The organism is Cellulophaga baltica 18 (genome assembly GCF_000468615.2).
In the GTDB taxonomy this organism is placed as follows: domain Bacteria; phylum Bacteroidota; class Bacteroidia; order Flavobacteriales; family Flavobacteriaceae; genus Cellulophaga; species Cellulophaga baltica.
In genome coordinates this window covers 3,863,983-3,921,653 of the sequence record NZ_CP009976.1, presented here as the reverse complement: position 1 = coordinate 3,921,653, position 57,671 = coordinate 3,863,983, and the positions used below count along the sequence as shown (strand labels likewise).

Annotated in this window: 56 protein-coding genes (2 of these 56 only partly in view); 46 read left to right on the top strand and 10 right to left on the bottom strand. The window is 34.4% G+C overall.

Annotation, left to right across the window (positions count from 1 at the left end; genetic code table 11):
- The 5 genes from M666_RS16865 to M666_RS16845 form a co-directional block, all read left to right on the top strand.
- On the top strand, nt 1-405 hold the 3' portion of the coding sequence (locus M666_RS16865) for an FKBP-type peptidyl-prolyl cis-trans isomerase (protein WP_024481170.1). Its footprint begins 24 nt before the window's first position; the window shows 405 of its 429 coding nt (coding positions 25-429); its start codon lies off the left edge, out of view; it ends in the stop codon at nt 403-405.
- A gap of 250 nt (nt 406-655) precedes the next feature.
- The gene (locus tag M666_RS16860) at nt 656-1,513 is read left to right on the top strand and encodes a DUF4382 domain-containing protein (RefSeq protein ID WP_029445232.1); all 858 of its coding nucleotides are present in this window, start codon (nt 656-658) and stop codon (nt 1,511-1,513) included.
- A gap of 410 nt (nt 1,514-1,923) precedes the next feature.
- Entirely contained in the window at nt 1,924-2,373 is a 450-nt protein-coding gene (locus M666_RS16855; protein ID WP_024481168.1) for a KTSC domain-containing protein, read from the top strand.
- Nucleotides 2,374-2,581: 208 nt separating this feature from the next.
- Nucleotides 2,582-3,529 (top strand): EamA family transporter, encoded by a 948-nt coding sequence (locus M666_RS16850; protein WP_024481167.1) that lies wholly within the window; start codon nt 2,582-2,584, stop codon nt 3,527-3,529.
- Between the two features lie 22 nt (nt 3,530-3,551).
- Complete coding sequence (locus tag M666_RS16845; protein WP_029445233.1) at nt 3,552-4,244, top strand: 3-keto-disaccharide hydrolase; 693 nt, start codon at nt 3,552-3,554, stop codon at nt 4,242-4,244.
- Nucleotides 4,245-4,247: 3 nt separating this feature from the next.
- Here the strand turns inward: M666_RS16845 and M666_RS16840 are convergent, their stop codons facing one another.
- Nucleotides 4,248-4,826, bottom strand: coding sequence for a pseudouridine synthase (locus M666_RS16840; protein WP_029445234.1), 579 nt, complete (start codon nt 4,824-4,826; stop codon nt 4,248-4,250).
- Between the two features lie 106 nt (nt 4,827-4,932).
- On the opposite strand from M666_RS16840, the gene M666_RS16835 reads away from it, so the two are divergent.
- The gene (locus tag M666_RS16835; protein ID WP_029445235.1) at nt 4,933-6,042 is read left to right on the top strand and encodes an alkene reductase; all 1,110 of its coding nucleotides are present in this window, start codon (nt 4,933-4,935) and stop codon (nt 6,040-6,042) included.
- Nucleotides 6,043-6,136: 94 nt separating this feature from the next.
- Here the strand turns inward: M666_RS16835 and M666_RS16830 are convergent, their stop codons facing one another.
- The 5 genes from M666_RS16830 to M666_RS16810 are packed head-to-tail and all read right to left on the bottom strand — an operon-like array spanning nt 6,137 to nt 10,401.
- Nucleotides 6,137-6,943 carry a type 1 glutamine amidotransferase domain-containing protein gene (locus M666_RS16830; RefSeq protein ID WP_029445236.1) on the bottom strand — a complete coding sequence of 269 codons (807 nt, stop codon included), beginning with the start codon at nt 6,941-6,943 and terminating at the stop codon, nt 6,137-6,139.
- 9 nt (nt 6,944-6,952) lie between these two features.
- Complete coding sequence (locus M666_RS16825) at nt 6,953-8,113, bottom strand: iron-containing alcohol dehydrogenase (RefSeq protein WP_029445237.1); 1,161 nt, start codon at nt 8,111-8,113, stop codon at nt 6,953-6,955.
- Between the two features lie 32 nt (nt 8,114-8,145).
- Nucleotides 8,146-9,144 (bottom strand): NADP-dependent oxidoreductase, encoded by a 999-nt coding sequence (locus M666_RS16820; protein ID WP_024481161.1) that lies wholly within the window; start codon nt 9,142-9,144, stop codon nt 8,146-8,148.
- Nucleotides 9,145-9,154: 10 nt separating this feature from the next.
- Entirely contained in the window at nt 9,155-9,787 is a 633-nt protein-coding gene (locus M666_RS16815) for an NAD(P)H-dependent oxidoreductase (protein ID WP_024481160.1), read from the bottom strand.
- Nucleotides 9,788-9,822: 35 nt separating this feature from the next.
- On the bottom strand, nt 9,823-10,401 hold the full coding sequence (locus M666_RS16810) for a TetR/AcrR family transcriptional regulator (RefSeq protein ID WP_024481159.1): 579 nt from the start codon (nt 10,399-10,401) through the stop codon (nt 9,823-9,825).
- A 208-nt stretch (nt 10,402-10,609) separates the two neighbouring features.
- Here M666_RS16810 and M666_RS16805 point away from each other — a divergent pair, with 208 nt between their 5' ends.
- From M666_RS16805 to M666_RS16775, 7 genes are all read left to right on the top strand, one after another.
- Nucleotides 10,610-11,431, top strand: coding sequence for a helix-turn-helix domain-containing protein (locus M666_RS16805; protein WP_029445238.1), 822 nt, complete (start codon nt 10,610-10,612; stop codon nt 11,429-11,431).
- A gap of 83 nt (nt 11,432-11,514) precedes the next feature.
- Nucleotides 11,515-14,025 (top strand): TonB-dependent receptor, encoded by a 2,511-nt coding sequence (locus M666_RS16800; RefSeq protein ID WP_029445239.1) that lies wholly within the window; start codon nt 11,515-11,517, stop codon nt 14,023-14,025.
- A 195-nt stretch (nt 14,026-14,220) separates the two neighbouring features.
- Nucleotides 14,221-15,378: an ergothioneine biosynthesis protein EgtB gene (egtB, locus tag M666_RS16795; protein ID WP_029446809.1), complete on the top strand. Its 1,158-nt coding sequence runs from the start codon at nt 14,221-14,223 to the stop codon at nt 15,376-15,378.
- Nucleotides 15,345-16,328: an L-histidine N(alpha)-methyltransferase gene (locus tag M666_RS16790; RefSeq protein ID WP_052206666.1), complete on the top strand. Its 984-nt coding sequence runs from the start codon at nt 15,345-15,347 to the stop codon at nt 16,326-16,328. The genes egtB and M666_RS16790 overlap by 34 nt, the downstream gene beginning before the upstream one ends.
- Before the next feature lie 111 nt (nt 16,329-16,439).
- Nucleotides 16,440-18,563, top strand: coding sequence for a M3 family metallopeptidase (locus M666_RS16785; protein ID WP_029446807.1), 2,124 nt, complete (start codon nt 16,440-16,442; stop codon nt 18,561-18,563).
- 233 nt (nt 18,564-18,796) lie between these two features.
- Nucleotides 18,797-19,816, top strand: coding sequence for a YHYH protein (locus tag M666_RS16780; RefSeq protein WP_029446806.1), 1,020 nt, complete (start codon nt 18,797-18,799; stop codon nt 19,814-19,816).
- Between the two features lie 21 nt (nt 19,817-19,837).
- Nucleotides 19,838-20,479, top strand: a complete 642-nt coding sequence (locus tag M666_RS16775) for a hypothetical protein (RefSeq protein ID WP_029446805.1) — start codon at nt 19,838-19,840, stop codon at nt 20,477-20,479.
- Between the two features lie 168 nt (nt 20,480-20,647).
- Here the strand turns inward: M666_RS16775 and M666_RS16770 are convergent, their stop codons facing one another.
- Nucleotides 20,648-21,808: a cytochrome-c peroxidase gene (locus M666_RS16770; protein ID WP_029446804.1), complete on the bottom strand. Its 1,161-nt coding sequence runs from the start codon at nt 21,806-21,808 to the stop codon at nt 20,648-20,650.
- 186 nt (nt 21,809-21,994) lie between these two features.
- On the opposite strand from M666_RS16770, the gene M666_RS16765 reads away from it, so the two are divergent.
- The 32 genes from M666_RS16765 (at nt 21,995) to M666_RS16615 (ending at nt 53,967) form a co-directional block, all read left to right on the top strand.
- Nucleotides 21,995-23,335, top strand: a complete 1,341-nt coding sequence (locus M666_RS16765) for a DEAD/DEAH box helicase (protein ID WP_025615453.1) — start codon at nt 21,995-21,997, stop codon at nt 23,333-23,335.
- A 5-nt stretch (nt 23,336-23,340) separates the two neighbouring features.
- Entirely contained in the window at nt 23,341-24,657 is a 1,317-nt protein-coding gene (locus tag M666_RS16760; protein WP_025615452.1) for a DEAD/DEAH box helicase, read from the top strand.
- Nucleotides 24,658-25,805: 1,148 nt separating this feature from the next.
- On the top strand, nt 25,806-27,362 hold the full coding sequence (locus M666_RS16755) for an SDR family NAD(P)-dependent oxidoreductase (protein WP_029446803.1): 1,557 nt from the start codon (nt 25,806-25,808) through the stop codon (nt 27,360-27,362).
- 234 nt (nt 27,363-27,596) lie between these two features.
- Nucleotides 27,597-27,890, top strand: a complete 294-nt coding sequence (locus M666_RS16750) for a hypothetical protein (RefSeq protein WP_029446802.1) — start codon at nt 27,597-27,599, stop codon at nt 27,888-27,890.
- 168 nt (nt 27,891-28,058) lie between these two features.
- Nucleotides 28,059-28,637, top strand: coding sequence for a Crp/Fnr family transcriptional regulator (locus M666_RS16745; RefSeq protein ID WP_029446801.1), 579 nt, complete (start codon nt 28,059-28,061; stop codon nt 28,635-28,637).
- A gap of 54 nt (nt 28,638-28,691) precedes the next feature.
- Nucleotides 28,692-29,522: a type II toxin-antitoxin system RatA family toxin gene (locus M666_RS16740; protein ID WP_029446800.1), complete on the top strand. Its 831-nt coding sequence runs from the start codon at nt 28,692-28,694 to the stop codon at nt 29,520-29,522.
- A gap of 308 nt (nt 29,523-29,830) precedes the next feature.
- Nucleotides 29,831-30,049, top strand: a complete 219-nt coding sequence (locus M666_RS20690; protein ID WP_029446799.1) for a Rossmann-fold NAD(P)-binding domain-containing protein — start codon at nt 29,831-29,833, stop codon at nt 30,047-30,049.
- Between the two features lie 327 nt (nt 30,050-30,376).
- Entirely contained in the window at nt 30,377-32,152 is a 1,776-nt protein-coding gene (locus M666_RS16730) for an ATP-dependent nuclease (RefSeq protein ID WP_029446798.1), read from the top strand.
- Entirely contained in the window at nt 32,136-34,112 is a 1,977-nt protein-coding gene (locus M666_RS16725) for a UvrD-helicase domain-containing protein (RefSeq protein WP_029446797.1), read from the top strand. Before M666_RS16730 ends, M666_RS16725 begins: the two co-directional genes overlap by 17 nt.
- A 313-nt stretch (nt 34,113-34,425) precedes the next feature.
- Nucleotides 34,426-35,517 carry a hypothetical protein gene (locus tag M666_RS16720; protein ID WP_029446796.1) on the top strand — a complete coding sequence of 364 codons (1,092 nt, stop codon included), beginning with the start codon at nt 34,426-34,428 and terminating at the stop codon, nt 35,515-35,517.
- Nucleotides 35,518-35,782: 265 nt separating this feature from the next.
- Entirely contained in the window at nt 35,783-36,262 is a 480-nt protein-coding gene (locus M666_RS20685; protein WP_226989925.1) for a serine hydrolase domain-containing protein, read from the top strand.
- A gap of 66 nt (nt 36,263-36,328) precedes the next feature.
- A complete protein-coding gene (locus tag M666_RS20680; RefSeq protein ID WP_226989924.1) occupies nt 36,329-37,015 on the top strand; it encodes a serine hydrolase domain-containing protein in 687 nt (228 codons plus the stop codon).
- Nucleotides 37,016-37,184: 169 nt separating this feature from the next.
- Entirely contained in the window at nt 37,185-37,463 is a 279-nt protein-coding gene (locus M666_RS16710; protein WP_029446795.1) for a hypothetical protein, read from the top strand.
- Nucleotides 37,448-38,527 carry a multinuclear nonheme iron-dependent oxidase gene (locus M666_RS16705; RefSeq protein ID WP_082007927.1) on the top strand — a complete coding sequence of 360 codons (1,080 nt, stop codon included), beginning with the start codon at nt 37,448-37,450 and terminating at the stop codon, nt 38,525-38,527. Before M666_RS16710 ends, M666_RS16705 begins: the two co-directional genes overlap by 16 nt.
- A gap of 383 nt (nt 38,528-38,910) precedes the next feature.
- On the top strand, nt 38,911-39,897 hold the full coding sequence (locus tag M666_RS16700) for a hypothetical protein (RefSeq protein ID WP_029446793.1): 987 nt from the start codon (nt 38,911-38,913) through the stop codon (nt 39,895-39,897).
- A 257-nt stretch (nt 39,898-40,154) separates the two neighbouring features.
- Nucleotides 40,155-40,991 carry a LytR/AlgR family response regulator transcription factor gene (locus M666_RS16695; RefSeq protein WP_029446792.1) on the top strand — a complete coding sequence of 279 codons (837 nt, stop codon included), beginning with the start codon at nt 40,155-40,157 and terminating at the stop codon, nt 40,989-40,991.
- Between the two features lie 123 nt (nt 40,992-41,114).
- The gene (locus tag M666_RS16690) at nt 41,115-41,777 is read left to right on the top strand and encodes a CPBP family intramembrane glutamic endopeptidase (RefSeq protein WP_029446791.1); all 663 of its coding nucleotides are present in this window, start codon (nt 41,115-41,117) and stop codon (nt 41,775-41,777) included.
- Between the two features lie 233 nt (nt 41,778-42,010).
- A complete protein-coding gene (locus tag M666_RS16685; RefSeq protein ID WP_029446790.1) occupies nt 42,011-42,568 on the top strand; it encodes a hypothetical protein in 558 nt (185 codons plus the stop codon).
- A gap of 304 nt (nt 42,569-42,872) precedes the next feature.
- Nucleotides 42,873-43,607, top strand: coding sequence for a hypothetical protein (locus M666_RS16680; RefSeq protein ID WP_151198083.1), 735 nt, complete (start codon nt 42,873-42,875; stop codon nt 43,605-43,607).
- A 208-nt stretch (nt 43,608-43,815) separates the two neighbouring features.
- Nucleotides 43,816-44,607, top strand: coding sequence for a hypothetical protein (locus M666_RS16675; RefSeq protein ID WP_029446788.1), 792 nt, complete (start codon nt 43,816-43,818; stop codon nt 44,605-44,607).
- 90 nt (nt 44,608-44,697) lie between these two features.
- Nucleotides 44,698-45,465 carry a hypothetical protein gene (locus M666_RS16670; protein ID WP_029446787.1) on the top strand — a complete coding sequence of 256 codons (768 nt, stop codon included), beginning with the start codon at nt 44,698-44,700 and terminating at the stop codon, nt 45,463-45,465.
- A 67-nt stretch (nt 45,466-45,532) separates the two neighbouring features.
- Nucleotides 45,533-46,102 carry a GNAT family N-acetyltransferase gene (locus M666_RS16665; protein ID WP_039326553.1) on the top strand — a complete coding sequence of 190 codons (570 nt, stop codon included), beginning with the start codon at nt 45,533-45,535 and terminating at the stop codon, nt 46,100-46,102.
- 1 nt (nt 46,103) lies between these two features.
- Complete coding sequence (locus M666_RS16660) at nt 46,104-46,634, top strand: hypothetical protein (RefSeq protein WP_029446786.1); 531 nt, start codon at nt 46,104-46,106, stop codon at nt 46,632-46,634.
- Nucleotides 46,635-46,897: 263 nt separating this feature from the next.
- Nucleotides 46,898-47,383, top strand: coding sequence for a hypothetical protein (locus M666_RS16655; RefSeq protein ID WP_029446785.1), 486 nt, complete (start codon nt 46,898-46,900; stop codon nt 47,381-47,383).
- Between the two features lie 107 nt (nt 47,384-47,490).
- Nucleotides 47,491-48,144, top strand: coding sequence for a sterol desaturase family protein (locus M666_RS16650; RefSeq protein WP_029446784.1), 654 nt, complete (start codon nt 47,491-47,493; stop codon nt 48,142-48,144).
- A 179-nt stretch (nt 48,145-48,323) separates the two neighbouring features.
- Nucleotides 48,324-49,223 carry a hypothetical protein gene (locus tag M666_RS16645; protein ID WP_029446783.1) on the top strand — a complete coding sequence of 300 codons (900 nt, stop codon included), beginning with the start codon at nt 48,324-48,326 and terminating at the stop codon, nt 49,221-49,223.
- 256 nt (nt 49,224-49,479) lie between these two features.
- Nucleotides 49,480-50,007, top strand: coding sequence for a hypothetical protein (locus tag M666_RS20100; RefSeq protein WP_151198082.1), 528 nt, complete (start codon nt 49,480-49,482; stop codon nt 50,005-50,007).
- A 129-nt stretch (nt 50,008-50,136) separates the two neighbouring features.
- The gene (locus tag M666_RS16635; protein WP_029446781.1) at nt 50,137-50,856 is read left to right on the top strand and encodes a hypothetical protein; all 720 of its coding nucleotides are present in this window, start codon (nt 50,137-50,139) and stop codon (nt 50,854-50,856) included.
- A 268-nt stretch (nt 50,857-51,124) separates the two neighbouring features.
- Nucleotides 51,125-51,664 carry a TPM domain-containing protein gene (locus M666_RS16630; protein ID WP_029446780.1) on the top strand — a complete coding sequence of 180 codons (540 nt, stop codon included), beginning with the start codon at nt 51,125-51,127 and terminating at the stop codon, nt 51,662-51,664.
- Nucleotides 51,665-51,757: 93 nt separating this feature from the next.
- Entirely contained in the window at nt 51,758-52,444 is a 687-nt protein-coding gene (locus M666_RS16625) for an NAD(P)H-binding protein (protein ID WP_029446779.1), read from the top strand.
- Nucleotides 52,445-52,503: 59 nt separating this feature from the next.
- Entirely contained in the window at nt 52,504-53,301 is a 798-nt protein-coding gene (locus M666_RS16620) for a hypothetical protein (RefSeq protein ID WP_151198081.1), read from the top strand.
- A gap of 156 nt (nt 53,302-53,457) precedes the next feature.
- The gene (locus M666_RS16615; protein WP_029446777.1) at nt 53,458-53,967 is read left to right on the top strand and encodes a hypothetical protein; all 510 of its coding nucleotides are present in this window, start codon (nt 53,458-53,460) and stop codon (nt 53,965-53,967) included.
- Between the two features lie 78 nt (nt 53,968-54,045).
- Here the strand turns inward: M666_RS16615 and M666_RS16610 are convergent, their stop codons facing one another.
- The 3 genes from M666_RS16610 to M666_RS16600 all read right to left on the bottom strand — a co-directional run bounded on the left by M666_RS16610 (nt 54,046) and on the right by M666_RS16600 (nt 56,922).
- Nucleotides 54,046-55,056, bottom strand: a complete 1,011-nt coding sequence (locus M666_RS16610) for an NAD-dependent epimerase/dehydratase family protein (protein WP_029446776.1) — start codon at nt 55,054-55,056, stop codon at nt 54,046-54,048.
- A 62-nt stretch (nt 55,057-55,118) separates the two neighbouring features.
- Nucleotides 55,119-55,688 (bottom strand): Crp/Fnr family transcriptional regulator, encoded by a 570-nt coding sequence (locus tag M666_RS16605; protein ID WP_029446775.1) that lies wholly within the window; start codon nt 55,686-55,688, stop codon nt 55,119-55,121.
- 67 nt (nt 55,689-55,755) lie between these two features.
- Nucleotides 55,756-56,922 (bottom strand): DUF4861 family protein, encoded by a 1,167-nt coding sequence (locus M666_RS16600; RefSeq protein ID WP_029446774.1) that lies wholly within the window; start codon nt 56,920-56,922, stop codon nt 55,756-55,758.
- Between the two features lie 274 nt (nt 56,923-57,196).
- Between M666_RS16600 and M666_RS16595 the strand changes: the two genes are divergently transcribed.
- Nucleotides 57,197-57,671, top strand: partial view of an N-acyl amino acid synthase FeeM domain-containing protein gene (locus M666_RS16595; RefSeq protein WP_029446773.1) — the 5' portion only. 104 nt of this gene lie beyond the right edge of the window; only the first 475 of its 579 coding nucleotides appear in the window; its start codon is at nt 57,197-57,199; its stop codon lies off the right edge, out of view.

Below are 57,671 nucleotides of genomic sequence, written 5' to 3'. Positions count from 1 at the left end.
ACGGTTCAAGTACATTATACTGGAAAACTAAACAACGGAGAAATATTTGATAGCTCTTTAGAAAGAGAACCAATAAAAGTAACACTAGGTCAGCAAAGTTTGATTCCTGGTTTTGAAAATGGTTTAATTGATATGGCAGTTAATGAAAAGAAAACTATCGTTATTCCTTCATCGGAAGCATATGGCGAGGTAAATAAAGAATTATTTCAAAGTGTTCCTAGAGCAGATTTACCAGAAGATATCAAACCAGAGATTGGTATGGGGCTTATGGCTAAGAATGCAGACGGTACAGAGCGTCAATTGCGCGTTGTAGATGTAAAAGAAGATGCAATCATCATTGATGCAAACCACCCTTTAGCAGGACAAGAGCTTACTTTTGAGCTAGAAGTTGTTGCTATTGGATAATTTTTTTGAAACAAAAAATCCATTGAAGAACTTTGGTCGTATATGAGTATACAAAACAGAAAGTTCTTGCGGAAATGTTTTTATTATAGAAACCGACACTATTAAGGTGTCGGTTTTTTTATTGAAAATTTTTAAATGAAGTTGATGGTAATATAAGTACTAAAAAAACAATTAAAAAATCAGGATATTCTACCCGTCAGTTGTTATAGTAGTATATAATCACAAAAGTTTAATTAAAAAATCTAGTACAATGAAGTTAAAACTAGTCTTTACATCAATATTATCAATGGTCTTTTTGTTATTTGGTTGCTCAGATAATAATGATACCGCTAATGGTAGTACAGGTACACTTTCCATACAGCTTACAGATGCTCCGTTCCTTTATGATATGGTTGCTGAGGCAAATGTGACTATTTTTAAAATAGACGCTCGTTACAAAGGTGCTGTTGAAACAGATTCGGTATCAGCAGATGGTAATTCATTCATAACACTATCTGAAGAAGAAGTGCCAATAAACCTTCTGGAGCTTACAAATGGAATTACAGAGAATTTAGTTAATTTAGAGGTTCCTGCAGGTACTTATGATTTGGTTAGAGTATATGTAAAAGGAGTTAATGTAATTTTAAATGATGGTACAGTCTATGATTTAAACGTGCCTAGTGGAGAACAAACAGGGATTAAAGTTTTTATACAACCGGGGCTTGTAGTTCAAGGCGGACTTTCTTCTGATTTACTTTTAGATTTTGACGTGAGTAAATCTTTTGTAGCTAAAGGAGGTAGAAATAATTTGTCAGGTTTTAATTTTAAACCAGTAATTAAAGCTTCTAATTTAGCTACAGCGGGTACCTTAAAAGGTTTCGTAACAACCACCGAAGATAATATTTCTGTAGGTTTAGAGGGAGCTCAAGTTTCTGTAATTGTAGCAGATACTATTAATACAACTACATTTTCAGACATTGATGGTAGTTTTGTTATTATGGGCTTACAAGAAGGTTTTTATGATTTGTTGGTAGCGTTAGAGGGCTATACATCAGAACGTAAGGAAGGTATCGCTATAGTAGCCTCAAATAATACGACTCAAGACATAGTTTTATCCCTAGAAGAATAGTTTTTTAAGAAAAATAATAATTCAAAAAGACCAGTCATGTGACTGGTCTTTTTTTGGTTTAGTTTGGAATTCTTTGAGTATAGAATTACAATTTTTAAATATTAAATATAATTGCGGGATAATAGTAATTAAGCGGCTATTGAAATGACTACTAATAGCACTAAGAATAAGAGTATAGATTTTCTCATAGGGTTGTGTTTATGGGTTTATACTGCTAATATTGGCATTTATTTAAGAAACCAGAATTTAATTAGTTCCACCGTCAAATTTTTCGATAAACCGTTGGTTACAAGAGAATCAAACTATTTTAAGTCTATGAAAATTAATTATGAAAATTATCAGCATAATAAATAGGCATAAAACCAATTAATTAATGTAGTTTCGCGCCTGATTTTGAAAAAGTTAAGAGAATGAAACGCATCAACGAGTATAAGAAATTGTTTTCTATTGAAAATGAGATTGATTTAAAAGGATTAAAGAATACATACCGTGGTTTAGTAAAGCAATGGCACCCAGATAAATTTCTTGAAGGCGATGTGCAAAAAGAAGAAGCTGAACTAAAAAGTAGACAAATTATTGATGGATACCATTTTTTAGTAAGTATAGCTCCAGAAACTAAAGCTGCTAATTTAGAGGAGTATACTAAATTAACAAACGAGTCTGGAATCTTAGATTTTCAACACAAAGGTTTATTGTTAGAAATTACCTTTTTAGACGGTTCTACTTACGAGTATTTTGGAGTACCTAAGAATATCTACGTGAAGTTAATTAACTCTCCAAAGCAATATCGTTTTGCTAAAAGAAGCATATTTAATAGCTATTTATACAGAAAATCTAAAAAGAATTTGCAAGAAGCATAAATCATTTTAGAACCCAATAGAAAAACCTTGTAATTTAATTGCAAGGTTTTTTTTTGTCTAAATTTTAAAATTCTATCCAAACATTCAAATCTACTTCATGTAAGAGCTGTTTAAAAGCATCAGTCGAGCAGAACTAAATGAACTAATCGCTATATTTTTAGAAACTTATTCTTAATCTTGTATAGAATTTAAAAGTGACGATAACAGTATGGCAAAGTCTTCAAATACCGTATTAATTATTTTAGCATTTTTTGCTATTTATGTCATCTGGGGCTCCACATATTTGCTGAATAAAATTGCCGTGACAGAACTACCGGCTTATATGCTTGCCGGAATTCGTTTTACCACTGCTGGATTATTAATTTTTGGTATCTGCAAGGTATCGGGTATCTCTATCCGGATTACTAAAAGACAATTTAGAAATAGCACTATTGCGGGGTTTCTATTTTTAACCTTTGGAAATGGTGTTTTTGTATGGGGGTTGAAGTATGTAGACAGCAGTTTTGCAGCCTTAGAAGTAGCCTCTATGCCACTTATAGTATTACTATTAATGCGTATCGTAGATGGCAAAAAAATTCAACCTATGTCTATTGTAGGTGTTTTTTTAGGAATTATCGGGATCTATCTATTGGTAAGTCAGAAACAAATAGTGCAGCAAGAAGATTCTCTACTAGGAATGATAATTATATTTTTTTGTGTATTAGGGTGGTCTACAGGAAGTTTATTTGTGTCTAAAGCAAATTTACCTCAAAGTTACTTGGTGAATACGGCATACCAAATGGTTACCGCAGGGGTTACTTTAGGAATAACGAGTTTAGTTTTGGGAGAAAACTGGACCTGGCCTAGCAGTTGGAGCGGACCCGTTCAATGGTCTATGGGCTTACTCATTATTTTTGGGAGTATCGTTGCTTTTTCTGCTTTCAATTACTTATTAAAAACGGTATCTCCAGAAAAGGTGTCGACTTCTAGTTACGTAAATCCTGTAATAGCCTTACTTTTGGGGTGGTACATATTGGATGAAAATATCACGAAGCAATCTATTGTTGCAGCTGCAGTTTTGCTCACGGGAGTATATTTCATAAATACGAAGAAAAAATTGGTGATGTTTTCTAGATTTAAAGGAAAATTAAAGAATAAATCAGAAGCAATCAAATAGAGAAACCCTAAACAGAATACGTATGTTAGCCATCAAATATCTTCTTAATGTTCTGTTGTTTATTTTGGTTTTTAATGCGTGCTCAACACCGGTAACGCCCTTATTTAATGGTAAAGATTTGTCTGGTTGGCATACAGATGTTCCTGCAAAAGATTCAATTCTTAATGCGCCAAATTCTTTTGTAGTAAGAGATGGAATTTTAGTGAGTCTCGGAGCACCTAGAGGGCATCTTATTACGAATAAGACGTATAAGAATTATAGGTTAACTGTGGAATATCGATTTACAAAGGAAGCTGGGAATTGCGGAATTCTAGTTCATGCATCAACACCCAGAGCATTATATGCTATGTTTCCTAAATCTATGGAAGTGCAGATGGAACATGAAAATGCGGGCGATTTTTGGTGTATTCAAATGGATATCACTACAGATAATATGATAAGCCGCAGAGGACCAAAAGAAGAGTGGGGCGTTGTAGAAGGAAAAGCGCGAAGAATTAAGAATTTGACGGAGGGTTCAGAACACGCTTTAGGAGAATGGAACACGATGGTAATTGAGTGTTTCCAAGATAAAATTAAAGTTTGGGTGAATGGCGATTTTGTAAACTATGGCTATAATGCCGATGAAACTAGCGGTCAGATTGCCATTCAGGCGGAAGGTGCAGAAGTAGCGTTTAAGACGCTAGATTTAACTCCTATTTCTAGGCTTAGCAAATAATACTTACAAAAGGGCATCTATTTGCACAACAGTGCCAGGTTCTAGCTCTTCTAAAATTTGTGTACCAATTCTAACTCGAATCAATCGTAAGGTTGGAAAGCCAACAGCTGCCGTCATTTTACGTACTTGCCTAAATTTACCCTCAGTAAGGGTAATACTAATCCATGAATTGGGGCGATGCGTGCCAATACGTAATTTTTTATCTGGATCGGCTAGGAGTGGAGCATCAAGAAGCGCTTTTACACGACAGGGTTTGGTAATGTATTTTTTTCCTGAAAGCCCGATAAGGACACCTCGTTCTAGTTGCAGAATATCTTCATGGGGTATTTCACCATCCAATTGCGCATAATATTCTTTTTCAATGCCAGATTGATTTATGGTATCGCTTAATTTTCCGTCGGTAGTCAGTAATAACAATCCTTCAGATTTTTCGTCTAAACGCCCAACAGGCATAATTCCTTCAGGAAAATCATATAATTCTCCTAAGAAATGCTTTTTACGTGCTTCCTTTTCATCATTTGAGATAAACTGACTCAGCATGCCAAAAGGCTTGTAAATTTTATAGTGAAGGTGTTTTTTCATTTGAAGCAAGAAAGATACAATTAAAGAGGTTTAGCGTCACAAGAATATGCTAAATGCGTTACTAATTTTTCTCATATTTCGTAATTTTAGCTAAAAATAAAATACTATGAAAGATAAAATATTTGAAGCCTATCAATTAAAAGATATCATACTGAAAAACAAAATTGTTATGGCTCCTATGACCCGTTCTAGAGCAGCAAATGAGGGTAATGTAGCCACAGAAGAATTACAAGGAGAATATTATGCACAACGGGCATCTGCAGGATTAATAATCACAGAAGGTTCTCAGGTTTCCCAAGATGCCGTAGGGTATGTAAATACTCCCGGTATTTTTACGGAAGCACAGGTAGAAGGATGGAAAAAGGTTGTTAAGAAAGTACATGATGAAGACGGTAAAATCTATATCCAATTATGGCATGTAGGGCGAATTTCGCATCCTGATTTTCATGATGGAGCATTGCCGTTAGCGCCATCTGCTATTAATCCGAATGCCCAGTCTTATACACCAACGGGTTTTAAAGATACGGTTACGCCAAAGGCGATGACCAAAGAAGATATACAAACTACCATTGCAGATTTTAAAAATGCCGCTAAGAATGCTATTGATGCTGGTTTTGATGGCGTAGAAATTCATTCTTCAAATGGATACCTGTTCCACCAGTTTTTTAATGGAACATCTAATGTAAGGACCGATGAATATGGAGGGTCTATAGAGAATAGAGCACGTTTTTTCTTTGAAGTATTAGACGCTATAAAGTCGGTAATTCCTCAGGAAAAAGTTGGCGCAAGATTTAACCCTTCCTTACATGGAATGTTTGGTATTACAATGGATGAAGAAACCATTCCTACTTTTGAATATATTATTAAGAAGTTGAATGACGAGTATGATTTAGCCTATATCCATTTATCAGAACCTTTTACAGATGTTTCAGAAATTCCGTTTGCCGTTACTGAAATAGCAAGACATTTTAGACCATTATATGATGGTACTTTAATGATTAATTCAGGTTTTACGTATGAAACAGGTAATGCTGTTCTTGAAGCAGGAAATGCAGATTTAGTAGCTTATGGAAAACCATTTATTTCTAATCCAGATTTAGTAGATCGCTTTATATATAGCGTAGGATTAACAGATTGGGATAGTGATACGTTCTATACCCCAGGGAAAGAAGGATATTTAGATTATCCCGTGAAAACAACGCATGTTAAGGTGTAATTTAACAAAGAGATGAAAGCATAAAAAAACCTGCAGATTTTAAATCTGCAGGTTTTTTTATGAACGTAAAGCTTCTCTTATTTTAAAGCTTCTCTTATTTTAAAGCTTCCAATAATTTTTCAGCTACTTTTTCTGAAGAAGCAGGGTTCTGTCCAGTAATTAAATTACCATCCTGAATAGCATAAGCTCCCCAATCTTCTATTTTAGAATAGATTCCGCCATTTTCACTCAACATATCTTCTACTAAGAAAGGTACAACATCGGTTAAACCTACAGCAGCTTCTTCGCTATTAGTAAAGCCAGTTACTTTTTTACCTTTTACCAATGGTGTTTTACCATCTACATCCTTAACACTTTTTAAAGCGGCTGGTGCATGACATACAAAAGCAATTGGTTTCTTTTGTTTATTGAAGGTTTCAATAAGTGCAATAGAAGCTTCGTCATTAGCTAAATCCCATAGCGGTCCATGACCACCTGGATAGAAAACAGCATCGAAATCATCTGGATTCATATCTGATAACTTTTTAGTATTTGCTATTCTTTCTTTAGCTTCAGCATCATCATTAAAACGATCTGTATCTGCGGTAGCCGCATCTGGGCTATCACTGCTAGGATCTATAGGTGCTGCACCTCCATTTGGTGTAGCAATTGTAATTTCTGCACCTTTATCTAATAAGGTATAATATGGATTGGCAAATTCTTCTACCCAAAATCCTGTTTTTTTCCCTGTATCTCCTAATTTATCGTGAGATGTTAATACAAATAATATTTTCATTTTTTCTTCTTTTTTAGTTGTTATTGTTACTTGTGAATTCTCTTCAGCAGTTTGTTTTGTTTCATTCTTACAGGCAGCACCTGTAAGAATACTCAGTACGAGTACTGCAGATTTTATGTAATTCATTAAAAGCGATTAATAAGCCATTTTTACAATTTTCTCCGCGTCCTGAGGGGTTAACGCTTGGCGCTCTCCTAATCCTAACCAACCACGATCTGTAAAACGTTTAGAAATTTCTTCGGCAGTACCTTCAAATTTATCAGTGTATTCAGATAATTTTGTTTTAATTCCCAATTGGTGGAAAAAGGCTTCTGTTTTCTCGATTCCGGCATAAGCTTTATCGTCAATACTTCCTTCCGTAACATTCCAAACACGTTCTGCATACTGCGCTAATTTTTCTTTTTTAGCTTCAAAATTGTATTTGTAATGACTTGGTGCAACTACGGCTAAGGTTCTAGCATGATCAATACCAAATAAAGCCGTTAATTCGTGCCCCATCATATGAACTGCCCAATCTCCAGGAACTCCTTGTTGAATTAAACCATTTAAAGCCATGGTACAACTCCACATAAAGTTAGCGCCAGCTTCGTAATCCGTAGGATCTTTAATTATTTTTGGACCTACTTCAATTAAGGTTTGTAAAATACTTTCTGCAAATCTATCTTGTAATAAACCGCCAGCAGGGTAAGTCATATATTGTTCTAGAACATGTGTAAAAGCATCCGTAACCCCGTTTACCAATTGGCGTTCAGGAATAGATGTAATTACTAATGGATCTAAGATAGAGAAGGTAGGGAATAGTGCTGGTCCGCCCATAGCTAATTTCTCTTTAGTTTCCTCTCTTGTAATCACAAGTCCAGAATTCATCTCAGAACCTGTAGCAGGTAAGGTAAGAACAGTTCCAAAAGGCATTCCTTTGGTTGGGCGCTCTTTGTTCTTTAGCATTTCCCATGGTTCTGCTCCTTCATATTCCGCAGCTGCCGATAAAAATTTAGTTCCGTCAATTACAGAGCCGCCACCTACGGCTAATAAGTAGGTAATTTTCTCCTCTTTTATCACTTTCAAAGCATCCATTAACACCGCATACTCTGGATTTGCAGGAATACCCCCAAATTCAATAAGATCAGTTTTAGCCAAGGCAGTTTTTACTTGCTCGTAAACACCATTCTTTTTAATACTTCCGCCACCAAAAAGCATAAGCACTTTAGCATCAGCAGGAATTTCGTTTGTTAATTTTCCGATGGTATCCTTTCCAAAAATTATTTTGGTAGGATTTTTATATTCAAAATTATTCATAGCTTATTCTTTAATTTTCTTTTTCTCTTTACTTAGATCTTCACAATCATTTTCCCTTTATTTTTCCCATCAAATAAGTCAAGAAAGGCACTAGGAATGTTATCAAAACCTTCTACTACAGTTTCTGTATATGTTAATTTCCCTTCCGATAACCATATTGATAATTGTTTCATAGCTTCTGGAAATTTGTCCGCATAATTAGAAACAATAAAACCTTGCATTAAAGCACTGTTCTTTACTAAAAAAGGTTGAACACTTACTCCTGTAGGAACCTCAGTACTGTTATATACAGAGATGGCTCCACAAATAATCATTCGGGCAAATCTGTTAATATTAAATAGTACCGCATCTGAAATAGGACCGCCAACATTGTCGAAGTAGATATCTACTCCGTTTGGAGCTGCTGCTTTAATAGCCGCATTCATATCTTTAGTTTCGTTATAATTGATTCCGGCATCAAAACCAAAGTCTGAAGTAAGCATTTCAATTTTCTCATCAGAACCTGCAATACCAATTACATGTAAGCCTAAAATCTTAGCAATTTGGCCAACTACGCTCCCTACAGCACCTGCAGCTCCAGAAATTACAATAGTTTCTCCTGCTTTTGGTTTTCCTATTTCCTGTAATCCCAAAAACGCTGTTAAGCCCGTCATTCCTAAAATACCTAAATAGGCACTTAAAGGAGCTAAGTCTTTATTTACTTTAGTTAAGCCTTCTCCATTAGACACTTGTTGCGTCTTCCATTCTAGCATTCCTGAAAGGTAATCTCCTACTTGAAAAGTGGAGTGCTTAGATGCAATTACTTTTGCTACAATCCCTGAACTTATAGGTTTACCTACTTCAAATGGAGGTACATACGATTTAGCATCACTCATGCGCCCTCTTAAATAAGGATCTACGGAAACATAACTTGTTTCTAAAAGTAGCTCTCCGTCGTTGATGACCAATTCTTCATCACTCTGTGTAAATTCAAATTCAGAGGCTGTTGGTTTGCCAACGGGTCTTTGTTTTAATAATATCGTCTTATTCATCTTATTTTTTTTATTCGATTACCGTTACTAAATCTTCAGTACTCTTACGTACTTTAACTAGATTTACTAACCAATCATTAGATTCATCTCTATATCCTATCGGTAATAATACAGCACTACGTAATCCTTTTTCTCTTAATCCTAAAATTTCATCTACTGCAGCAGGATCAAATCCTTCAATAGGTGTAGCATCTACGCCTTCAAAAGCAGCAGCAGTGATAGCTTGAGAAAAAGCAATGTAAGCCTGCTTGGCCGCATGGTTAAAGTTTTCTTCCGCATCTTTCTGAGGGTAAGAGCTTAACAACATTTGACGGTAGTTTTCCCAACCTTCATTTTCAAAACCCCTTATTTTGTTTGTTAAATCAAACATATAATTGATACGTTCTGCGGTGTAGGTATCCCATGCAGCAAATACTAATAAATCAGAACAGTCTGTGATTACAGATTGGTTCCAAGCCACCGGTCTAATTTTTTCTTTTACTTCTTGATTTTTAATTACATAAATTTCAAAAGGTTGCAAGCCGCTAGAGGTAGGAGCAAGGCGCGCCGCTTCTATAATTCTATCTAATTTTTCTTGCGGTACTTTCTTACCATTCATTGCTTTTGCTGCGTATCTCCACTTCAATTTATCAAGTAATTCCATCTGTATATTTAATTTAGGTTTTAGTATTTAATTTTTTATAATTTGATGCTGTCCCAAGCCGCTTGGTACGCTTCCGTAATTGTTTGTTCATTTATAGAGCATTCCCCACGGTGTTGTGCTAACATTAAAAAAGATAGCGGATTGATGCTGTAGGCATACAATAGGTAATCAGAAATAGGTTTTATAACACCTTCTTCTTTTCCTCGGTGCCAAAGGTCTAAGAGTGGCTGCAAATGCTTAATCCCTTCTTGTCTGCTTGGTTCGTCTATCATTGGGGTATTATCGCATTGCGCTAAAAACATGGCCTCATCAGGATCTTTTAATTTAAAGTCGGCTATGCGGTTCCATATTAACTCAAATCCTGCTTCTACTTCCATGTTCGTTGTAAAAGTTTCAAAAGCATATGCAGAAAAAGCGGTTTTGACCTCTAGGTACACCTTATTCACTAAATCTTGTTTGCTTTCAAAAAACAAGTAAATGGTTGCGGGAGATACGTTTGCCATTTTGGCAATTTTAGACATAGGAGCAGCGTGGAAACCATCGTTGTTTACCAAGCAGATAGTTGCTTTTACTAGCGCTTCTCTTTTGTCTTTACTTTTTTGAAGTTTTGCCATAATCGTATTATTCTGGTACAAAGGTATGATTAAAAAATGAACGTTCATTCTTTTTTAAGAATCTTTAACAATTAATTAAGTGTAAAAAATACATTTATAAAGAATATCCATGGTATATTTAGTGCTAGAAAATAGAGTGCGAGCTTGTGTTAAAGTAGTATGCAAGTTGCAGGTTGTAAGTTGTTTATAGTGAGATATCGATAGAAAAATGAACGAAAAAGAAATTAGAAAATACAATAAGATCTCTAGCACAGAAAGTATAAAAATTGTTCCTTTTGATATTCAGAAGCGCTATACCAGCCCGCATAAACATGATAAGTATTTAGAGATTGTCTACTTTATAAAAGGTTCTGGAGCTCATTATTTAGATTTTGAGAAATTTGAAATTACGCCACATGCTATTTTTTTCATTAAAAAAGAAGAAGTCCACCACTGGGAAATCACCACGGAACCCGTTGGTTATGTTATATTGATAAAAGAATCGTTTTTAGCACATAGCTTAGATGATACCATAGCTAAGCAATTACTACAATTAACAAGCTCACAATGTATACAGGCAGACGAAAATGATTACTCCTTATTTGCATTATTTTCTGCTTTAACCTGGGAAATGAATCAAAAAAATGTGCTGCAACAGGTTATTGAAGGCGGCTTAAAAGCGATACTTGCTAAGATGGTAAGTTACGCCGATGCTTCACATGTTGAAACAACCGATAAATCGATCTTATTTTTAAATTTATTGTCAGAAAAATTGGTAAATAGCGTGTCCTATTATGCGGGTTTACTACATACCAGTGCTCAAAATCTTAATGTGGTATCACAGAAAGCATTTGGTAAGACGGCCTCAGATGTTATTGCTGTTCATATGATTAAAGAAATAAAAAGACAATTAATATATACGAACAAATCTATTAATGCCATTGCTTATGACTTGTCGTTTAAAGATACCTCTCATTTTACAAAATATTTTAAAAGGTATGTATCCTTGACACCGCTACAATACCGCAAAAAAGCAGTTTTAGAAGTATAAACCATTTCTTATTCAAATACACCACAAAATAGGCAAACATGCCTCTAGATTTGTAGCGTTCTATAAATAACCAAAACCACTTCATGAAGCTACTAATTAAAGTATGGTGCGTATATTTCATTCTGCTAGCGCAAAGTGTAACGGCACAAATTACAGGCACCATAGTAGATGCAAATACCAATGAACCATTGGAATACGCTACAGCTGCACTATTTACTCAAAAAGATAGTATTTTAATAACGGGTGTGATAACCTCACAAGAAGGGTTTTTTGAAATTAAAGAGGTAAAACCGGGTCCTTATTATGTAGCGCTTTCATTTATGGGCTATGCTACTCGAAAAGTGGAACATATTACCCTTACTAAAAATAGCTTATCTCATGAAATAGGGACTATAGGCTTAATCCTAGGAAATCAGTTAAACGAAGTAGTTATCCAAGGAGAAAGAGCCACCGTTATTCATAAAATAGATCGTCAGGTGTTTGACCCTAAGAAATTTCAAAATAGTCAAGGGGGGAATGCTATTACTATGATTAAAAATATTCCTTCGGTTGCTGTAGATGGTCTTGGCGAAATTAGTATTCGCGGTAGCAAAGGTTTTGCCGTTCTTATCAATGGTAAGCCTACCCAAGGTGATGCCACGGCTATCTTGGCACAACTGCCAGCTAACGCATTAGAATCGGTAGAATTAATTACGGCGCCTTCCGCAAAGTACGATCCAGAAGGTAAGGGGGGAATTATAAATATTATTACAAAAAAGGGTGCTATGAACGGCGTGTTTACCCAAATGAATCTTCGGGGAGGTTTTCCTTCTATTCAAGATTATGATTCGCAAGAAGCGGTACAACGTTACGGAATTGATGCTACTTTGAATAAACGTACCGATCATTGGAATATTTCTGCAGGTGCTAGTTACCAGCGCAATGATAAAACAGGTAGGAGAGAAGGTGCTGTTTTTATCATCAACCAAGTAGAAAACAAACAAACGTTTTTACCTTCAGACGGGGAACGTAGTTTTGATGATATTAGTTATAATGGGCGCTTCAACGTAGATTTTACGCCTAACACGTCAGACAGTTATAGTGTAGGATTTTACGCAGGGAAACATACGGTAGATCGTTTAGCAGATATCGAGTATTATGATAATAATGCAGTAACGCCCATAGGTAGTGAGGATAGAATATATACGTTTCAATATTTCAATCATAATTTGAGAACACGTAAGGGCGATTTTGCCCTTGGTAGTTTTGATTATTCGCATGTATTCTCCAATAAATCTAAATTTTCTGCTTCCTTATTATATGAATATACATTCCTTGGTGGCCCTACGGTTAATGAAAATTTAGGAAGTATAGACCGCAGTGTGTTGTATCAGCAAGAATACAATACTAATGATAATCCATTAAAGGGATACCGAGCAACCATTGATTATCAGTGGAAACCCTTTTCTTTAGGGGTTATAGAAACAGGGTATCAATACAGAGATTTAGACCATACGGGAGAATTTGTTTACGAACGTGACGGTGTATTGGTACCTGAATTTTCTAGTGTTATTAGTTTGCAAAGAACGCTCCACTCCGGATATGCGCAGCTTACAGGAACAAAAGGTAAATGGGATTATGCTGGGGGTACTCGTTTAGAGGCTATGAATAGGAAGTATTCAGAAGATTTGAAGACAGCAGCCCCAAAAGAAACCTATACCTTAGATTTCGTAAAATTATTTCCTTCTGCATCTATACAGTATGCTTTGTCTGAGGATTCTAATGTAAAAACAGCGTATAGTAAGCGTGTAGAACGAACCACGACTTTAAAAATGAATAGCTTTGCAGAGCGCGAACATTCTGAAGTTTTTGAACAGGGAGATAATCAGTTAAAACCAGAATTTATAGACTTGTTAGAATTGGGGTATGTTAAGAAATTTGATGGTAATACTACCCTTAATGCAACCGCATATTATAGACATGTGAATAATGTAATAAATAGGGTGAACACTTTAGCTTACCAATCTAATGGAGCTGTTTTAGATAGTGTTTTAAATAGGGTGTATTCTAATGTAGGTAAGAGTAACGCCTTTGGTTTAGAAATAGGAGCGCAGCTGCAACCTACAAAAAAATGGTCTACTTATTTAGGAGCAAATGTTTATAGCTATGCCATTGATGGTCTGTTTACTTTTGAGCATCGAGATGGTATTACGAGAGATTATGTGGTGGCTACGGAGGCTACTATATTTTCAATGAACTTAAACGCTACCTATTCTTTTTGGGAAAACGCTTCTTTGCAATTTACCTTCAATTACATGTCACAAACCAATACGGCTCAAGGAGAAGATTCCGAATTTTACACCCCTAATTTAGCCTTAAAAAAATCTTTTCTACAAGGCAAACTCAACGCTGTAGTGCAATGGCAAAATATGGATATGGGCTTATTAAAATCAAACGAACAGCGGATTACCACATTCAAGCCAGGAGAGTTTTACACCACCACTAATTATAGGTATGAGGTAGATATGGTGTCGTTAAATCTATCATATACTTTTAATGGAGCTAAAAACAAATCTAAGTTTATAAAAAGTGAATTCGGAGAAAAGGAGTTTTAGGGAAGATTTCATTTTAAATAATAAAATTAATCATTAGTTAGCATAGCTGTAGTGTTTAGGTTTAAAAAATAGTTTTAACTTTAGGAAATTACCTTTTTCGTTAAGGAATTGAATTCTTCTCGACTAAAAATAAAATCAATAGAGCAAAATGTAGTTTTTACAAGCAATTACATTTGATTTACAGGACCTATTTTAATGACCAACTACGAGTTAATATATCAATTTGAAAAAACACGAGCGCATTCCGTAGCCTTATGTGCGCCACTTGCGCCAGAAGATTATAATGCACAGCCCGTTGCTTTTGCAAGTCCACCAAAATGGCATTTAGCACATATTACATGGTTTTTTGAGGAAATGATTCTCAAAAAATACGATGAAAACTATGTTATTTTCAACAAAGATTTTTCATACCTTTTCAATAGCTATTATCAAACCGTAGGCGAAAGGGCTGCGCGTTCTCTCAGAGGAGCCATGACCAGACCGCTTATTGAGGAAATTTATAGTTATAGAACCTATGTAGATCAGCATATTGTTGCCCTTTTAAAATCTAAATTATCCTTAGAGATAGAAACGCTGGTAACTTTAGGCATTCAGCATGAGCAGCAACATCAAGAATTGTTACTCACAGACCTAAAACATACATTTTCTTTCAATCCGCTTCATCCTATTTACCATGAAAAATTTAATCTAGTACAGGATACTAATAAAGAAGAAGGTTGGTTAGCCATGCCGGAAGGTATTTATGAAATCGGCCATCAAGGTGATGGATTTTGTTTTGATAATGAGCTAGGAAGGCATAAGGTTTTTTTACATGACTACCAATTGTCTAAAGGTTTAGTAACCAATGGAGATTTCATAGCTTTTATAGCTGCTGGCGGGTATCAAGAATTTAAATATTGGTTAGATGAAGGATGGTCTTGGGTACAAGAAGAAAAGATCACGGCACCACTTTATTGGATACAGAAAGATGGAACTTGGTTTTACTACACTCTAGCGGGTTTAAAGCCTGTAGATGTAGATGCTATACTCTCTCATGTTTCGTTCTATGAAGCGCAAGCTTTTGCAACGTTTAAGAATATGAGACTCCCAACAGAATTTGAATGGGAAGCAGCATCAGAAAAATTTAATTGGGGAAAACGATGGGAGTGGACCTATTCTGCTTACTTGCCTTATCCTAATTTTAAAATTGCCGATGGCGCTGTAGGAGAATACAATGGCAAATTTATGATCAATACCATGGTACTTCGTGGTAGCTCTGTAGCTACTAGTGAAGGTCATGAAAGAAATACATATAGAAACTTTTTTCACCCAAAATATAGATGGCAGTACACAGGAATCAGACTAGCGAAATAACTATTGATACAGCATTTTTAAGGCATGTAGACTTAGGACTTAATAGTCGTCCTAAATTTTTGTCATCGCGTTATTTTTATGATGAAATAGGCGATAAGCTCTTTGTTAAAATAATGAATCTTCCAGAGTATTATTTGACAAGGGCAGAACATGAAATTTTAAGAGAGCAGAATAATGCTATCATCAGTGCCTTAGGAGTAAGGAAAGACACATATTTTGAGCTGATAGAATTGGGTGCGGGAGATGGTACAAAGACCAAAGAGTTACTAAAGCCTTTAGTAGCCCAAGGTTTTAAGTTTGATTACCTACCCATAGATATTTCACAACATGCGCTAGACGATCTAGAAGAAAATCTAAAAAAGGAAATCCCTAATCTTTCTGTAAAAACACAACAGGGAGACTATTTTGGGGTTTTAGAGAGTTTTAAGAACAGTGAACACCCTAAAGTGGTGCTTTTCTTAGGGTCTAATTTAGGGAATATGGAAGATGATGAAGCCGCTAGTTTTATGGAACAGCTTTCTGACAACTTAACTACAAACGATAAACTTTTTTTGGGGCTTGATTGTATTAAGGCATCGGATATAGTATTACCAGCATATAATGATACCCAAGGCGTTACCGCTGCATTTAATTTAAATTTACTGACCCGAATTAATAAAGAGTTTGGTGCAGAATTTGATATTTGGAACTTTAAGCATTCACCAGAGTATGATGAGCAATCAGGAATTGCCAAAAGCTTTTTGGTCAGTAAGAAAACCCAAAAAGTGTGGATAGCTGCATTAGACCAGCATATTTCTTTTGAGCAAGGGGAAAAGATACACACCGAGATTTCTAGAAAATATGATGCGGAAATTCTAAAGGCTATTTTAGCGAAAACAGCGATGGTCATTCAAACCAAATTTACTGATAGCCATAACTATTTTGCTGATTATGTAGTAGTTAAAAAATAGCTGTAAAATTATTTTTAAAAGTCGTGGTTCTTCTTTTTTTAGGGCTTTGAAATGTGGAATTAAATCAGGCTAATTTCCTATATTTACAGGGACTAATTTTAAAATAATTACATGAAAAATGTATACACTATGTTTTTACTTACGGTGTTATTTACAAGCTGTAATGACTCCAAAAGTAAAAACGAAACCACTTCACAAGACCCTATGAATACTACTGAGAATCCATTATTGGAAGAAAGTACCTTACCGTATTTTGCACCAGATTTTAGTAAAATCACCAATGATCATTTTAAACCGGCTCTAGATCAAGGTATTGCCTTGCAAGAGAAAGCGGTACAAGAAATAGCGAATGCTTCCGCGGAAGCTACTTTTGATAATACCATCTTGGCTTTAGAGAAAAGTGGCGAAGTTTTAGAACGTGTTTCTAATATCTTTTATGGTTTAACAGGTGCACATACGAATGATACACTTCAAGCAATTCAAGAAGAAATGGCGCCTAAATTTGCAGCGCTACAAGATGCTATCTTTCTTAATGATAAACTATTTCAAAGAGTTAAGCATTTAAACGAGATTAAAGAAAGTTTAGGTCTAGAAGCAGAAGCTGTAAAGTTAATAGAGAACTATTTTGAGCAGTTTGAAAAAGCAGGAGCAAATCTTTCTCCAGAAGATAAAGAAGTTTTAAAAGGGTACAATGCTAAATTAGCAGCCTTAGAAAATCAATTTAATAAAACCTTATTAGAAGCAAATAATAACGGAGCATTAGTCTTCACCGATAAAGCTGCGTTAGCGGGACTTTCTGAAGCACAATTAAAATCTTTAGAAAATACAGAAGGGGAAGGTTGGAAAATTCCTTTGTTGAATACCACGCAACAACCTTTATTACAAAGTCTTGAAAATAGAGCTACGAGAGAAAAATTATTCAAGGCAGCATTCTATAGAACAGATGGCTCTGCGCATGATACGAAGGGTATTATTACAGAACTAGCAGAACTACGTGCTAAAAAAGGAGCACTTTTAGGTTTTCCTAATTATGCAGCATGGAGTCTTCAAGGAACCATGGCTGAAGTTCCAGAGAACGTTTTTAAAATGTTTGAAGGTTTAATTCCTGCAGCTACTGCAAAGGCGGCTAATGAAGCTGCAGAAATACAGCAAATGGTAAAAACTAAAGGGGAGGATTTTACTTTAGAAGCGTGGGATTGGAACCACTATGCAGAAATGGTACGTATCGCCAAATATGATTTGGATGAAAATCAAATCAAACCTTATTTCGAAACAAAAACTGTTTTAGAAAAAGGTGTTTTTTATGCTGCAAGAAAATTATACGGCATCACGTTTAAAGAGCGTATTGATATTCCTACCTATCATGAAGATGTATTGGTATATGAGCTTTTTGAAGAAAACGGGGAAGCATTAGGCTTATTCTATGCAGATTATTTTGCGAGACCAAGTAAACGAGGTGGCGCTTGGATGAGCAATTTTGTAACGCAGTCTAAATTGTATGACAAAAAGCCGGTAATTTACAATGTTTGTAATTATCCGAAACCAGCTTCAGGAGAACCTGCATTGCTTACGTATGATGAAGTAGAAACTATGTTCCATGAATTTGGTCATGCGTTACACGGCTTCTTTGCAGATCAGCAATATCCTTCTTTATCAGGAACAGCAGTCGCAAGAGATTTTGTAGAGTTCCCTTCTCAGTTTAATGAAAATTGGGCTTTATACCCTGAAATTCTAAAAAACTATGCAGTACACTACAAAACTGGAGAACAAATTCCACAAACATTACTAGATAAGATTAAAAAATCAGGAACTTTTAATCAAGGATATAGCTTAACAGAAAACTTAGCAGCTTCTAATTTAGACATGCAATGGCATGTTATCGCTGCAGATACTAAAATTGCAGATGCCAATGCTTTTGAAAAAGAAGCTTTAGCAAAAACAAAGTTAGATGTTGTTAGCGCGGTTCCTCCTAGATATAGATCTACTTATTTTGCACACATCTTTGGGGGTGGCTATGCAGCAGGATATTACTCGTATTTATGGACAGAAATGTTACATCATGATGCTTATAACTGGTTTGAAAATAACGGTGGTTTAACACGCGCAAACGGACAACGTTTTAGAGAAATGGTACTTTCTAGAGGAAATACGTTAGACTTAGAACAGATGTATAAAGATTGGAGAGGCTCTGATCCGCAAATTGCACCAATGCTTAGCGCTAGAGGTTTAGAATAGAAATCTACTATCGTATATCATATATAAAGGAGCTCCTAGGGGCTCCTTTATATATAGCTATATTTTTGAGTTCTTCTCCTAAAATAGCAGTTTTTATGGTTTAAGTAAAGGCTTAATTGATTCAGAGGTGGCATTCGCTGAATAGTTTTCTTGATTCGCTTATTGTTAAAATTTACATCCTTTTTATAGGGTAGATTTACTCCATCAAAGAATCTTAATTAAACAATTTAGCCATGAAAATTTTTGAAAAATTAAATATATTTTACGCAGTATTGATGGTAATGGCTTTGGCATTTTTTGTGGCCTGTAGCAGCTGTAGTAATAGTTCGTCAGATGCAGATACTGATGCAGAAATAGAAGAAACTACGAGTGATGATCTTGTCATGGACGTAGACCCTAGTCTTTTTTTAACCGATAGCGGAGCGGTTACAGTGGCCTTAGTACCTTGTACCCTTTCAGACGGTACGGAGGGAGATTGTTACCAGATTGTAACTACGAGCACACCAGCAGATCATACCATGGGGCCTTGGTGTCCAGATAATATTGCTGATGGTGCAGAAGCTGGCGGTATATGGTTAGAAAATGGAGAAGTATATGATGTAGATGGTGCTTTTATTCAAAATATGGCCACCTTTTATAATGATGAGAATTGGATGATGTATGATGAAAACGGAGACATATATACCACAGAAACTGAAGATGACTGTGCAAATGCCGCTAATCCAAACGTAGGTGAGGAGTATGCAAATTTCTGTGTGGAGTGTCTCCCATCGTATGTAACAGATATGAGTAACACGTATACGATACCTGTTACCCCAGTAAAACTGGCGAGTCCACTTTCTTTTGGCGGTTTTGGACCTCCAGGTGCAAGTTCTGCTCCATCAAATAGAGGTCTTGCCTTTAACGGTGTTGTTTTTGATGCGCCGGCCCCTACAGATGCTATTTTAGGAGCCTATACTTTAGCGCCTTTTGATGATGCAGGTGGACATATCAATCTAAATGCAGGGTATCATTATCACGCAGCAACAGGCGTTTCTACACAGGTAGCACAAACAGATAATCATGCCGCACAAATTGGTTATGCGATGGATGGTTTTGCGATGTATGCACAGTTAGATGCAGATGGAAATGAGCCAACAGATTTAGATGATTGTAGAGGACATACGGATAGTATTAGAGGCTATCATTATCATGTAGCAGCACCAGGATCTAACAGTTTTATAGATTGTTTATCAGGAGCATACGCAGAGTAATAATTAAAAAAAGTAAAAACCATGTATAAAATTGTAATCGCATTATTTTTTATAAGCTTAAGTGTGCAAGCACACCAAGCAGATGCCTCTACAGTACTACTTGTAGAAAGAGATAACGGAAGTTGGGTATTGCAAATAGCAGGAGCGTTGACGGCATTTCAGCATGAGATAAAAACAATGAATCCAGAGCAAGAGTACAAGACTCCAGAAGAGTTTAAAGCCATGGTAATTGCCCATGTGAAAGACAATTTAAGTTTTTTATTTAATGAGAATATCAAGTATACTATTACCAGTGCGCAGGTACAATTAGGTCATGAAACAAAAGTAGTTTTTGAAGTAAACGGAATTCCTGATGACCTAGAAAATATGGTGGTTACCAATACCATCTTCAAAGAAATTTATAAAAACCAGAGTACATTATTGTTCTTTAAAAATGGCTTGGAAAAAACCAAATTCGTATTGAACAATGAGAATCAGCATACCTTAAATTTAAAAGTAGAGGGCGCTACATTGGTTGCTGCACCCGTAGCAGTAAAAAGAGATTACTCGGCACTATATGCTGTTGGAGGTACCGTTTTTTTAATGGGAGTCGTAAATTATTTCTGGATGAGTTACAAAGAGAAAAAGCCACTACAGGTGGTAAAGAATCATAATTTGAGTTAGTTAATTAATTGTAGTAAGTAGTAGTTGTTTAATAAGAGTCGAGTTATGTAGTAGTTCTCGGCTCTTAGTTTTAAGTTGATGAGGGAGCCTTTCGGGGCTCCTTCTGTGTTTGTACTAGTTTTAGGTATAGGAAGCTTTATTTTTTTCCATCAAAAAATAAGGATCAATTTAGTGGATATTGCCACCCACAGGCAATCCACTAGGAACACTAGTGGGGATTTCTTTATCAAAATTGTCATCATTCAGTGTATTTAAAAATGAAATTAGTAAAGACATTTCTTTAACACTTAGCTCCAAATCGTCCACAAGAGGATCAAACATGGCTTTAGAAACCGATTTATTTCTTGTTTTTCCTACAGAGATCTCTTCATAGAATTCTAGGACTTCTTTTAAATTTTGAAACACCCCATTATGCATATAGGGAGCGGTAAAACGTAGGTTTCGTAAAGAGGGCGTTCTAAAAGCAAAACGCTCATCAGCACCGCTATCTGGTATTAGAACTTTTTTATTTTCAGGAACACCAATCACATGCAGTTTGTAATCAGAAAACATAGGACCGCTATGGCAATTAATGCAGCCTACCGATTCAAAGAGTGCCAAACCTTCTTTTTCGGCTAAGGAAATAGCATGTGTATCTCCAGACATATACTGGTCAAAGCGCGAATTATTAGCGACTAATGTTCGTTCAAAAGCAGCAATAGCTTTTGCAATATGAATGCTGTCTATAGGAGCATTGGAACCAAAGGCGGCAGCAAAGAGTTTTTCATATTCTGGTATGGCTTTAAGTCGTTCTGCTACCTCGGTTAAAATTTGCTTTTTCTCAAAATGATGCCCTCTCATCTCTTCTAAGGTTTTGATAGGTTCTAAAGCTTGTTTCTCTAAGCTTTTAATGCGGTCATCCCAAAACATAGCGGCATCTTCAGGATCATAATCGCCTTTTTCCTGAATACTATTATAGGCGGTATTTAAAATAGTAGGAGAGTTGCGTTTCATGAGCGGAATAGTATTCGGGGTATTAAAAACTCGTTTACTTCCTAAGCCCTTTCCATTACTCCCAATAGATAGGTCTAAAAATTCGGCATAGCCCGTTGCAGGATGATGGCAACTTACACAAGAAATATCTTTACCACCAGAGAGAATAGGATCATAAAATAAGAGTTTTCCTAAATGTGCTTTCTCAGCAGTATTAGGGTTGTTCATAGGCGCTTTAACTACTTTGGGTAACGCCGCTACAGTAGGTACGGCTTCAGGTTTTCCAGCGCTAGGATTCCCGCAACTCCATAGCAGAATAGGGAGTACAAGGATAGGTATATAAAATTTGATACTCATAGCTAAAAACGCTTTGCAAGACAAGTTTAGGACATAAAGACTATATGCACAACTATTGCATGTTAAATCCAATAAAGTGCATCAAATTAAGTGATTAACCCGCCAAAATAGGCTAAGAATAACAGATATCATCTAATCTTTACCGATACCAAAAAAACTGTAGTTATCTTTGCGAAAAATTATTTTATGTCAAAGCATTTTTCCAAGCTAGGAGTTAATGAAGTATTTCAGAAAAGTTTAGCCGATTTAGAAATTACAACCCCTACAGATATTCAGGTTAAGACCATTCCGCTAGTACTTACGGCAAAGAAAGATATTGTGGCTTTGGCAAAAACGGGTACAGGAAAAACGGCTGCATTTGGACTCCCATTATTGCAATTGGTAGACACAAAAAATAATGACATACAAGTAGTTATTTTGGCACCTACGCGCGAGTTAGGGCAACAGATTTATGCCAACTTAGTATCCTTTTCTAAATACAGTCCGGCTATTGTTATTGCTTCTATTTGTGGAGGTACGCCTATAAAACCTCAAATTGAGAAATTAAAAAGTGCCACACATGTGGTTGTGGCTACCCCAGGACGTTTGGTAGATCTTATTCAACAGAAAGCCATCAACATAAAAAACACCGCGTATTTGGTGTTAGATGAAGCCGATGAAATGGTAACGGCATTAAAGCAAGACTTAGATCCTATCGTACAAGAATTGCCAGAAGAGCGTAGAACATTCTTGTTTACGGCGACGATGCCAGGTGCTATCAAGCAATTGGTGCAGAATTACTTAAATAAGAATGTCATGCACCTTGAGGCAGATATGGATACTATAGGGCATCAAGGTATTGAGCATCAATATATTGTAGTAGAACCTATAGAGAAACTAGACGTTTTATTACATTTTTTAAGTTCTCGCGAAGGAGAACAAGGTATTATTTTCTGTAAAACAAAAGCTGCTGTAAATAAGCTAGCGAAGAACTTAGCGATTAATAAATTTTCATCAGGAGCACTTCACGGGAGTTTAACCCAAGTAATCCGTGATCGGGTTATGGGGCAGTTTAGAGAAGGGCAACTAAAAATTTTAGTAGCTACAGATTTAGCGTCTCGTGGTATTGATGTTAAGAATATATCTTACGTAGTAAATTACCACTTGCCAGAAACCTATGACTTATATGTACATAGAAGTGGTAGAACGGCTAGGGCAGGAGCAAACGGACTCTCTATTACCATTCTACAGCAAGAAGAGGTTGCAGAAATTCCAGATTTTGAAAAAGAGTTGGGCATTACCTTTCATAAAATTGAAAAGGCAGATGCATCAAGTTTAGAAGAGACCAATGCCTTACTTTGGGCAAAGAAAATCTTTAAAACAAAACCCAACAGAGACGTTTCTGAAGATTTTAAAACTAAAATAAAAACTGTTTTTCATCATTTAACAAAAGATGAACTAATAGATAAAGTATTGGCTAATTATTTAGAGCACAATACCAATATTCTTCCAAAAGAAGAGACACCAACAAATAAGAAAAATAGATAGTTGTAATGGCGAATAGTATAAAAGATCAAGAGGATATTTTAGCAAAATTAAATATCCACCAATTGAACCCAATGCAAGAGGAGGCTATTGCTGTAATTGAAAAAACAACCAATACCATTTTGCTTTCTCCAACAGGAACAGGAAAAACATTAGCGTTTTTATTACCGCTATTAAAAACATTAGATGCTAGCATTGATGAAGTGCAAGCCTTGATTGTAGTGCCTTCTCGTGAGTTAGCCATACAAATAGAGCAAGTACTTCGTATAATGGGTACTGGTTTTAAAGTAAATGCTGTTTACGGAGGTCGTACTATGGCAAAAGATAAGATGGAGCTGAAGCATAACCCTGCTATTCTTATAGGAACGCCAGGTAGAATTCTAGATCATTTTATGAATGATCGTTTTTCTAAAGAGAGCATCAAAACATTAATTTTAGATGAGTTTGATAAATGTTTGGATAAAGGTTTTTCTGATGAGATGAAAGGTATTATTGCAAACGTACCGCGTATCAATAAACGTATTCTAACATCGGCAACGCAAAATATTGAAGTTCCTCCATTCGTACGCTTAGACAAGCCTGTACTTATCAATTACCTGAAAGAGAAAAAAGCACTTAAATTAGAGATTAAAACGGTCATCTCTCCTTTAAGAAACAAATCGCAAACCTTATTAGATTTGGTGATGCATTTGGGGAATGAGCAAGGAATTGTTTTTTGTAACCTAAAAGAAAATATAGAGTACTTAGATAAGTTTCTTACGGAAAAGAAGATTAGCCATTCTACGTTTTCAGGAGAGATGGAACAGTATGATCGGGACCGTGCCTTAATCAAATTCAGAAATGGTACAAGTCAGCTTTTGATTGCTACAGATTTAGCAGCGAGAGGTATTGATGTGCCTGAGCTTAAATATATTATTCATTATGATGTGCCAGCTTCTGAGGAAGAATTTACACACCGTAATGGAAGAACAGCACGTGTAAATACCAAAGGTACTGCTTATGTAATGCGATGGGAAAAAGAAGAATTTCCTGAGTTTGTAAGAAACCCTAACCGTGCCAATATTTCTGTAAAAGCACCTCGCAAGCCACAATACTGGGAGACTTTATTTATTTCGGGCGGCAGAAAAGATAAAATTTCTAAAGGAGATATCGCTGGGTTATTCTTTAAGCAAGGCGAAATTTCTAAAGATCAATTAGGAACTATAGAATTAAAACAAGATTGCGCTTTTGTTGCTGTACCCTTAGCAATTGCTGATGATTTAGTACGAAAGTTGAGCAATACAAAATTGAAAAAGAAGAAAGTCAGAATTACAGTTTTGGAGTAGTTTTTTTTCTTTAAGTATTAAGTAGTTAGTAATAAGTATATAGTACAAAGTATGAAGTAAAAAAGTATTATTTATTTAGCCTTTACAAATCAGCACACCGCTGTTACTTCGAGTGAATTATAAAGTAGCGATAGCGGATGCGTAATTAGTATCGAGAAGTATTTGAGTAGTAAAAAGTTCTCGATACAATTTTCTATCGAAAACCACTCGAACTGACATTTGAGTTGTAGGTAACAAGTACTAAGTATTAAGTAAGGAGTATAGCGTATTAAGTACAATGTATTAAAGTCTGATTGCTATTTTTAGTTGAATTAAAGAACGGCCTATCGAAAATTTGTCGTGAAATTTGAATTGAATTATCCGTAGCAATTTCAGGCTGTTTGAGCTTAAGGCTAGGTTTTATTTTTCTTGATGGTTCAAAGCGAGTTCCTGAAATTCAGGAGATTGATAGAAAAATTTAGACTAAGTTTCGTCAGCCTAGATTTTCCTGCCTGCCGGCAGGCAGGTTTGGTTCGTTTTTTTATCGATGAAAAAAATGAACAGATAATTGAAATTTAGATACTAGTAAATAGTACAGATTATTAAGTAAAAAAAGTAATAGTTATTTAGCCTTTACAAATCAGAATACCGCTGTCACTTCGAGTGAATTATGAAGTAGCGATAGCGGATGAATAATTAGTATCGAGAAGTATTTGAGTAGTAAAAAGTTCTCGATACAATTTTCTATCGAAAATCACTCGAACTGACATTTGAGTTATAAGTAAAGAGTACTAAGTAACGAGTATTAAGTAAAGAGAGTGATTGTCATCAAGATTCTCAATTACCAATCAGCACACCGCTGTCACTTCGAGTGAATTATAAAGTAGCGATAGCGGATGCGTAATTCGTATCGAGAAGTATTCGAGCAGCAAAAAGTTCTCGATACAATTTTCTATCGAAAACCACTCGAACTGACATTTGAGTTATAAGTAAAGAGTACTAAGTAACGAGTATTAAGTAAAGAGAGTGATTGTCATCAAGATTCTCAATTACCAATCAGCATACCGCTGTCACTTCGAGTGAATTGTAAAGTAGCGATAGCGGATGAATAATTAGTATCGAGAAGTATTAATGCCCTAAAAAACGCATCATAGCATAGTAAAATTTATATGAATTTAAACGCTGAAGACCCTTCAAATGCACCTCAGATCTCTTCTGAAGAAATAGATAAATGCATTGCGATACTAGGACAACTCGTTGCCCATACCGATCAAATTTTTGATATTCCCCTAGCTCAAAGAACGGAGCTCCTTAAAGTAACTGGACAATTTTCTAGACCAAATAGAGACGAATTCTCTCGTCGTAAAAAGGACGCCAAAAAAGCAAACAAACGCAAGCAAGATAAAATGGATCGGGTGGCACGGAAAGAAACGGGTATCCGTAATGCACGCGAAGCACATATTTTTACCGCTCCAAAATTATTACAAGCATCAGAATTAGCACATAAAGAACAGCAAGAACTAGAAGTTGCTCGTAATTGCTATGTCTGTAAATCATCGTTCACCAAACTCCACCATTTTTACGATACCATGTGTACGGAGTGTGGCGACTTTAATTATGCCAAACGTTTCCAATCCGCGAACGTAAAAGGGCAAGTGGCGGTCATTACCGGCTCTCGCTTAAAAATAGGTTATCATATCACCTTAATGTTATTGCGTGGCGGAGCAACCGTTATTGCAACCACGCGTTTTCCTGTAGATTCTGCCTTAAGGTTTTCTAAAGAGGCCGATTTTATGGAATGGGGACACCGCTTAAAAATTCACGGATTAGATTTACGCCATATCCCGAGTGTAGAAATCTTCTGTAATTTTATAGAACAGCAGTATGATCATTTAGATATTCTAATTAATAATGCCGCACAAACGGTACGCAGGCCTGCAGGGTTCTACCATCATTTAATGGCCAATGAAGAACAACCGATAGCAACTCTACCTAAATTTGCACAGGAATTATTGCAAGATCATAACAGTTGTTTAGAAGAGTTAACGCAACTTACCACTACAGCGTCTCCGAACCAGAATATGCCAGTGACTTGGCATGGTCCAGAACCAGGAATAGGCTTACGTGCTTCGGCGCAACTCTCGCAGATACCTTATAGTTTCGATAAGGCTTTAGTGGCTAAAGAAGTATTCCCGGAAGGGGAGTTGGATGCCGATTTGCAGCAGGTAGATTTACGAAATACCAACAGCTGGCGTTTGAAATTGGGTGAAATAGAAACTACAGAAATGATAGAAGTACAGCTAGTAAATGCTGTAGCACCTTTTGTTTTGTGTAACCGCTTGGCAGAGGTGATGAAAAAGAATCCTACAGGGCAAAAACACATTATAAATGTTACGGCTATGGAAGGCAAATTCCACCGTGCTTTTAAAGAATCGCGACACCCACATACCAATATGGCCAAAGCGGCTTTAAATATGTTAACCCATACTGCGGCAGGCGATTTAGCCAAGCAAGGTATTTTTATGAATGCGGTAGATACGGGTTGGGTAACCGATGAAGACCCTGCTGCTTTAGCAAAAAAGAAGCAAGAAGAGCAAGATTTTCAACCGCCTTTAGATATTGTTGATGGCGCTGCACGGGTTATGGATCCTTTATTTGATGGCATCAATACAGGAAAGCATTGGGCAGGTAAATTCTTAAAAGATTATTTCCCTATAGATTGGTAGTTTAAAGGATTTCTGCTCATCACCGAAAACAACGTATCATACTAAAGAAATTGGGTAGTTACTGATTTGTAAATAACGAACAACGATTAGAATAATTTTACGGTTAGCGGTATGTTACCTGCAAGAGAAACAACTAGAAAATACCAATTATAAGTTATGAATGATACCACTGTTAACGTAGTAATAGTGCTTATTTTAATTTGTCATTTAACCGCCCTTATCCTTGGATATAAAATGGAAAAGACCATTCTTCCTATTTCTTATTTAAATGTAATTGTTGTGGTAGGGATACTTATTTTTTGGATCAACAAAAATCTGAACATACAAGTGCATTATTTCGAATTTAGAGAAGCATGTGCACTATGTGTAGAAGCCTGTATTTTAATATTCGCTCTGTATTCCATTATAGGGTATTCTACGAATACCTATGTAAAAGTCATAAATTATGTGGGCTTTGGGCTTCATGTATTGGCGACACTAGGAATGCTCATTTTTATGTCGGTATTCAAAATGAATAAGCTTTTTTAATACGAAATCGGACGCCGCCAGGCAGGTAAAAAAACTGAAACAAGAAGAAATGGAAGCGGGAACAATTGAAAGTTTGCCTAGTAGATAGCACCCTAAAAAATTATTTGTTAGTTTAGTTGTTTAAACCACGCCATTAATCGGATACCCACCCTTGGTAATATTTAGAAAATGAAACTACTTGAAGACTGTATCACAACGCAAGTTAGCATGGACAAGAAATCCTTAGAAAGCGTTTTGTCCAAATTTGAAAAGGTTGAAATTAAGAAAAATGAATACGTTCTGCAGTCAGGAAAAGTATGTCGAGAAATGGCTTTTATAGCGACGGGGTATCTTAGAATGTATGACATTGCCGATGGAAAAGAAATTAGCTTTTGGATAGGAAGTAGCGGAAAATTTATTACTTCGGTGTCCAGCTTCGTTTTTCAAACCCAAAATTTTTGGAATATTCAGGCTATTACTGATTGTACCCTATATGTCATCAGTAGAGAGAAACATATGGAACTCAGCAAAACGGAACCAAAATGGCTCGAATTTGACAATTTACTTTTGGCGCATTCTTTTGCTTTGCTAGAGAAAAGTATGTTTTCGCAATTACATACTACCGCGAAAGAAAGATTTGAAAACTTAATGGAAGAAGATCCTGAGCTTTTTCAGCATGTTCCTCTTCACTATATTGCGTCCATGATAGGGATTGCTCCTGAATCATTAAGCAGACTCAGAAAAAATCTAGTTAACCCAATTTCCTAACATTTGTCAAGAGAAAATTGCTTCACACTTAAGAACTTTGTTAAAAATTCTAAGATGAATCAATTGCAAAAATCACTTCGACTCAATGCGCTATTTTCAGGACTCTCAGGCATTCTATTGGTTGTTAAAAACAAACAGATTGCTCATTTGTTTGACAGCGCTAATACCGCTGTATTTTGGATTACAGGTACCGCGCTAATTTTATTTTCTTTCCTCATTGTTTATGAAATGAAAAGGCAAAAACCATTGGGCGTATTAGCGATAATTATTCAGGATTTCCTTTGGATTCTAGCGAGCAGTATACTTTTAATTTTTCAACCATTTGAAATTTCAAGAACAGGAAACAGTATGATTGCTGTGGTGGCCTTAATTGTTTTACTTATGGCAATCAACCAAGCGAAAGCACTTGCGCAAACAGACCACAACTCTAAAAAGGGGAGGAAACAATTAAGTTTCGAAAGAACGTTCAAAGCTAGCAAGCAAAACGTTTGGAAAGTAATTTCTGATGTAGCGAATTACCATGTAGTAGCACCAAATATTGATGCTGTTAACGTAATTTCTGGTGAAGGTGAGGGAATGGTTCGCAGTTGTAGCCACGGAAAAGATAGGTGGACAGAAACTTGTTCTAAATGGGCAGAAGAAGCGGAATATTCTTTTGAAGTACATACTGCTGTTCCCGACTATCCTTATTCTTTTAAAAACTTGAAAGGAAACTGGAAAATGGAGGAAATTGATGAGACACAAACAAAAGTTAGAATGGTCTTTGAATTTGAGTATAAAAAGAAATTCCAAAACTGGTTGCTTCACCCAATTCTTAGAGGGAAGTTTAGCAAAACAGGGGAGCAACTTCTTGCTAATTGGCAGCAGCAAATAGAGCAGAAATAACTACGGCTAAGTAATGCATAAGTAATAGCGATTTAGAGGTTATCGGAACCGTTTGTTGCGAAATTAGAGTATATTGTAATACTGAAAAGCAGTCCCTATACATCTGCAATTTTTAGATCCAGAACTGTTTCCTCCACGGCTAAAAGAATTTCAAGCGAATAAAAAAAGCAGGCATTCAACATTTTGAATTACTAGCCTCGGTAGACATAAGTCCTAAATCTAAATCCTTTTATTTAAGAACAAAAGGCGAACTAGTAGAAGAATTAAAAGCTTTAAATTTTGAGCGATTAAGTGTTTTTCAACCTTCAATGATTTTAACGCCAACCAACAGGTACGGAATGGCTCAAGCCATTACCTTAAAAGTTTGGCCACTTTTAAAGCCTTTTCTTAGAGGAGGATTACGCAAATACCGAGGAATTCCGGTGCATGTTTTAGGACAGGCCATGGCAAAAAATATTTTTAAAGAAGCTAAGGCCTACGAAATTTTACAATGGGACCAATTTTATGCAACCGCTGAAAAGGAATAAAAGGAGCCCCGAAATATCGAAGAACGTAAGTAAAAAAATACACCATTGCTCTCTTAATTGGTGATCACATTTTTACATTTTCAAACTTTTTTTTCACTTCTGCGGAATCCCGCAAGGTTTGGAATAGGATTATGTTTTATATTAGCAATGTAATAATTCCCCCACAAATTTTTATGTAGTTCATTGTATATCTTATTTAGATATAGGATTGCTATGTTTAAAAAGTAGTATATAAATGGAGTAACCGTATACATACGTTTAGCAGAACGTTAGCAGTAAGTATAAAGAACCGAATACTAAACAAATTATCACTAGAAAAATAGTAAAATGTATCTATCAAATATAAAACTTTGGAATTTTAGAAAATTTGGTACCGAAGCTGATATAGACCCTAATAATCCGAATTTAGATTTAAACCTAACTAAAGGTTTGAATGTAATTATTGGGGAAAACGATTCGGGCAAAACTGCAATTATCGATGCAATAAAATTGGTTTTAAAAACACATAGCTACGATTACATTAGAGTTGATGATAAAGATTTCTATAAAGAATCAAATCGATTTCGCATTGAATTAAAATTTGAAGATTTAAAACCCGAAGAAGCAAAAAACTTTACTGAATGGTTGGGTTGGACAGGCACTGGAGCAGATGCAAAACCATTTTTAAAACTTAATTACGATGTTAAAAGACAAGCAGATAAAATCATACCAACCGATGTTAAAGCAGGTGTAGATGAAGAAGGATATTTACTATCAGCAGAAACGAAATATTACTTTAAAGCAACCTACTTAAAGCCTTTGCGTGATGCAGAAAACGAATTAGTTGCCAAACGCAATTCACGCTTGTCGCAAATTCTTTTAGGCGATGAAGTATTTAAAGGAAAAGAGAAAGACAATGATTTAATAAAGATCTTTGCAGGTTTAAAAGAAGAGTTAGAAAATTACTTCAAAGGAGTTGATAATACAGGACAACCCACAGCTACAGAAGGAAAGCAGATAAAAGACAAAATTGACAGCTATATTAAAAGCTTTTACAGCGAAAACAACGAAAGCGAATTTCAATCAACATCAACCGATATTAAAAGCATTCTTGAAAAACTCACTTTAACACTCAAAGGCGAACCTAATCCGGGCTTAGGAACTTTGAATCGTTTATTTATGGCTACGGAATTACTTCACTTAACCAAATCAAACTGGACTGGCTTGCGTTTGGGATTGGTTGAAGAATTAGAGGCACATTTGCACCCACAAGCACAAATGCAAGTGATTGAAGCGTTTAAAAAAGAAAAAGATATTCAATTTATACTAACGACTCACAGTCCAAATTTGGCTTCCAAACTCGACCTTGAAAACTTAATTATTTGCAACAACGGAAATGCTTTTCCAATGGGCACAACATATACTAAGTTGGGTAAAGATAATTACAAGTTCTTAGAAAAGTTTTTGGACACTACAAAAGCGAATTTGTTTTTCGCTAAAGGGGTAATATTAGTTGAAGGCTGGGCAGAAGAAATTCTAATTCCAAGTATAGCAAAAGCGATTGGAATTAATTTAACGGAGAAAGGTGTTTCTATTGTAAATATTGGGCATACAGGTTTTGACCATTACTCAAAAATTTACTTGCGGCAAGAAGAACCAAATATGACAATTCCCGTTGCTGTAATTACGGATTCCGATATTAGAGACTATAAAAAAAACGGAGATGATTTTGTTAAACGTGATGCAGCAACAGTTCTGCAAGAAACAACGAATAAAATTGCAAAAATAAAAGGTAAAGCAGACCAAAATGTAAAATACTTCCTTGCACCAAATTGGACCTTGGAATATTCATTGTTTAAATCAACTAGCCTAACAATGCTTTTTCAAAGAGTAGTTAAAGATATTGTTCATAAAAAAATAATTTGGGGCAATTTTGAAAAGGTACTTGCTGAAAGATTAATAGACAAAAGCAAAAAGTTTAATAAAACAAAAATTGCTTATGAAATGGCGCACGCCATCGATGAAGATTTGGGCAAAGAAGTTCGTTCAATAATAATTTCAGAAGATGAAGCTGATACTGTTAATTATCTAATAAAAGCTATTAAGTATGCCGCAGGTAATTGATATAACAGACGATGATATTCGTTATGCAGAAAAAATACTTTTACCTTCAGGCAAAGAGTTTGACGATGAACGAATAGCTTTTATTCGTGATTTTCGCGCCATAGATTTACAAGCAGTTCCTGGAAGTGGAAAAACTACCGCTTTATTAGCTAAATTGATTATTTTAGAACGTAAACTTCCATTTGCTGACGGTACGGGGATTTTGGTTTTGTCGCACACAAACGCAGCTATTGACGAAATAAAAGAAAAAATTCAAAAGCATTGTCCTAAATTATTTTCCTACCCGAATTTTATTGGAACAATACAAAGTTTTGTTGATCAATTTTTGGCTATTCCAATGTATATTCAGTGGAAAAGAAAAAAGCCTGTTCGGATTGATTCTGAAATTTTTTGGGAGTCCTTACAGAATAAATTACCTTATGGTACACGGTTAGCATTAGAGAAAAGGCTAGGCAATAAATTCAAAAATTTTATTGAGGAATTAACTATAGCGCAAAACAATGAACTAGTCCATTTCGATACTTTTTCAGTAATTACTATACCTAAAATTGGCAAGCATACTGACACCCATAAAAACTTATATTCGGCAAAGAAAGACCTTTTAGATAGAGGAATTTTAAATTATAATGATGCCTATACTTTTGCAAATTCTTATTTGAAGAAATATCCAAATATAAAAACACTCCTTCAGAAACGTTTTTCTTTCATATTTGTAGATGAAATGCAGGATATGGATACACATCAATACAACTTGCTTGAAAATATATTTTATGATAATGGAAATAGCATTTCAAAAATCCAACGAATTGGCGACAAAAACCAAGCAATCTATAATTCAGTAAAAGCAATAGATATTTGGCAAGACAGAGCTGTTGTTTTGCGATTAAACGGAAGCCAACGATTAAGCAAGCCTATTGCTAATGTTGTAAAAAAATTTGCTTTATACAGCGATGCAAATTTTGATATTGTTGGAAGAAATGAATGTACAATTAAACCGCATATTTTGGTTTTTGAAAATTCAAACATAGAAAATATCATTCCTTGTTTTGCTCAAATCGTAAGAGAGAATAACTTGGGAAATTCAGAGAAACCAATAAAAGTTGTTTGTTGGAATACAGAATGGAAAGAAGATGAAAAAAGTCGTAATGATGTAACTAAACATCGCTTAGAAGATTATCACAGAACTTTTAAGAAAGATAAAGGTAAGCCTAAACTGGATTATGACAACTTAAAAAGCTATTTGTTGTATTTCGAAAAAAAACAAACATTAGAACCGATTCGGAAAAACATCTTAAATGCCTTTCTAAAAATCTTGCGTTTAGAAAACGTCAATACAAAAGACGATAGACCTTTCACAAAGAAAAAAATGATTGATTTCATTAAAGAAAAAGACGTTAAAAAATATGACGAACTAAATTTGAACCTTTATAACTGGTCAATTGGAATAATTCAAGAAAAAACAAGTGAAGTTTGGGACGAAATAAAAGCATATGTTCCTTCTTTTCTTTCAATGTTTGACAAAGTAATCTCATTAAGCTCAGATTTCATTAATGCTGACAATACCGAAATTCGTTCTGAAAATATTGAAATTTTAACACCAACAAACCATTACAAAGAAAATGGACTTGAAATTGAAATTACAAGTGTTCACGCAGTAAAAGGACAAACACATTGTGCGACTTTATACTTGGAATCATGTTATAAAAGAGGTTATGGAAAATATGAATCTGAAAGGTTAAGAAATCAATTTATGGGGAAACAAACTATTTCAGAAACAATAGCGTCGGTTAGTAATAGTTACGATTTAATTAAACAATCAGCAAAAATGGCTTATGTTGGTTTTTCACGTCCAACAGATTTATTGTGCATTGCTATACATAAAGACAGGTTTAATAGTTTTTTGAATGAAATAGATAAAGATGTTTGGAAAATAATCGAATTAACAAATAATAGAGAATAATCTGAAATTAATAGAAACACCTGCAGCCAACAAATAACTAAAACAAAAAAACAAACCAGTATTTCCTTAACGGGTAACTATTTTTTACTTCTACTGTTTTTCCTAAGGTTTTAAATAGTATTATTTTCTATATTAGTGCTGTGATATTCCACAATAAATTTTAGTGTTGTAAACCATATGCTTTATTTAGGTACTAAGAATAGCTACGTTTAAAAGCAATAGAAAAATTGAATAACTGTATACATACGGTTATCCGCATGTTGCCTGCAATATGTGAAAATATAGAGCAAAAAAATAATAAAACTCAAAAAGTATGAGTATTAAAAATAAATTAAGAATAAAATCAATATTAATTTTATTCAGTTTACTAACTCTTTTCTATTCTTGCAAAAACAAGAAAAATCACTCAACAAATATTGCTGTTCAAGAAAAAATAGACTCCAAAAAGAACTCTATTCCTCCTGAAACAATTAAAAAATCTAATTCAGAAAAAACAACAGTAATTGAAAAGCTTTATGTTAATGCGAAAAATGGTTTAATTTTTAGAGATATTCCGAGAGGAAAAATACTTGGAAAATTTGACTATGGAAAACAAATAGAAATAGTAGAGCGTACAAGTCAAAAAATGACAATAACTGATAATGGAGAAGAAGTGTCCGGAGAGTGGGTTGGTGTTTTAACAGAAATGAATGAGAAAATTGTTTATGTTTTTGATGGATTTCTATTATCGTATTATGGAGGAATTATACCTGCAAGTACTGTAAAGTTATCAACATTTCCTAATTTGATATTAGATGAAAAAGAAGTTTTGTTATTCCCAAATAAAGCAAAGAAGATAACTACATATAACAATAAATTTAAACCAAATGGTACTTTGTCGATTGATGGAATTAGCTACGCATCACAATTAGAAATTTCAGAACTTGAACATGCCTCAAAACCAAATGCAGATTATTGTGATTATGCCAAATTTGTAAAAGTTGTATACAAAAATCGAGAATATATTGTTTTTGGAGATAATGTACTTAACATTGAAAATATTGAAGAATTAAACTATCAAAACAAACGAATAAAATTAATTAAAGCTGTAGATTATTCTTTGGGTTCTGCAGATGAAGATGGATTAACTTTTTGTGCTGATGATTTTTCTTACTTGTTAATTCAAGAGAACAATACAATATCAACAATTGGACATGACAATGGTAACATAATGATATATGCACATAACGATGGGATTTTTGAAATGGAAGGTAAATACATTATTTTAAATGATAGTATAAAAACAGAGGTAAGTCAAAGTTTTCAAGAGGGTACTGGGAAATATGATTTATCAATTTTCTATAATGATGGTTGGGATTATAAAGTTTCTAATATTAAAAGTTTTTATCAAGGAGAGGAAGAATAAGTAATTATAATAAAGAATACTGACAGGCAACAATGGCTATACGGAATGCGGGTTTTCTGCTAAACGAAAGATTAGTGCAATTAATAAAGTCCGCCAATACTTTAATTTGGTATTTAAAGTGAAAAAAATAAAAGAAAAATAGGAACATTAAGCTTGTGTTTCATCTGAAAATTATCACTTATTTTCAGCATTAATTCTTATATACGAGCTCAACCGTTGTCAGCAAGTTTCAAAACAACATCAAATTAAATAAAAAGCACCTGGAATGAAAAATCTATTTTTATTACTTATTATTTCAATAGCATTATTTTCGTGTAAAGAAAAAATAGAACCAAAAGAAACATCAAAAAAAAATTATAAGGCAATAAACGATACATTGACTAAAAACTTGCAATTAGCATTTGATAAAGATGCTATTATTGGTTTTTCAGTATCCGTAGTGGATGATAAAGGATTGATTTATGATAAAGGATTCGGATTTACCGATATTGATCAAAATAATCCTTACACGTCAAATACAATTCAAAACATAGGTTCAATATCCAAAACACTAATTGGAATATCTTTATTAAAAGCTCAAGAACTAGGAAAATTAGATTTGAACGACCCAATAAATAAATATTTGCCTTTCAAAATTGTTAATCCAAATTATCCTGATAATCCTATTTTAATTAAACATTTAGCATATCACACTTCTTCAATTATTGATCTTGACGAGATTTATGGAAAATCATATGTTCTATAAAAATCTGAACATGAAGAAAATGAAGGTGTATTTGATTACTTCAATAAACCTGAAACAAAGATTTCATTGTTAGAATATATTGAAAACAGTCTTACTGTAAAAGGTAAATGGTACACTAATGACACATTTTCAAATACAAAACCGGGAGAAAAAAGGGAATATTCAAATATAGCTGCCGCGCTTTGTGCACAGATAATAGCTTCTGCAACGGGTCAAGATTATCAATCTTTTACAAAAGTCAATATATTAAAGCCATTAAAAATGTCATCTTCTGGTTGGTCATCAAAGGATATTGACACCACAAGGCGTTCTAAGCTGTTTGCAAATAAAGAAATGATGATAGCCGATTACTCCTTAATTACTTATGCGGATGGTGGCTTTATTACTTCAAGCAAAGATTTGGGATTATTCCTGTCTGAGTTAATTAAAGGCTACAACGGTAAGGGAGCTTTGTTAACCAAACAGAGCTATGGTAAATTATTTGAAAAACAAAAAGTTTCCGAGAAAGAAACTGACGGAGAATTCGGAATATTCATGGAGTTTAGAGAGGAGTTTTTGGGTGTTGAGGAGAAAATAATTGGTCATAATGGTTCTGACCCTGGAGTGATGACAGCAATGTATTTTAATCCTAAAACGGAAACTGGAAAAATATTAATTATTAATACAGATACCGATTTTAGTGATGATATTTGGCCAGAAATAGAAGAAATTTGGGAATCCTTATCAGTTTATGAAAACACAATAAATAAATAAATATAAGTTAGCAGCACATTATGTATTGCAAATAGGACGTTTAGTATTTAATCAAAAGGTCTACGTTTATTTATAAAGTGGCAAAATCTTTTAATCGGGCTACTTACATTATCATAATCGTTGGCATTAATTTTGATATACAATATCCTATAAATACTAAAGATAGCCTATGAAACTTTCGAATATATTATTAGCCAGTATGATTTCTTCAGGAATTGGTGTTTCTGCACAAGTAAGCAATGTTGTCAAAGACAGCCTTGTTCCAACTAAAAACAGTACTGAAATCTCATTGTCAACACCAGTTAAAGATTCAACTAAACTAAGAGAGCGGAGACGAAAAAATGATTCCATCAAGATTCATGAACAGAAAGTAAGAAGAGATTCTATATTAGCATTACGAGTTGAATCTTCTCCTCGTTTTAGTTGTCCAGCATGCGGAAGAGGATAATGGGCAATAAAAAACCTAAACTGGGTATTGCTATAGCACCTAGCCTAAAATTTTTAGAAGCTGCTTTACCGCTTTTTGCAGGAGAGAAAATTGAAATTATAGAATGGTCTTTCGACACATTAAAAGACGCTGCGGATGAGTCTGCATGGCTATCACTTTTACTTAAAGAGTATGGAGAGAAAAATAGGCTTCTTGGACATGGAGTGTTTTACTCTCTTTTAGATGCTAATTGGAGTTCTAGACAAGAAAATTGGCTTAAAAAAGTGAGGCAGGAAACTTTGTCCCACAAGTATTGTCAAATTTCTGAGCATTTTGGACTTATGAGTAGTGCTAATGCTCATAGCGGGTTTCCGCTACCCATTCAGTTATCTAATCCTGTACTTCAAATAGGCATAGATAGATTAAAACGACTTCAAGCTACTGCTCAGGTAGATGTTGGAATAGAAAATTTGGCTTTAACGGCTAATGTAGCTGATATTTTGGAACAGGGAGAGTTTCTTTTCAAATTGGTAAATCCGGTTAATGGATTTGTTATTCTTGATCTTCATAATATCTATTGTCAATCAGAGAATTTTAATATTGATATGATGACCATAATCAAGTCTTACCCATTATCATTGGTTAAAGAGCTTCATATTTCTGGGGGTAGTTGGGACACAGACTCCACATTATCTAGAAAAATACGAAGAGACACTCATGATGGTAGAATTCCAGAGGTAATACTTGAAATATTGCCAGAGGTATTAAAAATATGTCCATTCTTAGCATTTATAATTTTTGAAAAGATCGAAGATTCTTTCTTAACAGAAAAGGATGGAATAGATTTCAGAGCTGATTTTCAAAAAATACGAGAAATTATTGATGCTACAGCGTTTAGTGTTACACCTAAAGAAAAGAAGCAAGTTGCTGCAATTTTAGGCCCACCAGTAATAGATGTAGAACTTTTACAAGCACAAGTAGCACTACGTGAGAGCATTGCGTTAGGTACCTATCATACAAATACTAAATGGGATAAAGATATGTGGAAGGTAGCGACAAAGCTTTATGAAAAATGGAACAACTAATAGCCAACAATATAAATAGAAAATAAGGAGATATATCCCTTTTTTAAAAGACTTTAATTTGTAAAGAGTAAAACTCATAATTGAAGCAAAGAACAAACCATTATTTCCTTAACGGGTTTCTATTTTTTTACTTCTACTGTTTTTCCTAAGGATTTAAATAGCATTATTTTCTATATTAGTGCTGTGATATTCCACAATAAATTTTCGTGTTGTAAACCATATGTTTTATTTAGGTACTAGGAATAGCCACGTTTAAAAGCAATAGAAAAATTGAATAACTGAATATATACGGCATCAATAGAATTATTAATCGAAAAGGCAAACACACGATTATCCGTACGTTGTGCTTAACTCTGAGCCTAGTAACCAAAAAGAAAGAAAAAATGAAAATTGGAATCAAATCAATACTTATATTTCTGTTAGTATTTTCGTTTTCAAAAACCAATGGACAAAATATCATAGAAGAATATCAAAAGGCGCAAAATGACAGTATAAGAATAGGAAAATTGGATAGTGATTTTCTAAAGTATATTGAAACAGGATATACACTTGCGAAACCCGAGAATGGAAAGAATATTTCAGGAGTAATTATTTTTTTGGAAGACTCGGGTTTTGAAAATAAAAATATTAGCGCAAAACAAATGTATTCTCAAGCGAATAAAGCTGGGTTTGCTGTTTTATCTGTTTCAACAGAAATTCCATTAGACTTCTTTTTTTCCAACAACTCCATTATCGATGCACACAAAACAATCAAAAATGCATTTGAAAAAAACTATCTGCCAAATAAAAATGTATTTCTAATTGGAGTGGGTTTATCTGGGCACCGAGCATTAAAGTACGTGGAATACATTAAAAAAACTCAACCCAAGTTTTCATTAAACATTTCCGGACTAATTATTTGTGATGCACCTTTAGATTGGGTAAGACAATATAATGAAGGCAAAAGAGACAGAAGAATAAATTTTGAAGAAGGAGCCGTATGGGAAGGTACTTTCTCTAATTATGTTCTAGAGAAGCATCTAAACGGTACACCAAAATCAAATCTTGAAAGCTATCTTGATTTTTCGACTTACAGTTATTCAGACGAAACAGATAGGCACATTCAATATTTTCAGGAATTTCCAATCCGAGCTTATATGGAGATTGCCATAGAATATTGGTTAGAAAAGAAAAGAAAAACTACCATAGACAATAATGCTCCAGATATGGTTGGACTTATTGCTCAAATGAAACTAGCTAAAAATGAAAATGCAGAATTAAAAATAATTTATCCGCAAGACAGCAAAACGGAGAAAAAAAATACCGCTGCAACTTGGATTTCGGTAGATAAAGACGAACTAATGGAATGGATAACAATACAATGCGAATAAGAACTAAGCACAACCCAGCCTAATCGTAATATCGACTTTTGGCCAAAATCGAAAGGTCTGTGCATAGTAACAAAGTCCGCTAAATATAAAATTTGGCGTTTATGATAGAAAAGGTAAAAGCAAAATATTTATATTTGGCTAAGTATAAATTCGAAATGTGTCGCTAATTACCTGCCCTACTATTTCTTATATTTAACGCTAGCTGCAATAGCAAAACCGCATCCTAAAATAGGTGGACTAAAAAGAGCTTCTAATTCATGAGTACTACAGGACCCACCAAGAATACGGTTAAAACATTATGGCATACAGTTATCAGCAGTGCTGCATGGCCTTGGTTTCAGAAAGTACTCGTATTTACGATTTTCTCTTTAGTGGTAAATCATCTGGCATCGCAAGAAAGTTTTCCAGATGGAGGTTCGTATAGATTCCCCCTAGAAGGTTTTATATCGTCTATTGCCTTATGTATTCTTATAGGTATCATAGCGGAATTTAATTTTAAATTTTATAAGAAAAAGCATTTCGATAAAAAGGTAGAAATGGTCACGATTGTATGGTTTATGGCTTCTACGCTAGGATATATTACACTCATGTATATTCCTGTAAATATTATTTTAAACATAGTTACAGGTGGCCAAACGGAGCTCTATTATTTGGTGATTGGTTTGCTAATTACATTGCTATTGAGTTTTATTATGATAAGCTTACTGTATGCACAAGACCTATATAATTTATATCAGTTATCTATAAAAGATGCTGAAATCACCATTGAAAGCGGCGCAAAAACAACCAAACTCACCTATGAAAATATTGCCTGCTTTTACAGCGAAAACAAAATTGTGTACGCCGTTCAAAATGACGGTAAAACAATAACCTCTGATTTTACATTGAATGCGCTCGAAGAAAGATTGAACGATCAATTGTTTTTAAGAGCCAACCGGCAAATTATCATTCATAAAGATGCGGTAGATCAAATTGAAAAAATTGAAAATGGCAAGTTGCGTGTTCGGCTAAAAGCTGCTGTTAAGAACGATGCAATTGCTGAAATTAATATCAGTCGCTATAAACGAAAAGCATTTATGGATTGGTTTTCATAAAAGATACTTACAACGACCGACTATTCAGGTATTAATTTACGACCATTCAGTAAGAATGCCCATTTTTAAAGAGATTCTTAAAGGTTTTGTTCCTTATTTCGCTTAGAAATAAAACAAACAAAAATGAACAAAATCACCTTACGACAAACATTAATTCCTTTAACTACCCTCGCAATTATCTGCTTTATATGGTTTGGACCCCTCCAAATTGGTATGATAGAAAATATCGTAATTTCTATACTAATCATCATAGCGAATTATATAGAATATAAAGGAAAACTATTTTTAGCCCTTGGGTTTCAACGTGAAAAATTTACACTAAAAAACATCTTTGTGCTTGCTCCATTAGTAGCACTAGGACTCTTTGCTTTTTATGTCTTTGCTGTGGTTCCAGGAGTGACAAAACTCACAGGGGTTCCTATAGATTATTCAAGCTTTAAGCAACTAGAAGGTAATCTTCCATCTTGTTTAATTGCTTTATTGGTAGTGTGGGCTACGGCAGGATTTGGGGAGGAAATTATCTTTCGCGGGTATTTTATGCGGCAATTTGTAAAATTCTTTGGGGAAAGCAAAGTCAGTATAATCCTTAACATCGTCCTATTTGCATGTTTTTTTGGTTTTATGCATAGTTATCAAGGAATTACAGGGCAGCTTGTTGCCGGGTTTGTGGGATCGCTTTTAGCCTTGATATTCTACCTGCGCAAATACGATTTATGGTTTATCATTGCCGTTCACGGCTTTTTTGACACTTTTGCTTTAATTTGCATTTACTTTGGTTTGGCGTAACGATTTTAACTAATAATATATTCGCCATCCGGATAGGGGTAGAGGTCTAATTTAGAGGTTAGATTTTTTATACTATAAAAAGTAGTAAGAAATTTGAATAACCTCATACATATGGGTTTAAGACGAATATTAAATAATACAGTACATATAGGGTTGCCCGTATGTTGTGTGCCATTTGAAGGAAGATGCAAACAAACAGAATAACTTATTTTCAGATTATAATTTATTTTTCCATGGGGATATTTCTTTGTTGCAATTCGATAAATAAGAAAGAACCATTTGTTGCTAAAGAAAAAAACGACAATATTTTGGAAGACAGTTCTACCAGTGTTCATGAGACCGGTCTGTTAAATGATATATTACAAATAGACTCTCTTGAAGTAATTGTTGTTCAATGTGCAAATGGATACGAATATGCGCAACACGGCTATGATTTTAATCCAATAATAGAAAAAGAATTGAACAATTTTGAGAACATTACTATTAAGCCATTTCCACTTAAAACATTAATGGGAGTATCTTATCAAGGAGTTTTTGATAAAAAATACTGCCCGCCAATCATTGAAAAAGTAAGTGCTGATTACCTAATATTAACTCGATTTGATAGAGAATTCTACATTAGTAATAGTAACAAACAGAAATGGGGCTATGAATTGAGAGTTGTCAATACTAAAACATTGGAACAGATAACAGCTATGGAAGCACATAACCTAAAGAACTACACTGAAATTGAGAAACATATAAAACATAATATTGGGACCCTCAAAATAGCTGTTGAGAATTTGAAATAAAGTGCAAAAACACAACAAAGAACTAAGTCCACAAAACATTGCTGGTTTTAATTAAGATTTTATTTTTTACTATTTAGATTTAGAGGCTCCTGCCAAGCCAGAAGTACATCAATTTTTCTCGAAACCTTCTAGATGCTATTTGAATACCCTCGTAAAAATCATACCACTGGTTTTTTGCGAATTCTTTATGTAGGGTAGAAAATACACTATATTTTTATATCTTACGTTTTGAACAAAAACCATAGTGTCTAATTTTATCTTCCTACTATTCCTAGTAATGAGGCCTTCCAAAACAATAATAAAAATGAAACTATCAATAACTAAGTTTGGATTACTATTAATCGCATCATTATCAATTTATTCTTGTGGTCAAGAAAAATGGTCAGAGGAAGACAAAAAGGAATTCATTATAGGTTGCTTAAATGCAAATCAAAGTAGATTTTCTGAAGCTATAGCAGAAGATATGTGTAATTGTATGCTAAATAAAATGATAGAGAAGCATCCTAATATAGCAGAATCGAAAAAAATGAAACCAGAAGAAATAAAAGAAATTGCAGTTTCTTGTTGGCAAACTGATGATAAATCAAACGATAACCTTGTTGTTCATAAAACCAAAAAAGGAAAAGTAGAATTTTTATTAGATAATTGGACAGATGAGAAACAAGACCTTTTCGATTTGCAATGCACGGATGGAGATGCTAATATGAGTGTATTTGTTCATAATAGTAAAGACTTAAAAACAGGAACAACTAAAAAAGAAGTTCTAAATATGTATATAAAAGACATTATGTCTAGAAGAGAGAATGTTAAAATGGAAGTGGACGTGTATACCAAAAAATATGATGAACAGACCATGTATCAAGCTATTTATACGGCCGACTTAAAAACGAATAAAAACCTATACTCTTTTAATGTAATTGATTTTGGAGAAGATACTGACACCTTCATATTTGTACTATTTAGTGCTATCCCTTCTTATGGATTTCAAAACATGCAAACTTGGAATGATATATTAAAAACAGCGAAAGTTACTAAATAAGAGGTGTTTTTTTTTATCTAGCCACTTTGTATAAGAAAAACCACAGTCAATATCGTGTTGAAAATATAATTACTCTAACATGTATTAGCTTACAGTGCTACATATTAAAAATTAATAAGCGTCCAAAACAAAAGTAATCAGTAGAATTAAAAGTTCATCTTTTGTATTATCCGAAAGTTATTTTCATTTATCCATTATTGTAATTATTATGAAAGAAGAATACGATAGAAATAAGTTTTGTTATTTATATGATATCGAGGATAAAAATGAGGAAGAAATATATTGCCAAGAAATACCAAGTTCTATTTCTAAAATTAAGAAACTTTATATTTCAACATTAGCAATGGACTTCCCCGATACTGTCTCTAAAAAACATAGAATTGAATTGGAAAAAGATTGGATAAACCTACTTCCGAGTTTAGATAATATAACTTCATTATCCATAAGACATCGGGTAAATCAGGAATATTTTGAGGCAATTTGTACTATGAAAAACCTTAAAACTTTATTTTTTTGGACTTCCACTGTCGAAGACATAAACTCCATATCCAAGTTAAAAAATTTATCATCACTATCGTTGGACTCATTTAGTAGACTTCGGGATTTATCAGCCTTAAAATCATTGAAAAAGCTAAGGAGATTAACAATTCAAAATAGTTTTAAAGTAGAGAATTATGAAATGATTGGAGACTTAATTCAACTGAACGGGTTGTGTATAGGAGGAAATTTTAGTGGACCTAAAAACCTAGTAATAGAAAGTTTAATTCCTTTTAAAAACCTCAAAGAGCTGCAACATTTAGATATGTCTACAGTGTCAATAAGAGATAAATCTTATGATGTTTTATTAGAAATGACTAGTTTAGAACGCCTAGATGCAAACTGGAGAATGTCGGATGCCAAACGAACTGAGTTGAAAGAAAAACACTTAAGCTTAAGAGCTGGTTTTTTTGTTGATTATGACTTTGTTAAAAATGAATTTTTCCAAGATAAATCATGGTAAAATAATTGGATAAGGCATTGTAAGTGACTAGCAGATTTATTTGTGAAGAGTACAATTCCTTTTAATCGCCTTTTACCAAAAATAAGTAAAATGAAAAATATTTGTATAGGTCTTGTTCTTTCTTGTTTAATTACCTCTTGTGTTACGCAAGTTTTAAGGCCTAAGCTCACGGGTACCATTGTAGATGAACAAGGAAAACCCTTAGATAGTTGTTTGGTGGGTGGTGCGTACACAGATAAAAATGGTAATTATGAACTCCCAGAAATAACCGCCGAGAGACTTTTTAGTTTTTTTGGAGGTTCCCCAATTTTTTTGGGTGAACCCGTTCATAAAGAAGGATATGAACCCAAAGAATTAGTGGGCAGTAATCTTCGTGGAGGAGTCTCTGTAGGCACGGTTTGGCATATGGATACGATACGGCTACGAAAAACGCTTACAGATTTTTCAAAAGTAACGGTACAAGACCATTGGCTTGCGAGTATGACTAAAAACTTAGATACTGTTTTTATGACTAAAAAGGACATAGCATATGATCGTACAAAAATAGATGTAATAGCAAATAATTGTGATACCTATGCCAGAGGCTATTATTTTTTAGGAATAGATAATCTTCCCGAAAACGTTTTTGAAAGGCATATCGCTTTAGACTTAACAGATTCTATTTTAAACATTCAGCGTGTCTTAATTTATGGCGATGTAAAAACTAGTGAGAAGACAAAATATGATACTATTTATGCGCAAGGAAAATGGAAGCAAGCGCATAAAACCTTGTTTTTTAAAACGGAACTTCCAGAACTAAATGGTAGCTACAAAGTGGTGGACTTTAATTATGATTCCATGGCGTTGGTTAAACAGTAAGTTTCTCTTTTTTTGGGGATTCATTTTGTTTACCGTGATAGATAGAATAGTAAATAGCAATACAAAAATGAACATAGCACAATTTTTCTCCTCCCATATACTTCTTGAAAACGAGTCCGTTGTACTACGGCCTTTAACGATGCAAGATATGGATGCTTTAGAAACCATTGCTTACCATAAGGAGTTAGGGGAGTTTGGCGCAAGAGTAAAAAATAGAGCAGATTTGGTGGAGTATATGAACTTCTGTATGAAGTCCAAAAAAGAAAAAGAGTTGTATCCGCTACTCATTTTAACTAAAGAAGACCAAACACCTATTGGCGTAACTATGTTTGGAACTATTAGTTTTCCGCATCAAAGATTAGAAATAGGGTGGACGTGGATTGGAGCTCAATTTCAAGGAACCGGTATCAATGGCAGTTGCAAAAAACTTCTCCTAGATTATTGCTTTGATGTCTTGGAATTGCGAAGGGTAGAGTTCAGAATAGATATAAAGAATCTTAAATCTCAAAAAGCCGTAGAAAAGCTAGGGGCGCTTAGAGAGGGCCTTTTGAGAAATTATGCCATACAATCTTACGGCAATAGTGCGGGTACGTATATGTATAGTATCCTTAGTGAGGAGTGGCGTAAAAGAAAATAATATGACGAACTACCTAAATTATAGTATTATTTGTTGTTTATTATTGGTATTAGCAAGCTGCCAAACCTCAAAAAAAGAACCAAAAGCAATGGCGGAAACCCTTCCCGTGGTGCATATCCCAGATAGTTTATTTCGGCTTGATATTATTGATAATGAGAATTTTGTGAGGATTACCATTCCCGAAGGAATAGATTTTGAGCTGCCTGATTCTTTTGCAAAAACAGAACCAGAAAAATATGCCGATTTTAATGGGGATAACAAACCAGATCTTATGGTGTATTTGGGCGCTTGCGGAACGGGCGGCTGCATGTACGGAATCTTTTTAAATCAATATGATAACTACTATAAGTTAGTGTTCATGGATTATCTAAAAGGAACCACGTTTGAAAAAGATGAAAACGGATTTTTAAGTTTTCAATCTTATGAAGAAGTAACCCCTATGAACCCTTCAAAACTATACGTAACCACCTTTAAGTTTGATCCCAAGGCCTATGCCTATAAAATGGATCGTACGTTTATTCAAACCAACTGATAGGCCTGCAGTCTTCAGTTAGCTTATACTAATTGATGTAGTACACGGTACTTATAAAAACTTTCCTGTCCGATTGTCTCTTTGCTTCACTCAACATTGCTACATTATAAAATCGCCCTTTAACAGCCTTTAAAACAAGTGTTGCATTCTAAAAATACAAACTCATAGTTTTATGCTATTGTTATGTTTTTATGAAAATATACTATCTTTTTGCATCCTACGTTCTATACAGAATGCACCATGCATATTCCTAAATAAACCCAATGAAAAAGATCTTCCTTGTTACCTTGCTTACTATAGCGGTACTGGCGTGTAAAGAGCAACCAAAACCTGAGCCCAAAGTGGAGATTGTAGAAATAGAGGACTTAAAACCCAGTCCTGTAAGCAGTTCCTCTTTAACTGATACCCAATTAGCGCATATAAAAAGAATCCACAAAACCTTCGAAGAAGTATATCCTATATCTCTAGAGGAAACCATCAAAAACTTTAAAAGAGACCTGCATCCAGATAATGAAATAAATATATGGCTGGCGATGACCAATGCCTATGAACCTTTTGCAGCAGCAAATACAGGAGCGGAAAAGCTTGCGCATAGAAAAGAGGTTTATAAATTAGTTTTAATGCGTTCTATGATGCCGGATAAAGAAGCAATTAGTAATGCACGTTTAACACTATTGAGTGAGGCAGAAGCGCAAGCAATTTTAAAGAATTATAGGTTGAATGCCGCACCGATTAAAGTACAGAATTAAAAAAGCTGTACCTATTAAAGTTAGACCTTAACTATAGTGAGCCAAAGTTGCAGACATGAATGGCATGCAACTAGTACGAATAGTAGCGTATTCATTAAAAATCAGGAATGGATTTAAAAGACCCTTATATATTTTTTCCGTTACTCATAGCTCTTAATGTGCTAGCGTATATATTAAATGTTGTGATCAGTATTTTCTGGGATAAAGCTCTCAAATTTAAAGCCACCATTACCAGAAAAGAGATACTCGCATCTTTGATAACCTTACTCATCAATACTGCCATTGCAATTCCGGGATATCTACTATGGATAAACGGATTAATTGTTTTTTCTAGCATGCCTATAGTAGGTACGTTTATACTCTTATTTGTGGTACTAGATTTTTTAATGTATGTATTACATTGGGCCTCTCATACGATAGGCTTCTTGAAGAAAATTCATTTAAAGCATCATGAACATTCCGAAGAATTTAATTCCGTTAGCCTGTATTACATGTCCCCATGGGAATCTATTTTCTTTGGGCTCTTGTTAACCGCAGTAGCCATACTCTTGCCACTTAATATCTATGGTTTTATAGCCTTTCTGGTCTTTAATTGGTTTTATGGGGTTATGACACACTTAAATAGTAAAAGTGAAAGAACTCATTTTTTAATTTTCACCACTAATTTGTTTCATAAAAACCACCATCAATTATCCTATAAAAATTATGGCTTTTATACGTTTATTTGGGATAAAATATTTAGAACTGAGAAAATAATTTAGTGTACTAGGCGTTAGGGCATAGGAGGCATCTACATCGTTTAAAAGTTGTAAGTTTTCACACAGGAGAGACTATTTTAAAAAAAAATTATCCCCTAAATAATAATATTGATTTGTTCAAAGAAAATCAGAAAAATAACGACTTTTATAACTATACTTTATTATATAATTTTTACTTACTTATGAAAAAAACACTACTTATTATTTTATCTATAGTATCACTTGTTGCTTGTGATAATGATTCGTCAGAAAAAGAAAATGCTACTAAAGATTTAGAGATTTTCGTTGATGGTACGTTTTACAAAAACACGTCATTTCAATCAGGAGCAAATGAAAATTGCGGATATTTAAATCTTAATATGTACTCTTTAGGAGCAGACGATTTTATTTTTGATATGCAAATGACATTCTTAAAAAATGGTGAATTGCTAAACCTTAGTTTAACACAGATAACTGAAGATGGTACTCGGGTAAATTATAATCCACCATACCTGAATGAATCCGCTATACGGATTGAAAACTTTGTGTATGATGAAGCGAATGAAATTGTAGCGTTTGATTTTGGTGGAAAATTATATAATCCACAAGATAATACACTGATAAAAACTATATCCGGTACACTAAAGTACCCAAATTTAGGTTCCGATGAATGTGTACCACAATTCGTGCCTCAAATTACTTATGATACAGACGAGTTTAAATTTATTGCAAATCGCGTTACTCAAAATAGGCCTACAGCTTCTAGCTATAGTTTTGACTTCTATTCAACGAGCGAAAGTCGTATAACGATAACTTTAGATGAAAATGTTTGGGACTTACCGTTACAGGCCTATAGTTTTGATCAATCTTCAATTGCGAATTACGTGCAATACGCCAAATATTCTGAAATCATATCTACTACAAATGAAGAAGAAAAATGGTTTCCTTATGATACTCAAGGTGAGATTGTGATTGAGGAAAAAGTAATTGAAGGTGGTCGTGATAAATTAAGAGGTACCATTAATATGAAGGTTTTTAATAATTCCTCATTAAAATATACGATAGAACAAATGGATTTTAATATTTGGAAAGATTCTGAGTAGTCATTTGAAACCCTCAAATACAACAGTGTTTTTAAATCAAACAATACCTTCGCTAATGGGCTAGGTGTTGGTACGCATTGGTTAAGAAGAATACGCTGGCTTCAAGTGAGAACTGCTATGATACCTTTTTATTATTTTCAATATACGTACTGAGAACTAAACTTCCCCATAAACCGGGTGTTTTAAGAGCGGGAAGTGCAGTACATTTATCTTGTACACATAATAAGGCACCATCAGTCTGCATCTAATAAAAAAAATGAGAAATAAAATTCTGAGTTTACTCTTTGCGATGGTAATGGTATTTGCTTGTAAATCAAGAATAAGCACCACGAAAAACAACGAAAATTTAAGCATGAGTTTTACTCCGATTTCAACGATAGTTCCACCTATAAAGTTTGAGAAAATTCAGCGCTTTATATTGAAGAATGGCGATAGAAGAACGTATCGAAATTTTGATAACCATAACCCTCATTATAAATTTTCAAATTGTGAGGTATTTCTGGGTGCAGATATTGGACAACGCAATGGCACAAATGATCCTGCGATTTCAAATTTTAATCAACTCACCATTACCGATTATGATGCTACACTCAGGTACTATGAACTCATTATCGTTAGAAAAGGTGATTTGGAGGCAGAAAAAGCATGGATTAGAGAAGGAATGGAAGAGGAGCAAGTGTACCTAGTTGATGTTTATGGGAAAGGCCTAGCCTTACTGAAAAATAACTTACCTATTTATTTAGAACAGATAGAAAAGGAATTAAAGGCAGTTAACGAGAAATAAATTAGTACTTAATTAGCGTTTATCTAATTAATGGTAATAGCTGTTTCTACAGACCAACTTCATAATAGATCTTTTCCATATGTAGGAATCGGCATTTGGTATCTCTAGAAGGTCCAAATAAGAAAAAAAATGAAAAAAGGCTTTTCAATTTTAATCATAGTATTCATAACGTATAGTTGCAAAAATGCGACCAATACAGAGGAAGAATTTGGAGAAATTCCTTCTCAAGAACTATCCGTGTCATCAAATGCAGTTTCAAATCTTCCAAAAGATACGGCAGCGTTGAAAAGTATGGAAGCTAAAATTGACATTGGATTAATTAAACAGTGTTCCGAAGAAGGAATTACTTCATTTAATATGGACAGTATCACGGATACAAAGAAATACCTTGACAATTCGATTATAGAAAACACTCTGGGAAAAATTCCAGTAAATGGACAAAAGGATTGGTTTTTAAAAGCAGATGAATGGGAACGTTTTAGCTGTTATCAATGGGAGGAAAACCAAAATTATTTTTTATTTACACTATTGCAAAAGGATGAGTCATGTTGTTTAACACTGTATTTATGTGTTGCAGCTAAAGACGGTAAATTACTAACAATTAGGTTATTAGGGTTGTCTGGTGGTGATGGTGGTTGGTATGAAAATGACTGGGGAGAGAAAAAAGGATTTGGCAAGTTTAAACTTTTCCATGATTCTTATTATGACGAAGATAAGTTTGAAAATGGAGTGGAATTAGGAATTACGAGAGAACAGGAATACACAGAATTAGTAATCAGTTTAAAATCAAAGTCGTTTCAAATTGATACTTTGGATTATTATAAGACACAAGTATTCATAAAAAAATAGCAAAGTTTATTTAGTCTGCTATGAGCAAATAATAGGTTCGGAGCTCGTTATTGTCTTCTTGATTTAAAAAAGCGTTCAGAACTGAGATTTTTTAAATTCGAAATAATATCAATTGGATAAAATTAAAATCTTTTAGGGTAAAAGACAGCATTGGTTTTGTTCGAAAAGATGGATGACACGGCATATGGTGCTAGCTAAAAATGATTGGAAAACTCAATATATAAAAAAACCTTAGTTTTATACTTTACCATTAAAGGCCATAGAAAGAATGAAAACCGACACTAAAATACTTCTTTTCGTTTTAATAGTTAGCTTATTTTCCTGTAAAGGAACAACACAAGAATCTGGAATAGAGAAACCAATAGCTGAATTTGGCCCATCAGAATTGGAAAAAAATGGCTTTCCTAAGTCCGTTGGTATTGTTAACGATTATGGACAAATTTTTTCGGAGACACAATATTTAGAATTAACAAAAGTACTGTATGAGTATGACAGTACTACTACACGACAAATAGCGGTAATAACCATAGATAGTATTGCGCCTTATAAAAATATTGAAAAGTATGCTTCAGATTTAGGAAATGAATGGGGAGTGGGTGCCGCGGATAAAAATAATGGCTTGGTAATCGTTATTTGCAAACCTTGTAGACAAATTGCGATTGCAACCGGATTAGGAACAGAACAGGTATTAACAGATGAGATTTGTAATGAGGTAATTGCCGAAACGATTTTGCCAGAATTTAAAAATGGCGAATTTTATACAGGCATTACCAAAGGAGTGAATGAACTCATAAGGCGTTGGAATTAATTGTATTTTAGTTTTCGGTTATGGGTACTATGTGTAACCATTCTTTAGAGGCTAAATAACCGTAGCAACCATCTTAATTTTTAGCATAATACAATGAGTTTAGAATCCAAGCAAACAGCAATAGTAATGTTAGGGGCAAGTGGTGCGGTTGGTACAGAAACCCTACAAGCCTTACTTCAATTAAAAAGCATACCCCAGTTAACAATACTGGGCAGAAGTCCCATTCCAAATATAAGCGATACAGCTGTGCAGCAGCATAAAATTAATATCATGGATGTTAGTTCTTATCAAAATTTTTTAAAAGGCCATACGGCAGCTATTTGCACCTTAGGAGTAGGAGAGCCTTCAAAAATAAGTAAAGAAGAATTTATAAAAATAGATAAAACAGCGGTGCTTGATTTTGCTGTAGCCTGCAAAAATGCAGGTGTTTCTCATTTTGAACTGTTGTCTTCGGTTGATATAAGTCCTACATCAAAATCTTTTTATCTAAGAGTTAAAGGTGAGCTGGTAGCAGCGCTAAAAGCGCTAAATTTTGATCGATTGAGTATCTTTCAGCCTTCAATGATTTTAACGCCAACAAACAGGTATGGCATTGCGCAGGCTGTTACTTTAAAGATATGGCCACTTTTGAAACCTTTATTTATAGGGAGGTTTCGAAAATATCGTGGAATTCCAGTACAGGTTCTGGGACAAGCAATGGCAAAAAACATTTTTAAGAAAAATACATCGTTTGAACTGTTACAGTGGGATGAATTTTATGCAATTTCAGAAAAGGAATAAGCAAGCTAGTTAGTCTATGAGTCCATTTAAAAGTTATGAATAACCCTAAATTTAGAACAATGAAATTTAAATTAGTTAGTATTTTTTTTATGATTCCGCTTTTTATTGTTGCTCAAAATGAATCTGACAGTATCGATGCTGTTATAAAAGAATACAAGGAGAATTATGCGAATACTAGTGAAGATTTTTCAATCAAATTGATAGACGTAGATAACGATCACGATTTAGATTATATTTTTAGTTTCGGATGTGGAGAAGGTAATTGCTTGAGGGTTCATTTAAATACCAATGGAACTTATAAAAAAGTGATAGACGAGTTTGGGGTAGTTAGCGTTGATTTTATCGATTCAAGAAATAATAAGGCTTCAAAACTTACTTTAAATTCTGTAACCAATCATTGTTGCGGAGAAAGTCCTTTTGGTTCGCATAGAGATTTTTCTTTTGTAGCAGATGAAGTCGTTCTTGAAAATAATTATGTTTCCTATAACCACGAATATTATAATGATGAGGACAATTATAGACTCGTACTATTACCTGGATATACATTAGAGGAGGCCTATGATGTACGTATTACGACCGATAATTACAATGTTCGGTTTTCGGCAGATTTAAATAGTCATAATGCAAGTTTTACCTGCGATGAGCAAACTAATATAATAGCAAAACTATATAAAGGTGCCGTAGTAAGTGTTTTGGCCACGTATAAAGGAAATGATCATGAGGAAAGAACTTGGTTGTATGTAGAAATCTCCAATGAAGCCATAAATGATGATGTATGTTCTTCTCCAATTTCTTATGATTTTGAACAACAAAAACTGAGAGGGTGGATTAGCAATAAATATGTAGAAAAAAAGTAATTAGGGCGTCTAACAAAAAAACAGCAGAAAGCTTCTTTCATTCTTCGAATGATAAAAAAAGTGTTCGTGTGGCTGAAAATTACATAGCTGCAAAAAAAAATGAGGCAGTCAATATGTTAAAAATTAATTAGTAAACTAAAGGGTTAAAATTCAGCAATGAAAGTAGAAAGAAAACATACTACAACGATAGTTCAATTTCAAAGTGCATATCAACCAGACCAAATCTGGGAATTTTTAACGCATCCAAAATATGCAGTAGCATTTACGAAAGACCCTTGTTATCATAATGAAGTGAATGCCTCTTTTGAATTAGAAATAGGAAATCAATGGACAGAAATTCATACTGGAGAAGATTGTGAAGGAGATGTTGTATTATGCTCTATTATAGAGAGTACTAAAAACAAGGCTTTTACGACCGTTAGACATCAAGCTGGAATAAAAAATACAACCCTATTTAAGTTAGAAAAAAATCAAGCAGGAACCATCATTACCGAAATACAGAAATTTTCTTTAAGTGGTAGAAAAATAAGACCAATTAATATATTCTCCTGGATGATGTTGGGTACAGGATTATTAACTAAATTTTCTTTCAAGCCAGAAGATGATGCCTATTGGTTTGAACACATGGAACAAAAGTTAGAAGAAGTATATAATTCTGCTTTATAAGATTATTCCGTGTCTTAGCCTACTGAAAAAGTTTACCTCCAGAACCAATAGTTTCTGAAAGTAAACTTAATACTGATTTTAGAGTACTAGTGGTTTCCAATCATTTTTTAAATACCTCAGCGCTTCTTCTAAGGCTTGTTTTGAAGGTTTCGGGTTAAAACCTAATTCTTCTCTAGATTTTTGAAGGTCATAATCTTGTTTTAAACCGTAAAACATGGTTACATATTGGCGCTGTAATAAGGGCTCTTTTCCTGTTAGTTTACTACTCCATTCCATAAGAGCTGCCACGGTATATAAAAGCCATTTGGGTATTTTTTTGGGGGTCTTAAGCTTTAATTCTGGATACAGATTTGCGGCAATGGCTACACTTTCTTGCAAGGTAGTATGCGTTTCATTGGCGAGAATATAGCGCTCTAAATGGCGTCCTTTATTCATAGCTTTATACGCTCCAAGCGCAACATCTTTTACAGAAATCCAATTTAGGGTTACGTTGGTATCTACAGGTATTTCACCTTTTAAAATTTGAAGGACTAGGTTATTGGTATAACTTAGTTTAAAAGCTTCTGCGCCAATCATGGCGGAAGGGAGCACCACAACAGTTCTTATACCATACTTTTCGCCTAAAGCCACTGCTAATTGATCGGAATCATTTTTCGAATTATAATACCAATTCCTACGGTCTTTATTATACCCGTTGGTTACCGATGCAGGCAGTGTTGTAAAATCTAAAGAGGCTACAGAACTAATATATACAATGTTTTTAATGCCGCATTCCTTGGCTATATCAAACACATTTCGTGTGCCTTGAACGTTGGTGTCATAGATATCTTTTTTAGGGTTTTTGGCCCACATGCTAAAATTTGCAGCTACGGCATAAAGGTTGGTAACTCCTTTAAAAGCTTTACGCAAGGAATCGCTGTCAGTGATATCTGCTTCAACAACTTCACAAGCTACTCCTTTAAAAGGGGATAGATTTTTTAGGTTTCTAACGCTTGCGCGTACGTTGTGGTTTTCTGCGACTAAAAGTCGGACTAAATTGTTGCCTAAATGACCATTTGCTCCGGTTACTAATGAAATTTCTTTGCTCATACTATTCTTAAATTTATGAAAGTAAATTTCAATGAAATTCAAGAGATCAAAAATAACATTTGTTAGAAAGCAATTTGTTTTCGGATTCTACTCAAAGACTGCGGTTCTATTCCTAAAAAAGAAGCAATATTATCTATAGATACTTGTAAGGCCAGTTTAGGGTTTTGTGCAACAAATTTTAGATACCGTTCTTTGGCTGTTAAGATTTGAAAATCTTTTACACGTTCTAATTTGCAATTTAAATGTTCATTGGTAATAATGTTTACAGCATCTGTCCAAAAAGAGCTCTTTTCTTGTAAAGAATCAAAGTCCGTCTTAGCAATTTTTAATATGGTACATGGTGTAATAGTTTCGTAATAATCTGTAGTAGGAGTTTGAGTCATAAAACTTTCTAGTGACGTAAAAAAATCATGTTCAGCAACAAGATGTTGAATAACAATTTTACCATCTATATTTTGAAACCCTTTTACAATACCTTTACTCAGAAAGTACAGGTAGCGTTCTATACTCCCTGAAGCTAAAAGAGGAGTTTGCGCGGGTACTTCCTCTTTTGTGAAATATGTATGGAGCAATTCAATATCTGTGGAGCTAATAGGAACACGTGCTTTTAAATAAGACTGTAAATTCTTCATGGTAGTAGATGTAATTGAAACTTAAAAATAGTATTAAATAAAGAAACTCAGCATATACAAGCTATTCTTATTCTTTTACAGTAATGACACAAGGGTTTTGAATGCATTCCGCTTGTTGTGCTATATAGTGTAGCCATGCTTCTTTTGAGGGTATGGCACCAAACTGATCCCAAGCAGCACCTGTATAATAAGAAATACCTGTTTGTGGTTTAGCTTGCAGGAGGCTCACCAAATGATTATTGATCGTGTCAATTTTTACAATAGCATCTGGCGCTGCAATAAAACCAGTACCCAAGTTTCCTTTGCCTTCTCCTAAAGATTCCCAACTCGCTAGCCAACCTAAATCTTGTTCAATTCTGGTGTAGGAATCATCACGTTGTACAAAACCTACCGCATGGGTATATCCTAGAGCGGCAATATCCGTAGTATAGGTACTTTCAATTTTATTAAAATAATGACCAGCATCCAAGGTTACTCTTTTGATTTCTAAAAGATCATCATCTAGAGTCCATCCTGTAAATTTTAATTCAAAGACCGTACGAATAGGACCATTTGCAATAATGTGTTGATCATAAAAAGCATTTGAAAAATAAATAGAATCGTTTGTGAAAATTCCTGTACCGCCACACCCTTGGTTCTTTCCAGAACTATAATGATCTGCACCGTAGCCTGTATCTACATGGTAACTCTGCGAAGGGGCATACCATTTTTCTATTAGGATTTCAGGAACCCGTTTACACCAAACATCCATAGCAATTCCGGTACCTTGCTTTAATGCTCGCTCTTGACCGTAAAACCGATAACCAATAAAATCATTCTCCCAAGTAAAATCTTCCATACCTTCAGGTGTAGGGAGATAAGCAGCAGCTACTATAGCAGAAGTAACAGCAGCTTTATTAAAGAGACTAAGTTCAAAGCTTCTTTGTTCATTTGGAGCAAAATCACTTTGAAAAATAAATTCTTCTGGATCGCCATCTTCATTATAATCCATGGCTTGTGTGGTTAAAAAAGTATGAGTCTTCAAATCTTCAACTTGAATATGAGTAAGCGTAGCATTTGTAAAATGGGCTTTAATAAAAGGGGCACTTAAGGTTATGGTTTCATTGGTTCTTATGATGGGTAGTGGGTTTTCTACCATAATAGCTATCGTAACATTTTCCTGTGGCGAAGCGTTTTGAGGATAGGTACACTGTAGCGCCGATAGTAAAAGAAGTAGGAATAGCGCTGATTTCATGAAAATACGTTCATCATTTCTGAATTTTGAGCTATGAATATAGTCTTTTCTACTTTTAAGGGCGGTAATTAAAAACTACAATTTTTGAGAATATTGTTTATAATCTTCAATGTATCGTAGAATGAAGTGCTTAATAATTACATATATTAGTGGTGTACTATTTTACCTACGAAACAAATACATAGTTACGTCATAATTTGGCGATCTTATGGAGGGTGAAATGACGTGATCCAAGAAGTAACAACTGCATGTATAACGTAAAAGCACCCTAAAAATGGAATTTAAAATAGTTTCAACAGACGAAGAATATGAATGTACCGATACCCTTATTCAGAAAGCATATCATTCAAAAAAATTAATAGAAGAAGGAGATTTTACCCATATTAATAGGGTGAAGAAACATAGTTTTATTAGAGCCTATGGTAGAAAAGGCGAGCATCCTATTATCACATGTTCCGCCATCATTAGCTCCAAAAAAGAAGAACTGCCTAGCTCAGATATCTATGCAGAAGAAATAACAGAACTTCTAAAAGCAAAAGAGTTTGTTGCAGAAGTTTGTCTGCTTGCAGATTGCAGAAAAATACCTAGATATAGTGATCTTTTAAATTTACTTTCCCTCTTGAGTTCAGAGAGCCTAAAAAGGGGAGTCACCAATGTAATTCTCTCCGTACACCCCAATTCATGTAATTTTTATGAGAGTTTTTTCAATTGTATAAAACTTGGTACTGAAAAGGAATACGAAAAACTTT

What these genes read in the sequence shown, in the direction of transcription:
- M666_RS16710 (WP_029446795.1), top strand. Translation starts at nt 37,185, where the DNA reads ATGAAACTTTCGAATATATTATTAGCCAGTATGATTTCTTCAGGAATT.
- M666_RS16775 (WP_029446805.1), top strand. Translation starts at nt 19,838, where the DNA reads ATGTATAAAATTGTAATCGCATTATTTTTTATAAGCTTAAGTGTGCAA.
- M666_RS16845 (WP_029445233.1), top strand. Translation starts at nt 3,552, where the DNA reads ATGTTAGCCATCAAATATCTTCTTAATGTTCTGTTGTTTATTTTGGTT.
- M666_RS16660 (WP_029446786.1), top strand. Translation starts at nt 46,104, where the DNA reads ATGACGAACTACCTAAATTATAGTATTATTTGTTGTTTATTATTGGTA.
- M666_RS16750 (WP_029446802.1), top strand. Translation starts at nt 27,597, where the DNA reads ATGGAAAAGACCATTCTTCCTATTTCTTATTTAAATGTAATTGTTGTG.
- M666_RS16785 (WP_029446807.1), top strand. Translation starts at nt 16,440, where the DNA reads ATGAAAAATGTATACACTATGTTTTTACTTACGGTGTTATTTACAAGC.
- M666_RS16600 (WP_029446774.1), bottom strand. Translation starts at nt 56,922, where the DNA reads ATGAAATCAGCGCTATTCCTACTTCTTTTACTATCGGCGCTACAGTGT.
- M666_RS16770 (WP_029446804.1), bottom strand. Translation starts at nt 21,808, where the DNA reads ATGAGTATCAAATTTTATATACCTATCCTTGTACTCCCTATTCTGCTA.
- M666_RS16800 (WP_029445239.1), top strand. Translation starts at nt 11,515, where the DNA reads ATGAAGCTACTAATTAAAGTATGGTGCGTATATTTCATTCTGCTAGCG.
- M666_RS16805 (WP_029445238.1), top strand. Translation starts at nt 10,610, where the DNA reads ATGAACGAAAAAGAAATTAGAAAATACAATAAGATCTCTAGCACAGAA.
- M666_RS16635 (WP_029446781.1), top strand. Translation starts at nt 50,137, where the DNA reads ATGAAAAAAGGCTTTTCAATTTTAATCATAGTATTCATAACGTATAGT.
- M666_RS16610 (WP_029446776.1), bottom strand. Translation starts at nt 55,056, where the DNA reads ATGAGCAAAGAAATTTCATTAGTAACCGGAGCAAATGGTCATTTAGGC.
- M666_RS16740 (WP_029446800.1), top strand. Translation starts at nt 28,692, where the DNA reads ATGAATCAATTGCAAAAATCACTTCGACTCAATGCGCTATTTTCAGGA.
- M666_RS16725 (WP_029446797.1), top strand. Translation starts at nt 32,136, where the DNA reads ATGCCGCAGGTAATTGATATAACAGACGATGATATTCGTTATGCAGAA.
- M666_RS16685 (WP_029446790.1), top strand. Translation starts at nt 42,011, where the DNA reads ATGGGGATATTTCTTTGTTGCAATTCGATAAATAAGAAAGAACCATTT.
- M666_RS16605 (WP_029446775.1), bottom strand. Translation starts at nt 55,688, where the DNA reads ATGAAGAATTTACAGTCTTATTTAAAAGCACGTGTTCCTATTAGCTCC.
- M666_RS16860 (WP_029445232.1), top strand. Translation starts at nt 656, where the DNA reads ATGAAGTTAAAACTAGTCTTTACATCAATATTATCAATGGTCTTTTTG.
- M666_RS16700 (WP_029446793.1), top strand. Translation starts at nt 38,911, where the DNA reads ATGAAAATTGGAATCAAATCAATACTTATATTTCTGTTAGTATTTTCG.
- M666_RS16755 (WP_029446803.1), top strand. Translation starts at nt 25,806, where the DNA reads ATGAATTTAAACGCTGAAGACCCTTCAAATGCACCTCAGATCTCTTCT.
- M666_RS16780 (WP_029446806.1), top strand. Translation starts at nt 18,797, where the DNA reads ATGAAAATTTTTGAAAAATTAAATATATTTTACGCAGTATTGATGGTA.
- M666_RS16760 (WP_025615452.1), top strand. Translation starts at nt 23,341, where the DNA reads ATGGCGAATAGTATAAAAGATCAAGAGGATATTTTAGCAAAATTAAAT.
- M666_RS16815 (WP_024481160.1), bottom strand. Translation starts at nt 9,787, where the DNA reads ATGGAATTACTTGATAAATTGAAGTGGAGATACGCAGCAAAAGCAATG.
- M666_RS16650 (WP_029446784.1), top strand. Translation starts at nt 47,491, where the DNA reads ATGGATTTAAAAGACCCTTATATATTTTTTCCGTTACTCATAGCTCTT.
- M666_RS16825 (WP_029445237.1), bottom strand. Translation starts at nt 8,113, where the DNA reads ATGAATAATTTTGAATATAAAAATCCTACCAAAATAATTTTTGGAAAG.
- M666_RS16645 (WP_029446783.1), top strand. Translation starts at nt 48,324, where the DNA reads ATGAAAAAAACACTACTTATTATTTTATCTATAGTATCACTTGTTGCT.
- M666_RS16625 (WP_029446779.1), top strand. Translation starts at nt 51,758, where the DNA reads ATGAGTTTAGAATCCAAGCAAACAGCAATAGTAATGTTAGGGGCAAGT.
- M666_RS16695 (WP_029446792.1), top strand. Translation starts at nt 40,155, where the DNA reads ATGAGTACTACAGGACCCACCAAGAATACGGTTAAAACATTATGGCAT.
- M666_RS16835 (WP_029445235.1), top strand. Translation starts at nt 4,933, where the DNA reads ATGAAAGATAAAATATTTGAAGCCTATCAATTAAAAGATATCATACTG.
- M666_RS16690 (WP_029446791.1), top strand. Translation starts at nt 41,115, where the DNA reads ATGAACAAAATCACCTTACGACAAACATTAATTCCTTTAACTACCCTC.
- egtB (WP_029446809.1), top strand. Translation starts at nt 14,221, where the DNA reads ATGACCAACTACGAGTTAATATATCAATTTGAAAAAACACGAGCGCAT.
- M666_RS20690 (WP_029446799.1), top strand. Translation starts at nt 29,831, where the DNA reads ATGATTTTAACGCCAACCAACAGGTACGGAATGGCTCAAGCCATTACC.
- M666_RS16705 (WP_082007927.1), top strand. Translation starts at nt 37,448, where the DNA reads ATGCGGAAGAGGATAATGGGCAATAAAAAACCTAAACTGGGTATTGCT.
- M666_RS16855 (WP_024481168.1), top strand. Translation starts at nt 1,924, where the DNA reads ATGAAACGCATCAACGAGTATAAGAAATTGTTTTCTATTGAAAATGAG.
- M666_RS16730 (WP_029446798.1), top strand. Translation starts at nt 30,377, where the DNA reads ATGTATCTATCAAATATAAAACTTTGGAATTTTAGAAAATTTGGTACC.
- M666_RS20685 (WP_226989925.1), top strand. Translation starts at nt 35,783, where the DNA reads ATGAAAAATCTATTTTTATTACTTATTATTTCAATAGCATTATTTTCG.
- M666_RS16720 (WP_029446796.1), top strand. Translation starts at nt 34,426, where the DNA reads ATGAGTATTAAAAATAAATTAAGAATAAAATCAATATTAATTTTATTC.
- M666_RS16680 (WP_151198083.1), top strand. Translation starts at nt 42,873, where the DNA reads ATGAAACTATCAATAACTAAGTTTGGATTACTATTAATCGCATCATTA.
- M666_RS16665 (WP_039326553.1), top strand. Translation starts at nt 45,533, where the DNA reads ATGAACATAGCACAATTTTTCTCCTCCCATATACTTCTTGAAAACGAG.
- M666_RS16655 (WP_029446785.1), top strand. Translation starts at nt 46,898, where the DNA reads ATGAAAAAGATCTTCCTTGTTACCTTGCTTACTATAGCGGTACTGGCG.
- M666_RS16670 (WP_029446787.1), top strand. Translation starts at nt 44,698, where the DNA reads ATGAAAAATATTTGTATAGGTCTTGTTCTTTCTTGTTTAATTACCTCT.
- M666_RS16745 (WP_029446801.1), top strand. Translation starts at nt 28,059, where the DNA reads ATGAAACTACTTGAAGACTGTATCACAACGCAAGTTAGCATGGACAAG.
- M666_RS16830 (WP_029445236.1), bottom strand. Translation starts at nt 6,943, where the DNA reads ATGAATTACATAAAATCTGCAGTACTCGTACTGAGTATTCTTACAGGT.
- M666_RS16765 (WP_025615453.1), top strand. Translation starts at nt 21,995, where the DNA reads ATGTCAAAGCATTTTTCCAAGCTAGGAGTTAATGAAGTATTTCAGAAA.
- M666_RS16630 (WP_029446780.1), top strand. Translation starts at nt 51,125, where the DNA reads ATGAAAACCGACACTAAAATACTTCTTTTCGTTTTAATAGTTAGCTTA.
- M666_RS20100 (WP_151198082.1), top strand. Translation starts at nt 49,480, where the DNA reads ATGAGAAATAAAATTCTGAGTTTACTCTTTGCGATGGTAATGGTATTT.
- M666_RS16840 (WP_029445234.1), bottom strand. Translation starts at nt 4,826, where the DNA reads ATGAAAAAACACCTTCACTATAAAATTTACAAGCCTTTTGGCATGCTG.
- M666_RS16850 (WP_024481167.1), top strand. Translation starts at nt 2,582, where the DNA reads ATGGCAAAGTCTTCAAATACCGTATTAATTATTTTAGCATTTTTTGCT.
- M666_RS16820 (WP_024481161.1), bottom strand. Translation starts at nt 9,144, where the DNA reads ATGAATAAGACGATATTATTAAAACAAAGACCCGTTGGCAAACCAACA.
- M666_RS16620 (WP_151198081.1), top strand. Translation starts at nt 52,504, where the DNA reads ATGAAATTTAAATTAGTTAGTATTTTTTTTATGATTCCGCTTTTTATT.
- M666_RS16810 (WP_024481159.1), bottom strand. Translation starts at nt 10,401, where the DNA reads ATGGCAAAACTTCAAAAAAGTAAAGACAAAAGAGAAGCGCTAGTAAAA.
- M666_RS16675 (WP_029446788.1), top strand. Translation starts at nt 43,816, where the DNA reads ATGAAAGAAGAATACGATAGAAATAAGTTTTGTTATTTATATGATATC.
- M666_RS16790 (WP_052206666.1), top strand. Translation starts at nt 15,345, where the DNA reads ATGGCAGTACACAGGAATCAGACTAGCGAAATAACTATTGATACAGCA.
- M666_RS16615 (WP_029446777.1), top strand. Translation starts at nt 53,458, where the DNA reads ATGAAAGTAGAAAGAAAACATACTACAACGATAGTTCAATTTCAAAGT.